Origin of the sequence: Streptomyces sp. NPDC046870, assembly GCF_040704595.1 — a bacterium.
Lineage (GTDB): Bacteria > Actinomycetota > Actinomycetes > Streptomycetales > Streptomycetaceae > Streptomyces > Streptomyces argyrophylli.
Map to the genome: position 1 here is coordinate 1 of NZ_JBEYXM010000040.1, position 48,397 is coordinate 48,397.

Annotated in this window: 48 protein-coding genes, 1 pseudogene and 2 riboswitches; of the genes and pseudogenes, 33 read left to right on the top strand and 16 right to left on the bottom strand. The window is 72.5% G+C overall.

Going from position 1 to position 48,397, the window contains the following annotated elements:
- The 3 genes and pseudogenes from AB0946_RS39730 to AB0946_RS39740 form a co-directional block, all read left to right on the top strand.
- Window positions 1-227: pseudogene (locus tag AB0946_RS39730) on the top strand (cytochrome ubiquinol oxidase subunit I); the annotation flags it as partial.
- The gene (locus tag AB0946_RS39735) at window positions 224-622 is read left to right on the top strand and encodes a cytochrome c oxidase subunit 4 (protein ID WP_366765609.1); all 399 of its coding nucleotides are present in this window, start codon (window positions 224-226) and stop codon (window positions 620-622) included. The pseudogene AB0946_RS39730 and the gene AB0946_RS39735, both read left to right, overlap by 4 nt.
- Window positions 623-815: 193 nt before the next feature.
- Window positions 816-2,078, top strand: coding sequence for an Ig-like domain-containing protein (locus AB0946_RS39740; protein WP_366765610.1), 1,263 nt, complete (start codon window positions 816-818; stop codon window positions 2,076-2,078).
- Between the two features lie 236 nt (window positions 2,079-2,314).
- Here AB0946_RS39740 and AB0946_RS39745 read toward each other — a convergent pair whose 3' ends face one another.
- On the bottom strand, window positions 2,315-2,716 hold the full coding sequence (locus AB0946_RS39745; RefSeq protein ID WP_225809258.1) for a two-component system response regulator: 402 nt from the start codon (window positions 2,714-2,716) through the stop codon (window positions 2,315-2,317).
- Between the two features lie 166 nt (window positions 2,717-2,882).
- Between AB0946_RS39745 and AB0946_RS39750 the strand changes: the two genes are divergently transcribed.
- The 7 genes from AB0946_RS39750 to AB0946_RS39780 all read left to right on the top strand — a co-directional run bounded on the left by AB0946_RS39750 (window position 2,883) and on the right by AB0946_RS39780 (window position 12,452).
- Window positions 2,883-3,503, top strand: coding sequence for a heme-copper oxidase subunit III (locus tag AB0946_RS39750; protein WP_366765611.1), 621 nt, complete (start codon window positions 2,883-2,885; stop codon window positions 3,501-3,503).
- 62 nt (window positions 3,504-3,565) lie between these two features.
- Window positions 3,566-4,378 (top strand): c-type cytochrome, encoded by an 813-nt coding sequence (locus tag AB0946_RS39755; RefSeq protein WP_366751487.1) that lies wholly within the window; start codon window positions 3,566-3,568, stop codon window positions 4,376-4,378.
- Complete coding sequence (locus tag AB0946_RS39760; RefSeq protein ID WP_366765612.1) at window positions 4,375-5,433, top strand: Rieske 2Fe-2S domain-containing protein; 1,059 nt, start codon at window positions 4,375-4,377, stop codon at window positions 5,431-5,433. Before AB0946_RS39755 ends, AB0946_RS39760 begins: the two co-directional genes overlap by 4 nt.
- Window positions 5,430-7,067, top strand: a complete 1,638-nt coding sequence (locus AB0946_RS39765; protein WP_366765613.1) for a cytochrome bc complex cytochrome b subunit — start codon at window positions 5,430-5,432, stop codon at window positions 7,065-7,067. Before AB0946_RS39760 ends, AB0946_RS39765 begins: the two co-directional genes overlap by 4 nt.
- A gap of 121 nt (window positions 7,068-7,188) precedes the next feature.
- Complete coding sequence (gene trpD, locus AB0946_RS39770) at window positions 7,189-8,253, top strand: anthranilate phosphoribosyltransferase (protein WP_366765614.1); 1,065 nt, start codon at window positions 7,189-7,191, stop codon at window positions 8,251-8,253.
- Window positions 8,254-8,326: 73 nt separating this feature from the next.
- A riboswitch (SAM riboswitch) is annotated at window positions 8,327-8,444 on the top strand.
- A gap of 142 nt (window positions 8,445-8,586) precedes the next feature.
- Window positions 8,587-9,948 carry an aminotransferase class V-fold PLP-dependent enzyme gene (locus tag AB0946_RS39775; protein WP_366765615.1) on the top strand — a complete coding sequence of 454 codons (1,362 nt, stop codon included), beginning with the start codon at window positions 8,587-8,589 and terminating at the stop codon, window positions 9,946-9,948.
- 50 nt (window positions 9,949-9,998) lie between these two features.
- Window positions 9,999-12,452, top strand: coding sequence for a PQQ-binding-like beta-propeller repeat protein (locus AB0946_RS39780; protein WP_366765616.1), 2,454 nt, complete (start codon window positions 9,999-10,001; stop codon window positions 12,450-12,452).
- Between the two features lie 25 nt (window positions 12,453-12,477).
- Here AB0946_RS39780 and AB0946_RS39785 read toward each other — a convergent pair whose 3' ends face one another.
- Both AB0946_RS39785 and AB0946_RS39790 read right to left on the bottom strand, forming a co-directional pair.
- Window positions 12,478-12,759 carry an Lrp/AsnC ligand binding domain-containing protein gene (locus AB0946_RS39785; protein WP_014672228.1) on the bottom strand — a complete coding sequence of 94 codons (282 nt, stop codon included), beginning with the start codon at window positions 12,757-12,759 and terminating at the stop codon, window positions 12,478-12,480.
- Window positions 12,756-13,499: a rhomboid family intramembrane serine protease gene (locus tag AB0946_RS39790; protein WP_366765617.1), complete on the bottom strand. Its 744-nt coding sequence runs from the start codon at window positions 13,497-13,499 to the stop codon at window positions 12,756-12,758. Before AB0946_RS39790 ends, AB0946_RS39785 begins: the two co-directional genes overlap by 4 nt.
- Before the next feature lie 152 nt (window positions 13,500-13,651).
- Here AB0946_RS39790 and AB0946_RS39795 point away from each other — a divergent pair, with 152 nt between their 5' ends.
- From AB0946_RS39795 to AB0946_RS39815, 5 genes are all read left to right on the top strand, one after another.
- Window positions 13,652-13,891, top strand: coding sequence for a hypothetical protein (locus tag AB0946_RS39795; RefSeq protein ID WP_014672226.1), 240 nt, complete (start codon window positions 13,652-13,654; stop codon window positions 13,889-13,891).
- A gap of 47 nt (window positions 13,892-13,938) precedes the next feature.
- Window positions 13,939-15,282 carry an NYN domain-containing protein gene (locus AB0946_RS39800; RefSeq protein ID WP_366765618.1) on the top strand — a complete coding sequence of 448 codons (1,344 nt, stop codon included), beginning with the start codon at window positions 13,939-13,941 and terminating at the stop codon, window positions 15,280-15,282.
- 211 nt (window positions 15,283-15,493) lie between these two features.
- A complete protein-coding gene (locus AB0946_RS39805) occupies window positions 15,494-16,534 on the top strand; it encodes an NlpC/P60 family protein (protein WP_366765619.1) in 1,041 nt (346 codons plus the stop codon).
- A 238-nt stretch (window positions 16,535-16,772) separates the two neighbouring features.
- Window positions 16,773-17,780, top strand: a complete 1,008-nt coding sequence (locus tag AB0946_RS39810; protein ID WP_366765621.1) for an NlpC/P60 family protein — start codon at window positions 16,773-16,775, stop codon at window positions 17,778-17,780.
- 27 nt (window positions 17,781-17,807) lie between these two features.
- Window positions 17,808-18,995, top strand: coding sequence for a hypothetical protein (locus AB0946_RS39815; RefSeq protein ID WP_366765622.1), 1,188 nt, complete (start codon window positions 17,808-17,810; stop codon window positions 18,993-18,995).
- Between the two features lie 37 nt (window positions 18,996-19,032).
- Here the strand turns inward: AB0946_RS39815 and AB0946_RS39820 are convergent, their stop codons facing one another.
- Window positions 19,033-20,268 (bottom strand): glycosyltransferase family 87 protein, encoded by a 1,236-nt coding sequence (locus tag AB0946_RS39820; RefSeq protein ID WP_366765623.1) that lies wholly within the window; start codon window positions 20,266-20,268, stop codon window positions 19,033-19,035.
- A 147-nt stretch (window positions 20,269-20,415) separates the two neighbouring features.
- Here AB0946_RS39820 and AB0946_RS39825 point away from each other — a divergent pair, with 147 nt between their 5' ends.
- Window positions 20,416-21,558: a glycosyltransferase family 4 protein gene (locus AB0946_RS39825; RefSeq protein ID WP_366765624.1), complete on the top strand. Its 1,143-nt coding sequence runs from the start codon at window positions 20,416-20,418 to the stop codon at window positions 21,556-21,558.
- A 187-nt stretch (window positions 21,559-21,745) separates the two neighbouring features.
- Here the strand turns inward: AB0946_RS39825 and AB0946_RS39830 are convergent, their stop codons facing one another.
- On the bottom strand, window positions 21,746-23,542 hold the full coding sequence (locus AB0946_RS39830; protein ID WP_366765625.1) for an AMP-dependent synthetase/ligase: 1,797 nt from the start codon (window positions 23,540-23,542) through the stop codon (window positions 21,746-21,748).
- Between the two features lie 307 nt (window positions 23,543-23,849).
- Between AB0946_RS39830 and AB0946_RS39835 the strand changes: the two genes are divergently transcribed.
- The 6 genes from AB0946_RS39835 (at window position 23,850) to AB0946_RS39860 (ending at window position 28,839) form a co-directional block, all read left to right on the top strand.
- On the top strand, window positions 23,850-24,647 hold the full coding sequence (locus AB0946_RS39835) for a metallophosphoesterase (RefSeq protein ID WP_366765626.1): 798 nt from the start codon (window positions 23,850-23,852) through the stop codon (window positions 24,645-24,647).
- Window positions 24,648-24,770: 123 nt separating this feature from the next.
- The gene (locus AB0946_RS39840) at window positions 24,771-25,214 is read left to right on the top strand and encodes an SRPBCC family protein (RefSeq protein WP_366765628.1); all 444 of its coding nucleotides are present in this window, start codon (window positions 24,771-24,773) and stop codon (window positions 25,212-25,214) included.
- A 44-nt stretch (window positions 25,215-25,258) separates the two neighbouring features.
- A complete protein-coding gene (locus AB0946_RS39845) occupies window positions 25,259-26,431 on the top strand; it encodes an ArsA-related P-loop ATPase (RefSeq protein ID WP_366765629.1) in 1,173 nt (390 codons plus the stop codon).
- Between the two features lie 55 nt (window positions 26,432-26,486).
- Complete coding sequence (locus AB0946_RS39850; RefSeq protein ID WP_366765630.1) at window positions 26,487-26,975, top strand: DUF5304 family protein; 489 nt, start codon at window positions 26,487-26,489, stop codon at window positions 26,973-26,975.
- A gap of 67 nt (window positions 26,976-27,042) precedes the next feature.
- Window positions 27,043-27,996 (top strand): ROK family glucokinase, encoded by a 954-nt coding sequence (locus AB0946_RS39855; RefSeq protein WP_014672213.1) that lies wholly within the window; start codon window positions 27,043-27,045, stop codon window positions 27,994-27,996.
- Between the two features lie 99 nt (window positions 27,997-28,095).
- Window positions 28,096-28,839, top strand: coding sequence for an endonuclease/exonuclease/phosphatase family protein (locus AB0946_RS39860; protein WP_366765631.1), 744 nt, complete (start codon window positions 28,096-28,098; stop codon window positions 28,837-28,839).
- Between the two features lie 6 nt (window positions 28,840-28,845).
- On the opposite strand, the gene AB0946_RS39865 is transcribed toward AB0946_RS39860, so the two are convergent.
- Both AB0946_RS39865 and AB0946_RS39870 read right to left on the bottom strand, forming a co-directional pair.
- The gene (locus AB0946_RS39865) at window positions 28,846-29,475 is read right to left on the bottom strand and encodes a hypothetical protein (protein WP_366765632.1); all 630 of its coding nucleotides are present in this window, start codon (window positions 29,473-29,475) and stop codon (window positions 28,846-28,848) included.
- Window positions 29,468-30,247: an alpha/beta fold hydrolase gene (locus AB0946_RS39870; protein ID WP_366765633.1), complete on the bottom strand. Its 780-nt coding sequence runs from the start codon at window positions 30,245-30,247 to the stop codon at window positions 29,468-29,470. The genes AB0946_RS39865 and AB0946_RS39870 overlap by 8 nt, the downstream gene beginning before the upstream one ends.
- Before the next feature lie 117 nt (window positions 30,248-30,364).
- Here AB0946_RS39870 and AB0946_RS39875 point away from each other — a divergent pair, with 117 nt between their 5' ends.
- From AB0946_RS39875 to AB0946_RS39890, 4 genes are all read left to right on the top strand, one after another.
- On the top strand, window positions 30,365-31,126 hold the full coding sequence (locus tag AB0946_RS39875; RefSeq protein ID WP_366765648.1) for a lysophospholipid acyltransferase family protein: 762 nt from the start codon (window positions 30,365-30,367) through the stop codon (window positions 31,124-31,126).
- A 40-nt stretch (window positions 31,127-31,166) separates the two neighbouring features.
- Window positions 31,167-32,402 (top strand): DUF5931 domain-containing protein, encoded by a 1,236-nt coding sequence (locus AB0946_RS39880; protein ID WP_366765634.1) that lies wholly within the window; start codon window positions 31,167-31,169, stop codon window positions 32,400-32,402.
- Complete coding sequence (locus AB0946_RS39885; RefSeq protein WP_171157100.1) at window positions 32,399-33,073, top strand: response regulator transcription factor; 675 nt, start codon at window positions 32,399-32,401, stop codon at window positions 33,071-33,073. Before AB0946_RS39880 ends, AB0946_RS39885 begins: the two co-directional genes overlap by 4 nt.
- A 120-nt stretch (window positions 33,074-33,193) precedes the next feature.
- Window positions 33,194-34,222: a 6-phosphofructokinase gene (locus AB0946_RS39890; RefSeq protein ID WP_366765635.1), complete on the top strand. Its 1,029-nt coding sequence runs from the start codon at window positions 33,194-33,196 to the stop codon at window positions 34,220-34,222.
- Between the two features lie 16 nt (window positions 34,223-34,238).
- Here the strand turns inward: AB0946_RS39890 and AB0946_RS39895 are convergent, their stop codons facing one another.
- Together AB0946_RS39895 and AB0946_RS39900 are read right to left on the bottom strand one after the other, a co-directional pair.
- The gene (locus tag AB0946_RS39895; RefSeq protein ID WP_366765636.1) at window positions 34,239-36,110 is read right to left on the bottom strand and encodes an anthranilate synthase family protein; all 1,872 of its coding nucleotides are present in this window, start codon (window positions 36,108-36,110) and stop codon (window positions 34,239-34,241) included.
- Between the two features lie 100 nt (window positions 36,111-36,210).
- Window positions 36,211-36,267 carry a trp operon leader peptide gene (locus AB0946_RS39900; protein ID WP_366751506.1) on the bottom strand — a complete coding sequence of 19 codons (57 nt, stop codon included), beginning with the start codon at window positions 36,265-36,267 and terminating at the stop codon, window positions 36,211-36,213.
- Window positions 36,268-36,364: 97 nt separating this feature from the next.
- Between AB0946_RS39900 and AB0946_RS39905 the strand changes: the two genes are divergently transcribed.
- Both AB0946_RS39905 and AB0946_RS39910 read left to right on the top strand, forming a co-directional pair.
- Window positions 36,365-37,717, top strand: a complete 1,353-nt coding sequence (locus AB0946_RS39905) for a class II 3-deoxy-7-phosphoheptulonate synthase (RefSeq protein WP_366765637.1) — start codon at window positions 36,365-36,367, stop codon at window positions 37,715-37,717.
- A 168-nt stretch (window positions 37,718-37,885) separates the two neighbouring features.
- Window positions 37,886-38,110 carry a bacterioferritin-associated ferredoxin gene (locus tag AB0946_RS39910; RefSeq protein ID WP_030641969.1) on the top strand — a complete coding sequence of 75 codons (225 nt, stop codon included), beginning with the start codon at window positions 37,886-37,888 and terminating at the stop codon, window positions 38,108-38,110.
- A 21-nt stretch (window positions 38,111-38,131) separates the two neighbouring features.
- On the opposite strand, the gene bfr is transcribed toward AB0946_RS39910, so the two are convergent.
- Window positions 38,132-38,617 carry a bacterioferritin gene (gene bfr, locus AB0946_RS39915; RefSeq protein WP_366765638.1) on the bottom strand — a complete coding sequence of 162 codons (486 nt, stop codon included), beginning with the start codon at window positions 38,615-38,617 and terminating at the stop codon, window positions 38,132-38,134.
- A gap of 171 nt (window positions 38,618-38,788) precedes the next feature.
- Here bfr and AB0946_RS39920 point away from each other — a divergent pair, with 171 nt between their 5' ends.
- Window positions 38,789-39,421 (top strand): sulfite oxidase-like oxidoreductase, encoded by a 633-nt coding sequence (locus tag AB0946_RS39920; RefSeq protein ID WP_366765639.1) that lies wholly within the window; start codon window positions 38,789-38,791, stop codon window positions 39,419-39,421.
- Between the two features lie 12 nt (window positions 39,422-39,433).
- On the opposite strand, the gene AB0946_RS39925 is transcribed toward AB0946_RS39920, so the two are convergent.
- From AB0946_RS39925 to thiO, 6 genes are all read right to left on the bottom strand, one after another.
- On the bottom strand, window positions 39,434-39,973 hold the full coding sequence (locus AB0946_RS39925; protein WP_366765640.1) for a DUF4396 domain-containing protein: 540 nt from the start codon (window positions 39,971-39,973) through the stop codon (window positions 39,434-39,436).
- A 74-nt stretch (window positions 39,974-40,047) separates the two neighbouring features.
- Window positions 40,048-40,923, bottom strand: a complete 876-nt coding sequence (locus AB0946_RS39930; RefSeq protein WP_366765641.1) for a deoxyribonuclease IV — start codon at window positions 40,921-40,923, stop codon at window positions 40,048-40,050.
- Window positions 40,924-40,994: 71 nt separating this feature from the next.
- Window positions 40,995-42,968: a Stk1 family PASTA domain-containing Ser/Thr kinase gene (gene pknB, locus AB0946_RS39935; protein ID WP_366765642.1), complete on the bottom strand. Its 1,974-nt coding sequence runs from the start codon at window positions 42,966-42,968 to the stop codon at window positions 40,995-40,997.
- A gap of 127 nt (window positions 42,969-43,095) precedes the next feature.
- On the bottom strand, window positions 43,096-43,890 hold the full coding sequence (locus AB0946_RS39940; protein WP_366765643.1) for a thiazole synthase: 795 nt from the start codon (window positions 43,888-43,890) through the stop codon (window positions 43,096-43,098).
- 3 nt (window positions 43,891-43,893) lie between these two features.
- Window positions 43,894-44,106, bottom strand: coding sequence for a sulfur carrier protein ThiS (gene thiS, locus AB0946_RS39945; protein ID WP_030641983.1), 213 nt, complete (start codon window positions 44,104-44,106; stop codon window positions 43,894-43,896).
- Window positions 44,103-45,320, bottom strand: coding sequence for a glycine oxidase ThiO (thiO, locus tag AB0946_RS39950; protein ID WP_366765644.1), 1,218 nt, complete (start codon window positions 45,318-45,320; stop codon window positions 44,103-44,105). Before thiO ends, thiS begins: the two co-directional genes overlap by 4 nt.
- Window positions 45,318-45,429, bottom strand: a riboswitch (TPP riboswitch). It overlaps the preceding gene by 3 nt.
- 53 nt (window positions 45,430-45,482) lie before the next feature.
- Here thiO and AB0946_RS39955 point away from each other — a divergent pair.
- The 4 genes from AB0946_RS39955 to thiE all read left to right on the top strand — a co-directional run bounded on the left by AB0946_RS39955 (window position 45,483) and on the right by thiE (window position 48,267).
- Window positions 45,483-45,833, top strand: coding sequence for a hypothetical protein (locus AB0946_RS39955; RefSeq protein ID WP_366765645.1), 351 nt, complete (start codon window positions 45,483-45,485; stop codon window positions 45,831-45,833).
- A gap of 32 nt (window positions 45,834-45,865) precedes the next feature.
- Window positions 45,866-47,122 carry an FAD-dependent oxidoreductase gene (locus tag AB0946_RS39960; protein ID WP_366765646.1) on the top strand — a complete coding sequence of 419 codons (1,257 nt, stop codon included), beginning with the start codon at window positions 45,866-45,868 and terminating at the stop codon, window positions 47,120-47,122.
- A gap of 37 nt (window positions 47,123-47,159) precedes the next feature.
- Window positions 47,160-47,525 (top strand): Rv2175c family DNA-binding protein, encoded by a 366-nt coding sequence (locus tag AB0946_RS39965; protein ID WP_058080226.1) that lies wholly within the window; start codon window positions 47,160-47,162, stop codon window positions 47,523-47,525.
- A gap of 91 nt (window positions 47,526-47,616) precedes the next feature.
- On the top strand, window positions 47,617-48,267 hold the full coding sequence (gene thiE / locus AB0946_RS39970) for a thiamine phosphate synthase (protein ID WP_366765647.1): 651 nt from the start codon (window positions 47,617-47,619) through the stop codon (window positions 48,265-48,267).
- Window positions 48,268-48,397 lie beyond the last annotated feature (130 nt).

Sequence of the window (48,397 nt, forward strand, 5' to 3'; positions counted from 1 at the left end):
CCAAGTACGGCAAGCCGGTCGGCGTGGACGACCCGTGGGGCTACGGCCGTTCGCTGGAGTGGGCGACCTCCTGCCCGCCGCCCCGGCACAACTTCGTCACCCTGCCGCGGATCCGCAGCGAATCCCCGGCGTTCGACCTGCACCACCCTGAGATCGCCGCGCTCGAACAGCTCGAGCACGCCGGTCACGGCACCGCCGTCGCGGGCAGCAAGGAGGCCGGCAAGTGAAGATCCAGGGTCGGATGTTCGTCTGGCTGAGCGTCTTCATCCTGATCATGGCCATCGTGTATGGCGTGTGGTCGAAGGAGCCGGCCGGCACCACCGCGCTCTTCCTGGCCTTCGGCCTGAGCGTCATGATCGGCTTCTACCTGGGCTTCACCGCCCGGCGGGTCGACGCGGGCGCCCAGGACGACAAGGAGGCCGACGTCGCGGACGACGCGGGCGAGCTGGGCTTCTTCAGCCCGCACAGCTGGCAGCCGCTCATGCTGGGCTTCGGCGGCGCCGTCGCCTTCCTCAGCATCGCGGTCGGCTGGTGGCTGATCTACTTCGCCGCCCCGTTCATCGTGGTCGGGGTCTTCGGCTGGGTGTTCGAGTACTACCACGGTGAGAACCGCACCCAGTAGAACGCGCAGCGACGCGCCGGGAGCCCGGACCCTCCATCAGGGGGGTCCGGGCTCCCGGCTTTTCCGGCAGCTCCGGCGTCTCCTCCGCGCACCCCGCGCGTGCCCGGCGGGTGTCCTTCCGATGGCGCAGTGTCGTTCGCTCGTACGAGTTACCTGCCATGCCAGTAAGCTCTTCATCTCATAGCGTGATCATATGAACCACACTCCGCGGACCCGCACCGTCGTCAGCTGCGCGCTGCTGGTGACCGCCCTCGGCGCGGGCGTCACCGCTTGCGGTTCGGACGGCAACCCCCTGTCGGCCAGGCCGTACGACGCAGCGGGCCTGATCTCCTTCAACGGCCCCACCGAAGCGGGGAAGCGGGCCGACCCGGACAAACCCCTCGAGGTGACCGCCAACAGCGACGAGGGCCGCATCACGGATGTCACCGCCCAGGACGCCACAGGGCGCCATGTGGCGGGCGAACTCTCCGCCGACGGCAGCCGCTGGCACAGCACCTCCCCGCTGGCCGCCAACGCCCACTACACGGTCACGGTGAGCACCGAGGACGAGGACGGCGCGCCCGGCCGCAAGGTCCTCACGTTCGACACCAGCGGGCCCACCAGCAAGCAGCGCCTGAACGTCACGTTCGGGCCGGAGAAGGGCACGTACGGCGTCGGACAGCCGATCACGGCCCAGCTCGACCACGCGGTCAAGGACAAGGCGCAGCGCGCCGTCGTGGAACAGGCCCTGCGGGTGGACTCCACGCCGGCCGTGCAGGGCTCCTGGTACTGGGTCGGCGACAAGGAGCTGCACTACCGGCCCAAGGAGTACTGGCCCGCCCACGCCACCATCCAGGTGCACAGCAACCTGGAGGGCGTCCGGGTCGGCGACCGGCTGTGGGGCGGCGCGGCCAAGCCCCTGAAGATCACCACCGGTGACAGGATCGAGGCGGTCACGGACGCCGCCACGCACCAGATGACGGTCTACAAGAACGGCCGGGAGATCAACCAGATCCCCATCACGACGGGCAAGCCGGGCTTCGAGACCCGCAACGGCGTCAAGGTGGTCCTGGCCAAGCAGTACTTCGTACGCATGCGCGGCACCACGGTCGGCATCGCCGAGGGCAGCGCCGACTCCTACGACCTGCCGGTCTACTACGCCACCAGGGTCACCTGGTCCGGCGAGTACGTCCACGCCGCCCCCTGGTCGGTGGGCTCCCAAGGGGTGGCCAACGTCAGCCACGGCTGCACCGGCATGAGCACGTCCAACGCCGAGTGGTTCTTCGACACCGTCCGCGAGGGCGACATCGTCAAGGTCGTCAACTCCAACGGCGACGAGATGGAGCCCTTCGGCAACGGCTTCGGCGACTGGAACGTCGACTGGCAGAAATGGCGCAAGGGCAGCGCCCTCTTCAACGGCACACCGGACGGCCCGGCCCCGGGGGACGCGCTGCGCGTCCAGCCGGCGGCGGCGTGATGAAGGGGCGCGGGGAACCGTGCGAGGAGGACCCACCGGCCCGCACTCGCCCGGGAACCCGGCGCCCCGCCCCGCTCGGGCCTCTCGTCCGGCTCATGCCGGGCTCGCGGGCCCTGGCACCGCGCCTCGCCGCGTTGTCGTCGGTCGCCATGGCTCCGCCATGGCGCCCTCCTCCGCCTTGCGACGCACGGCACCGGACCCCGCTCCCTGATCCGGCCTGGTCCGAACGGAAGACCCTAGGCGCCCACCAGGCGCCGCTGCCGCAGCAGGGAGGCCAGGGCGGAGGCGAACTCCACCGGGTCCACCGGCAGGGTGACCGCCGCGTCGGCCCGGCTCCACGTGGCCAGCCACGCGTCCTGCGGCCGCCCCATCAGCAGCAGCACCGGCGGACAGTCGAACACCTCGTCCTTGATCTGCCGGCACACCCCCATGCCGCCCATCGGCACGGCCTCGCCGTCGAGCACGCAGACGTCGATGCCGCCCTTGTCCAGCTCCCGCAGCACCGCCTGCGGAGTCGCGCACTCCACGAACTCGACGAGGGGGACGTCGGGCGCCGGGCGGCGCCCGGCGGCCAGCCGTACTTGCTCGCGGGTGTTGGAGTCGTCGCTGTAGACCAGCACCGTGGCGGTCGGCTGCATTGTTCCTCCGAGACGTCAGCGTCGTACGGACAGGACGGGCGGGCCCGTTCCGGCGGATGTTACTCCCGCCATCGTCCCCATGAACACCACGTCAACACCGGTCCGCCGGGTGGCAACACTCCGAACGGCACCCCCCGGAGTGAGCGCGAGATAAGCGACCGACATAATGTCGGTCGTGGCGACAGCAACGACAGTAGAAACCGGGCACGCGCACCCGTCGGTCAACCGGCCGAACCTCACCAGCGTCGGAACCATCATCTGGCTGAGTTCCGAGCTGATGTTCTTCGCGGCCCTCTTCGCGATGTACTTCACCCTCCGGTCGGTGACCGGACCGGCTCACTGGAAGGAGATGGCGGAGGCACTGAATGTGCCCTTCTCCGCCACGAACACCACGATCCTGGTGCTCTCCTCCCTCACCTGCCAGCTCGGCGTGTTCGCGGCCGAGCGCGGCGATGTGAAGAAGCTCCGTGGCTGGTTCATCCTCACCTTCATCATGGGTGCGATCTTCATCGGCGGTCAGATCTTCGAGTACACGGAGCTGGTGAAGAAGGACGGCATCTCGCTGTCCTCCGACCCGTACGGCTCGGTGTTCTACCTGACCACCGGCTTCCACGGCCTGCACGTGACGGGCGGTCTCATCGCCTTCCTGCTGGTCCTCGGCCGCACCTACATGGCCAAGAGGTTCACCCACGAGCAGGCGACCGCCGCCATCGTCGTGTCCTACTACTGGCACTTCGTCGATGTCGTCTGGATCGGCCTCTTCGCCACGATCTACCTGATCAAGTAGCCGGGCCCGCTCCCGCACATCCAGAAGCACCGACGCAGAAGATCCTGACACCGGGGTAATCCGTGAAAAAGCTCTCCGCACGACGACGCCATCCGCTGGCGGCGGTCGTCGTCCTACTCCTCGCGCTGGCGGCCACTGGGGGGCTGTACGCCGCGTTCGCGCCCGCGGGCAAGGCGCAGGCCGATGAAACCTCCCAGTCCCTGACCATCAAGGAGGGCAAGAAGCTCTACGAGGTCGGCTGCGCCAGCTGCCACGGCACCGGTGGCCAGGGCTCCTCCGACGGCCCGAGCCTCGTCGGCGTGGGCGCCGCGGCCGTCGACTTCCAGGTCGGCACCGGCCGTATGCCCGCCGCCACCTCGCAGGGCGCCCAGATCCCGCGCAAGAAGAACATCTACTCGCAGGCCCAGATCGACCAGCTGGCCGCGTACGTCGCGTCGCTGGGCGCCGGCCCGGCCGTGCCCACGAAGCAGCAGTACGGCCCCGCGGGCGCGGACACCGCCAAGGGCGGCGAGCTGTTCCGCACCAACTGCGCGCAGTGCCACAACTTCACCGGCAAGGGCGGTGCCCTGACCAAGGGCAAGTTCGCGCCGAGCCTGGAGGGTGTCGCTCCGAAGCACATCTACGAGGCCATGCAGACGGGCCCGCAGAACATGCCGTCCTTCCCCGACACCACGCTGTCGGAGAAGAACAAGAAGGACATCATCGCGTACCTCAACGCGGTCAACGGCGACAAGACCGAGAACCCGGGTGGTCTGGAGCTGGGCGGCCTCGGGCCGGTCAGTGAGGGTCTGTTCGGCTGGATCTTCGGCCTCGGCACGCTCATCGTGGTCGCCGTCTGGGTCGCCGCTCGGACCGCAAAGGCCAAGAAGTCATGAGTAGCCAAGACATTCCAGAAGAGAACCTGCCCGCTGAGCAGGACCACGCGCACGGCGCGGTAGGGATCGCGGACGAGGAGAACCCGTTCGCGGACCCGGGGCTGCCGCCGCACGAGCACCGGATCCAGGACATCGACGAGCGGGCCGCCAAGCGGTCCGAGCGTGTGGTGGGCCTGCTGTTCACGGTGTCGATGCTGGCCACCATCGGCTTCATCGTCGCGTACCTGGCGGTCCCGCACGACAAGTCGATCTTCGTCTTCCCGATCGGTCACATCAACGCGCTGAACTTCGCGCTCGGTCTGACCCTCGGTGTGGCGCTGTTCTGCATCGGCGCGGGCGCGGTCCACTGGGCCCGCACCCTGATGTCCGACGTGGAGATCGCCGACGACCGTCACCCGATCGAGGCTCCCGCCGACGTCCGGGCGAAGGTCCACGAGGACTTCCGCCAGGGCGCCAAGGAGTCGGTGCTCGGCCGCCGCAAGCTGATCCGCAACACGATGTTCGGCGCGCTGGCCCTGGTGCCGCTCTCCGGCGTCATGCTGCTCGGCGGTCTCGGCCCGGCGCCGGGGACCAAGCTGCGCCACACCCTGTGGGCCAAGGGCAAGCGCCTGGTCAACATGAACACCAACCAGCCGCTGCGTCCCGAGGACGTCGCCGTCGGCTCGCTCACCTTCGCCAAGCCGGACGGCCTGGAGGAGCACTCCGAGGAGTTCCAGACGGAGATCGCCAAGGCCGCCCTGATGATCGTCCGGCTCCAGCCGGGCAACATCAAGGACAAGCGCGAGCTGGAGTGGTCGCACGAGGGCATCGTCGCGTACTCGAAGATCTGCACCCACGTCGGCTGCCCGATCTCCCTGTACGAGCAGCAGACGCACCACGTGCTGTGCCCGTGCCACCAGTCCACCTTCGACCTCTCCGACGGTGCCCGAGTGATCTTCGGCCCCGCCGGCCACGCCCTGCCGCAGCTGCGCATCGGTGTGGACAGTGAGGGTTACCTCCAGGCGCTCGGCGACTTCGAGGAGCCCGTCGGTCCTGCTTTCTGGGAGCGCGGATGAGTACTTCAGCGAACGAGACCTCCCGCTCCCGCGGGAAGGCACCCACCGGCGAGCGTCTCGCCGACTGGGCCGACGGCCGGCTCGGGATCTACTCCCTCGCCAAGGCCAACATGCGCAAGATCTTCCCCGACCACTGGTCGTTCATGTTGGGTGAGGTCTGCCTCTACAGCTTCATCATCATCATCCTGACGGGTGTCTACCTGACGCTGTTCTTCCACCCGTCGATGAACGAGGTGGAGTACCACGGCACGTACGTCCCGCTCCAGGGACAGCTGATGTCCGAGGCGTTCAGCTCGACCCTGCACATCTCCTTCGACGTGCGCGGCGGTCTGCTCATCCGGCAGATCCACCACTGGGGCGCGGTCGTCTTCATCGCCGGCATGTTCGTGCACATGATGCGCGTCTTCTTCACCGGCGCGTTCCGCAAGCCGCGTGAGATCAACTGGCTGTTCGGCTTCCTGCTGTTCGTCCTGGGCATGTTCACCGGTTTCACCGGTTACTCGCTCCCGGACGACCTGCTCTCCGGCACCGGTGTCCGCTTCATGGAGGGCGCGATCCTGTCCGTGCCGATCGTCGGCACGTACATCTCGTTCTTCCTCTTCGGCGGCGAGTTCCCGGGCGGCGACTTCGTGGCCCGCTTCTACTCGATCCACATCCTGCTGCTGCCGGGCATCATGCTGGGCCTGGTGGTGGGCCACCTGATCCTGGTCTTCTACCACAAGCACACGCAGTTCGCGGGTCCCGGCAAGACGAACAACAACGTCGTCGGCATGCCGCTGCTGCCGGTGTACATGGCGAAGGCCGGAGGCTTCTTCTTCCTGGTCTTCGGTGTGCTCGCGGCGCTCGCGGCCATCGCGCAGATCAACCCGATCTGGGCCATCGGCCCCTACCGTCCGGACCAGGTGTCCACCGGCGCCCAGCCGGACTGGTACATGGGTATGGCCGAGGGTCTGATCCGTGCCATGCCGGGCTGGGAGATCAACTTCTGGGGTCACACGCTGGTCCTGGGCGTGTTCATCCCGCTGATGCTGTTCGGCGTGATCCTCGCCGCGATCGCGGTCTACCCGTTCATCGAGGCCTGGGTCACCGGCGACAAGCGCGAGCACCACATCCTGGACCGCCCGCGCAACGCCCCGACCCGTACGGCGTTCGGTGTCGCCTGGCTGACCGTGTACTTCGTGATGCTGATCGGTGGTGGCAACGACATCTTCGCCACCCACTTCCACCTGTCGATCAACGCGGTCACCTGGTTCGTGCGGATCGCCTACTTCGTGGCCCCGGTCATCGCGTTCATCGTCACCAAGCGGATCTGCCTGGGCCTCCAGCGCCGCGACCGCGACAAGGTGCTGCACGGCCGCGAGACCGGCATCATCAAGCGGCTGCCGCACGGTGAGTTCATCGAGGTGCACGAGCCGCTGAGCCAGGAGCAGCTGCACACGCTCACCTCGCACGAGCAGTACCAGCCGGCCGAGATCGGTCCGACGGTCGACGAGAACGGGGTCGAGCGCAAGGTCCCGGCCTCGACGAAGCTGCGGGCGAAGCTGTCCAACGCCTACTTCGGCGAGGACAACCAGATCCCGAAGCCGACCGTCGAGGAGTACAAGGAGATCACGAGCGGCCACGGCCACCACTGATCACCGCGTCGCCACGCCACGTTGAAGGGCCCCGTCCGGGTTGCGGACGGGGCCCTTCAGCGTGCCGTCCGGCTGGATAGGGTGGTGTACGACGTAGCAGGAACTGTTCGAGGAGCGGCTGATGAGCGCTGTGACCCCCGCTGGAGGCGACACCGCGGCGGGCCGCTCCTGGCCCGCCCTGCTGAACGGTCTGCTGGACGGCCGGGACCTGTCCGCCGACGACACCGCCTGGGCGATGGACCTGATCATGCGCGGGGAGGCGACCGACGCGCAGATCGCCGGGTTCATGGTGGCGCTGCGGGCCAAGGGCGAGACGGTCCAGGAGATCACCGGACTGGTACGGACGATGTACGCGCACGCGAACGTCATCGAGGTGCCCGGCCCGGCCGTCGACATCGTCGGCACCGGCGGCGACGGCGCCAAGACGGTGAACATCTCCACCATGTCCTCGATCGTCGTCGCGGGCGCGGGGGCGAAGGTCGTCAAGCACGGCAACCGCGCCGCGTCCTCGGCCTCCGGCTCCTCCGACGTCCTGGAGAAGCTGGGCATCAACCTCAACCTGACCCCGCAGCGGGTGGCCGAGGTGGCCGAGGAAGCCGGCATCACCATCTGCTTCGCGGTGCGGTTCCACCCGTCGCTGCGTCACGTCGCCGCCGCGCGCGGTCAGTTGGGCATCCGGACCACCTTCAACGTGCTGGGCCCGCTGACCAACCCCGCCCAGGTGCGGTCGCAGGCCGTCGGCGTCGCGGATCCCCGCATGGCGCCGATCGTCGCCGGTGTCCTCGCCGAGCGGGGCAACTCCGCGCTGGTCTTCCGGGGCGACGACGGCCTGGACGAGCTGACCGTCACCGCCGCCTCCCGGGTGTGGGTGGTCCGGGACGGCAAGGTCACGGAGGAGGTCTTCGACCCGCGCGACGTCGGCATCGACCTCGTCCCCGTGGACGCCCTGCGTGGTGCCGACGCGTCCTACAACGCCGAGGTCGCCCGCCGGCTGCTGGACGGCGAGCGGGGAGCCGTACGGGACGCCGTCCTGCTGAACTCGGCGGCCGCGCTGGTGGCCCTTGAGCCGACGGACGCGCCGCTCACCGAACAGATCCGCGCGGGCATGGCGCGGGCCGCGGAGTCCATCGACTCGGGCGCGGCCAAGCGCACCCTGGAGCGCTGGGTGGCCGTCAGCAACGCCTGACGCCCCCGGGAGCCGTCCCGCGATCCGGACACGGGTTGCGGGACGACGATCACTTCAGTACGTTCCTGTACCAGGTCATGAGTGACAGTCATGAGGCCCCGGCCGACTGTCCGGCAACCCTCCGTCCGTGGCGGGGTGCCCCGGGTGAAGACCAGGTCGTACGGCAGCAAGGCCTACGGCAAGCGCGGACCCCTCACACACCAGGGGTCCTGGTCGTTCGAGGGAGCCTTCCGTGAGCAAGCGAATGCGTTAGGGCCGCAGAGCCCCGCCTCCGCACAGCCCTTCGCAGCACTTTTCTGCATTTCTCCGCATTCCTGTCACGGGAGTTCCGTCATGTCTGTCTTCACCGCTGCCGCCAACCAGTCTGTTTGCACCCCTCTGCCCGTTCTGGGCCGTGATGTCACCGTCCCGCTGGTCACCGGCGGCGAGGTCAGCTACGCCGCCCTGGACTACGCGGCCAGCGCCCCCGCCCTCCAGCGCGTCTGGGACGACGTCGCCGCGTACGCCCCGTACTACGGCAGTGTCCACCGCGGTGCCGGCTACCTCTCCCAGCTCTCCACCGACCTGTTCGAGAACGCCCGCAGGACGGTCGCCGACTTCCTCGGCTGCCGCCCGGCCGACCAGGTGGTCTTCACCCGGTCGACCACCGACTCCCTCAACCTGCTGGCCCGGGCGGTCCCGGCCGACTGCCAGGTCTTCGTCTTCGAGACCGAGCACCACGCCTCGCTGCTGCCCTGGCAGGACGCGCGGGTCACCTACCTCGACGCCCCGCGCACCCCGCGGCAGGCCGTGCAGACCCTGGAGCGGGCCCTGGCCGGCCGGGACCCCCACGGCCCGGCCCTGGTCTGCGTCACCGGCGCCTCCAACGTCACCGGCGAGCTGTGGCCGGTGCGTGAACTGGCCGCCGCCGCGCACGCCCACGGCGCCCGCATCGTCCTGGACGCGGCCCAGCTGGCCCCGCACCACCCGGTGGACCTCCGCGAGCTGGACGTCGACTGGGTCGCCTTCTCCGGCCACAAGCTGTACGCCCCCTTCGGCTCCGGCGTCCTGGCCGGCCGCGCCGACTGGCTCCAGGCGGCCGCGCCGTACCTCGCGGGCGGCGGCGCCAGCCGCAAGGTCACCCGGCGCGAGGACGGCGGTGTGGCCGTCGAGTGGCACGAGACGGCGGCCCGCCACGAGGCCGGCTCCCCGAACGTCATCGGCGCCTACGCCATCGCCTCCGCCTGCAAGGCCCTCACCGAGGCCGGCTGGGACACCCTCGTCGCCCGCGAACAGCACCTGATCGCCAAGGTCCGCGAGGGCCTGGCCGAGGTGCCCGGGGTGCGCGTGCTGTCCCTCTTCGGCGACGACGCGCCGCGCGTCGGCGTGATCTCCTTCGTCGTCGAGGGCTGGAACAGCTCGCACTTCGCCGCCGCGCTCTCCGCCGAGTACGGCATCGGCGTCCGCGACGGCCTCTTCTGCGCCCACCCCCTGGTCCGCACCCTGCTCGGCAGCGACCCGCAGACCCAGGGCGAGTGCGGCGCCCCCGAGGCGGCCCCGGGCGAGAAGTCCCTCAACGCCATCCGCGTCAGCTTCGGCGCGGGCACGCCGGACGAGCACGTGGAGCGCTTCGTGAACGCCGTCGGGGAACTGGTGGCGCAGGGCGCGAAGTGGCAGTACCGCACGGAGGACGGTCGTTGCGTGCCCGCGGTCTGAACCGCGCTATAACCTCCCCTTGACACCACGTCGGACAGGGGGACACCGGAGTGCAGCCGCTGCGCGCCACGGATCCGCGCCACATCGGCCCGTACACCACCACGCACAGACTGGGCGCGGGCGGCATGGGCGAGGTCTACCTCGCCGAGTCCCGCACCGGGCTGCGGCTCGCGGTGAAGGTCGTACGGGCCGAGCACGCCGAGGACCGCACCTTCCGCGCCCGCTTCCGCCACGAGGTCCGCGCCGCCCAGACCGTCGGTGGCGCGGACACCTACACCGCACGGGTCGTCGACGCCGACACCGAGGCCGAACGGCCCTGGATGGCGACGGAGTTCGTGTCCGGACCGAACCTGCGGGACGCCGTGCTCGACCACGGCGCGCTGCCGCGCCCCGCGGTCCGGATCCTCGCCGGCGCGCTCGGCGAGGCGCTGGCGGCCATCCACGCCAAGGGGCTGGTCCACCGCGACCTGAAGCCGTCGAACATCCTGCTGGGCCCGGACGGGCCCCGGGTCATCGACTTCGGGATCGTCCGGGCGCTGGAGGCCACCTCGCTGACCCGCACCGGAGCGGTCGTCGGCTCGGTCGGCTACGTCTCGCCGGAGCAGATCCGCAACGGCGGCCAGGTCGGCCCGCCCAGCGACGTCTTCTCCCTCGGCGCGGTCCTCGCGTACGCGGCGGCCGGCCGGGAGCCGTTCGGCGAGGGCCAGGACTCGGTGGTGCTGCTGCGCATCCTCACCCGCGACTTCGACCTGTCCGGCGTCCCGGAGGACATCCGCCCGCTGGTGACGGCCTGTCTGCACGAGGACCCGCTGGAGCGCCCGGAGCCGGCGGCGGTGGTGGCGGGCGCCGGGTTCGCCCCGGACACCCTGCGCGCCGCCGTCCGCCCGGGCTGGTACGGCCCCGCCTCCCCGCCCCGCCCCACCCCGGACGACCGCCCCAGCGGCGTGGAGTACCTGGCCCCGCACCCCACCACCGACTCGGCGGACCCGCCTGCCCGCGCCACCCCGGCCGACCCGGCATTGGCAGCCACCCCCGGTGGCCCGGCGACGGTGACCACGGGCGACTCGACGGCTCCCGCGACCTTGGCGGACTCGGCAACCCGTGCCACCCTGGCCGACCCGGCATTGGCAGCCACCCCTGGCACCCCCGATGGCCCGGCGGCGACCGCGGGCGATTCGACGGCTCCCGCGACCCCGGCGGACTCGGCAACCCGTGCCGCCTCGTCCGGCTCGGCGGGTTCGGCGGCCCTGGAGGGCTCGGCCGGCCCCGGCGCCCGCGGTGACTCGGCGCGGACGGCCACCTCCAGCGGTTCGGCCGGCTCGGACACCGTCACCACTCCGAGCCGCCGTCCGGGTGCCGTGGCTCCCGGGCGGCGGCGGCTTCTCACGGCCCTTGCCGGGGGAGCCGTGGCCGTGGCCGGGGTGGGGGTGGGCGGCCGGCTGTGGGGGTCGTTCGGTACCGAGAGCGGTGGCGGCAGCGACCGCTCACCGGCCCCGTCCGCCGACCGCACGGACCGGGCGGCGGCGGTGCTGCGCTGGCAGTACGACCTCGGCGGCATCGGCGGCCTGGACGGGGCCTGCTGCGCGCTCTCCCCGGACGGTGCCGTCGTCTACGCGGGCACCTCCGGAGGTGTGCTGCACGCGGTCTCCCGGAACGGGGCCAGGCGCTGGAAGGTCCGGCTCGGCGACGACGTCTCCACGCCCGTCGCCACCCGGGACGCCGTGTACTGCGTGGTGGGCCTGCACTCCGAGGACGAGCGCCGGCTGACCGCGGTGAGCCCGTCCGGCAGCCCGCTGTGGACCCGCACCCTCGGCGACCGGCGGTACGGCGTTCCCGTCCTGCTCGGCCAGGACGTCCTCGTCTCCGTCGGCGGCACGGACACGGGCGGGCTGCGCTGCTACGCCTCCGACGGCAGCGAGAAATGGACCGCCAAGACCCCGGCCGGCCCCACCGGCATCCCGCTCGTCTCGGCCGGGACCGTCTGCACGGGCAGCTACGGCGACGTCCTGCTGGCATTGGACGCCCGGGACGGTTCGCGCAAGTGGCAGGTGGTGTCCGCCGGCACCGACGTCACCGTCCTCGCTCTCGCGGGCACCACCCTGTTCACGGACTCCGCCGCCGAACGCCAGGGCTTCCGCGTCTCGGACGGGCGGCGGCTGTGGCGCAGGGAGGACGACGGCGGGATCCTCACCGGGGGCAGCCGTACGCTGGCCGTCGGCACCGAACAGGACGGCGTCTACGCCGTCCGGGCGGCCGACGGCTCCCGTGCCTGGAGGTACGGTCTCGAGGGCGGCACGGCCTACCCCCGCGTGGTGGTGGCCGGCGACACGGTGTACGCGCGGGCGGGCGAGCGGGTCTGTGCGCTGGACCTCGACGGGAAGAAGCGCTGGAACGCGGTCCTGGGCCGGGACGCGGGCGACGACCAGCACACCCCGGTCGTGCGCGGCGGCCGGCTCTACGTCCCTTCGGGCGGCGGGATCGCCGCGGTGGACGTGAGCGCGTAGCCGTTCCGCCGGCCGTCCGGACCGGTCAGTTGTCGAGGCCGATCGCGAACGCGGCCTCCAGGTCGTGCTGGGAGTAGGTGCGGAACGCGACGTGCGTGTCCGTGGCCTCCACCCCGGGGATCTTGCTGATCCGCCCCGGAATGATCTCGGCGAGATCCTCGTGCTCCCGCACCCGGACCATCGCGATCAGGTCGTAGGTACCGGTGACGGAGAACACCTCGCTCACCGAATCCAGCGAAGCGATCCGCTCCGCGATCTCGGGGATCCGGTCCACGCTGGTCTTGATCAGGACGATCGCGGTGATCACGGCTGTGTCTCTCCCTCGGTGACCGGAGCTGGGGCGGCTTTCACTCTAGTCCCACGGCCGTAACGCACCCACGCGTAGCCGAAGCCCAGCCCGAACCCCACCAGGTGCGCCAGATACGCCACCCCGGGACCGTCGGAGGCGCGCCCCGCGGCGAGCCACTGCAGGGCCGCCCAGGACGGCAGCACCACCCACGCCGGGAAGCGCAGCGGCAGGAAGAACAGGAACGGCAGGAGACTGGTCACACGGGCGCGGGGGAAGAGGAAGAGGAACGCTCCGAGGACCGCCGAGACCGCCCCGGAGGCGCCGACCAGCGACTGCTCGGAGGCCGCGTTGGCCGCCGCGTACCCCAGCAGGGCGAGGTAGCCGCAGCCGACGTAGAACAGGGTGAACTCCACCCGGCCCATCCGTTCCTCGGTCATCGCCCCGAAGACGAAGAGGAAGAGCATGTTGCCGAGCAGGTGCACCCAGCTGCCGTGCACGAACAGTGCGGTGGCCGGGGTGAGCGCGGCCCCGGCGGGGCCGTCGAACAGCTCGGCGGGCACCACGCCCCAGTGCCGGAAGTACGCCCGCTGCGCGGCGAGCAGCGCGTCCCCCGAGCCGTACCCGGGGACCAGTCCGGAGGCCGGGCCGAGGGCGAAGACCAGACCGCACAGGACGATGAGGCCGTACGTCACCGGTGCCGAGGTGCCCCGGACCGCTCTGAGTGTCCTGCCGGCCGCCGTGCTCCAGGTGCTGATCATGACTACAGAGCATGACGTAACGGGACGCTTGCTGACAGACCGCCTCGCCGCCGTGGACGGACGGGCGGCGGGCGCCCGGCAGGCCGTAGGGTTACGGCCACACGCGTCGGGGGACGGCGCGGACCGATACGAGAAGGAAGAGAACAGTCACCATGACGGTTCCCCTGCCGACGGCCACGACACGATGGCGCTGCACCCTGTGCGGCAACCTGACGCGCTTCGACGTGACCCGCTCGTCCAAGGTCGTCGAGTACGTCCACCTCGACCTGGCGGGCGAGCCGACGGTGGAGGAGCGCGAGGTGGTCAGTGAGACCATCGAATCGGTGCGCTGCCGCTGGTGCAACGCGGTGGACCAGGTGGAACTCGTGGACAGGCCGGGCGCCGGCTCCTGAGCGGAGCGGCCCCCGGAGAGGCTTATTCCGGTATTGGGGTGTGACGGATGGCGGAGACCGCAGGCGGGGGGCCGGGCGACGGCACCGCCGAGGTGCTTGACCGTCCGCTGCCCGACGGCGTGCGCAAGCGGGTCGTGCAGATCGTCTCGGACGGCTTCGGCGGGCTGACCGTGGCGGAACTGCCCGCCCAGCTCAGGCAGTACGCCCGGTTCACCCCCAGTCGCCGGGCGAAGTTCGCCGGCAACGCGATGGCGGCGGCGCTGGAGACCGACGCCGTGTTCCGGCAGCGGATCGGGGAGCGGTTCAAAGAGGCGCAGCCGGAACTCGCCGGTGCCCTCGACGCCGGCTCCCCGCCCCCGGCCGCGGACCCGCTCGACGTGGCGGCCGCCGCCTATGTGCTGCGCCCGGCGGGCTGGGTGAAGCTGGTCACCGCGGCCGGCGAGGAGGCACTGCGCGCGCACGCCGAGCGCGCCGACGAGGAGAACCGGGCCGAGCTGGAGCGGCTGCGCGCGGAGCTGGCGCAGGCCCGCGACCACACCCGCGCCGAGACCGATCGGCTGCGCACGGAGCTCGAGTCGGCGAAGAAGGAAGCGGAATCGCTTCACCGCAAGCTGCGCGCCGCCCTCAGTGACGTCAAACGCGGCGAGGCCGCGCTGCGCAAGGCGCAGGGCGAATTGGACGCCGTACGCGCCGAGGCGCAGGCGCAGGTGTCGGCCGCGGAGAGCGAGTCCCGGCGGCTCAAGGCCCGTCTGGGCGAGGCCGAGGCCGCGCTGGAGGCGACCCGCCGGGCGGCCCGGGAGGGCCGCAGCGTGGAGGACATGCGGGTGCGGCTGCTGCTCGACACCCTGCTGGACGCGACCCAGGGGCTGCGGCGTGAACTGGCCCTGCCGCCGGTGTCCGTGCGCCCGGCCGAGACGGTGGACGCGGTCGAACCGGGCCGGATGACACCGAAGGACATCGCGGCGCGCGCCCTGTCGGAGCACGATCCGGCCATTCTCGATCAACTGCTCGCCCTGCCGCAGGCGCACCTGGTCGTCGACGGCTACAACGTGACCAAGACCGGCTATCCGCAGATGCCGCTGGAGAAGCAGCGGCTGCGGCTGCTGGGCCAGCTCTCCGCGCTCGCCGCGCAGACCGGGGCTGAGGTGACGTGTGTCTTCGACGGCGCGGAACTGGCCGCGCCGGTGCTGCTCGCGCCGCCGCGCGGGGTGCGGGTGCTGTTCTCCAAGCCGGGTGTCACGGCGGACGAGCTGATCCGCCAGCTGGTGCGCGCGGAGCCGCCGGGCCGTCCCGTCATCGTCGCCTCCACCGACCGGGAGGTGGCCGACGGGGTCGCGAAGGCGGGTGCCCGACCCGTGGCCTCTGCGGTGCTTCTGAAGCGACTGTCCTGAAGGTCCAAGGGACGTGGGCGATGCCCGAATTGGCCGCATCGTCACGCGACGTAGGGTCAACCGGCTCTCACTGCAGGTGAGTTGTGTGCAAAGAATGCACGGTGTGACGAGTTTTTTTGCTGTGGGATTTGAACTGATCACAACGAGGTCACTAGGGTCTGGGCTCGAACCTCCGAACGGGTGATCACTCACAAGAAGGAGTTCGTCCTCCGTGGCGTCCCACCGTCGACCCAAGCAGCCGAGTCGCACCCGTGTGACCGTGCTGACCACCGCAGCCGCCGCTGCCGTCGCGCTCAGCGCGAACGCCGCCAACGCCGCCCCCAGCGAGAAGCTGAGCAAGGACGAGGTGAAGGCGAAGGTCGACAAGCTCTACGAGCAGGCCGAGCAGGCGACCGAGAAGTACAACGGCGCCAAGGAGAAGCAGCAGAAGCTGCAGAAGGAAATCTCCACCATCCAGGACAACGTCGCCCGCGGCCAGGAGGAGCTCAACAAGCTCCGCGACGGCCTGGGTTCGCTGGCCACCGCCCAGTACCGCTCCGGCGGCATCGACGCCTCGGTCCAGCTCTTCCTGTCGTCCAACCCGGACGACTACCTCGACAAGGCGTCCACCCTCGACCAGTTGAGCAGCCAGCAGGTCGACGCGCTGAAGAAGATCCAGGACAAACAGCGCGAACTCGCCCAGGAGCGGGCGGAGGCCACCGAGAAGCTCAAGGACCTCTCCGCCACCCGCACCGAGCTGGGCAACAAGAAGAAGGAAGTCCAGAACAAGCTCGCCGAGGCGCAGAAGCTGCTGAACTCCCTGACCGCCAAGGAGAAGGCGCAGCTCGCCGAGGAGCAGCAGCGCGCCAACCGCTCCTCCAACGAGCGCGTGGACCTCGGCGACGCCCCGCCCGCCTCCGGGTTCGCCCAGGCGGCCTTCTCCGCCGCCCAGACCCGGCTCGGCTCGCCCTACGTCTACGGCGCCACCGGCCCCTCCTCCTTCGACTGCTCGGGCCTGACCTCCTGGGCGTACGCCCAGGCCGGCGTCTCCATCCCGCGCACCTCCGAGGCGCAGGCGCAGATCGGCACGAGGATCTACAACCAGAGCGACCTCAAGATCGGCGACCTGGTCTTCTTCTTCAACGACATCCACCACGTCGGCCTCTACGCGGGCAACGGCCGCATCCTGCACGCCCCGCGCACCGGCACGGTCGTCCGGTACGAGTCCATGTCGACCATCGGTGGCCCGTTCATGTTCGGCGTCCGGGTCTGACACCCGTCGACACACGGACACGGTGACGCCCGAACGGGCGAATCACCGGAACCCGAACTGACTCCACGCCCCGCCGGTGACCTGCGTCAGCGGCGGGGCGTCACCCTGTGTTGACTCCGGGGTCTTTGGTCCGGGCCGGTCCGCACGGCTACTGTCTGCCGCGTTTCCCCGGCGCCGGGGCCTCCCCGTCCCCAGGCGCCGGGGAAACGGTCTGTGTCCGCCAGCAGTTAGGACTGCCGTGGGGTCCCACCGTCGCCTTGCCCCGTCCGGATTCGACCGGGGTGCCGTCGCCCTGTGCGTGCTGTCGGCCGCCGCCGCGCTCGGCGCCGTACCGGCGCAGGCGGCACCGGGTGCCGACACCCGGGCCGAGGTGGACCGCCTGTACGAGGAGGCGGAGAAGGCGACCCAGGCCTTCGACAAGGCGGACGAGCGCGCCGGCCGGCTGCGCCGGGAGGTCCGGGACGCCCAGGACCACATCGCCCGGCAGCAGCAGCGCGTCAACGACCTGCGGGAGCAGCTGGGTTCGCTGGCCGGCGCCCAGTACCGCTCCGGTGGCATCGATCCGACGGTCGCCCTGCTCTTCGCCGCGGACCCCGACGACTACCTGGACAAGGCGTCCACGCTCGACCGCATCGGCACCCGGCAGGCCCGCCGGCTGGGGGAGTTGCAGTCGGCGCTGCGCGACCTCGCCCAGGAGCGCGCGGAGGCGGCCGGGAAACTCGCCGAGCTGGAGAAGAGCCGCCAGGCCGTGGCCGCGCACAAGCGGACCGTGGAGCGGAAGCTGGCCCGGGCCCGGCGGCTGCTCGGCACCCTGCCCGCCGCCGACCGCGCGGCCTACACCCGGGCCTCCCGTGACAGCCGCGCCGACCTGCCCGGCCTGCGCGGTCTCCCCGCCCCCGACGGCCGCGCCGCCGCCGCCCTGGCCGCCGCCCGCGCCGCCCTCGGCCGTCCCTACGTGTGGGGCGCCAACGGCCCCTCAGGCTTCGACTGTTCGGGCCTGATGCAGTGGGCGTACGCGCACGCCGGCGTCCACCTGCCGCGCACCTCGCAGGAGCAGCGGTTCGCCGGCCGTCAGGTGCCGCTCTCCCAGGCGCGCCCCGGGGACCTGGTCGTCTACCGCTCCGACGCCAGCCACGTGGCGATGTACGCCGGCAACGGCCAGGTCATCCACGCCCCCTATCCCGGTGCTCCGGTGCGCTACGACCCGGTCGGGATGATGCCGGTCTCCTCGATCACCCGGCCCTGACCGCCCTCCTCGCCGTACGATCGGGAAATGGCTGGTCGCAGACGGGTGTGGGAGAGCGGGGCCGTGGGGCTCGCGCTGCTGGCGCCGCTGACCGGGTGCGGCGGGCACACGGTGACCGACTCCGCGCGGGCCGAGGTGCAGCGGGTGCTCGACCGGCGCGCGGCGGCCCTGCTCGGCCACGACGAGACGGCGTACGCCGCGACCGGCACCCGCACCGGGTACACCCGGCTGCGCGCCCTCCCGCTGTCGTCCTGGAGCTACCGGGTCACCGCCCTGCGCCGCACTTCCTCGGGGGCCACCGCCGACGCCGACCTGCGCTACCGCGTCGCCGGTTACGACAAGGCCCCCGTCGACGCCCCCCGCACCCTCACCCTGGGCCGCGCGGCCGACGGCCACTGGTACGTCACCGCCGACGAGCCCGCCCGGAAGGCCGGGCAGCAGCTGTGGGACCAGGGCACGGTGACCGTGGTCAGGGGCGCGCACAGCCTGGTGCTCGGCGCCGGGGGGTCCGCCGCCGGCCTGCGGCCGTACGCGCGGCTGGCCGACCGGGCGGTCCCGGCCGTCTCCGGGGCCTGGGGCCGGGACTGGAGCCGCCGGATCGTCGTACTCGTCCCCCCCTCCCTGGAGGGCATGGCGGCGCTGCTGGGCTCTCCCGCCGGGAACTACCGGGGCATCGCGGCCGTCACCACGGGCGAGACGGGCGGCTCCGGCCGGTCGCCGGCGGACCGGGTGCTGGTCAACCCGGAGGCGTACGCCGTGCTCGGGGACGCCGGGAAGCAGGTCGTCCTCACCCACGAGACGACCCATGTCGCCACCCGGGCGGACACCACCGCCGCCACCCCTCTGTGGCTGTCCGAGGGCTACGCCGACTGGATCGGCTACCTGGGCACCGGCCGCACCCCGGCCGAGATCGCGCCGGAGCTGGCCCGGGCGGTCCGGGACGGCGAGGTGCCCGACGCGCTCCCCGGTGACGGGGACTTCGCCTTCACCCGCGAGCCGACCCGGCTGGCACGGGCCTACGAGGGCGGCTGGCTGGCCTGCCGGATGATCGCCGAGCGGTGGGGCGCGGACCGGCTCGCCGCCTTCTACCGGGCCGTCGGCGCCCACGGCAAGCGGGCGGGCGCGGTGCGACAGGCCCTGCGGAAGGTGCTCGGGACGACACCGGAGGAGTTCACCGCGAGCTGGCGCGCCTACCTCACGAGCCGCCTCGGCTGAGCACGGCGTCCCGCCCGGAGCCCCTCGCCGCCCGGACTCAGGAGGACACCGGGGTCTCCTGCGCGTGGGTGGGCCGGGGCGGGAAGGGGGCGGTGGCGGGCGGCGGCGCGGTCGCGCGCCACAGCCGCCGGGCCGCCATGACGGTGGCCGCGACCAGCAGCCCGTTGCGCACCACCAGCAGCGTGACCCCGTACCAGTCGCTCGTCACCACGTGCGAGAAGCCGAGCGGGAACTCCAGCACCGTCACGAAGGATGCGAGGAGACAGAGCAGCGCGGGCGGTCCCATGCGGCTCGCCCGGTACGAGACGCAGACGGCGGCCAGGCCGATCAGCCACACCAGGTACTGCGGGCTGATCACCCGGCTGGTCACCGTGAACAGCAGCACCGCCGTCAGGGCCGCGTCGGCGAGGGTGTGCGGCGCGAACCGGGTCGCGCGCAGCCGCCACAGCAGCAGCCAGCCGAACGCGGCCCCGGTCAGCGCCAGCGCGGCCGTGCTGACCTGGTCGACGTGCGGGCCCAGGAACTCGATCGAGCCGTAGTTCAGCAGCACCTCGCCCCGCCAGCCGAAGTGCCGGGCCACGTGGAAGACCAGGGAGCCCAGCGACTCCACCTCGGTGCCCCGGTCCCGCTGGAAGGTCAGGAACGCGAAGGCGCCCGGCATGGACACCGAGAACAGCAGGGCGAGGCCGGCCGCGGTCACCACCGCCGACGCCCACGCCCGCCGCCGCACGGCACCGACCAGCAGCAGCGCCGGCCACACCTTCAGCAGCGCCCCGAAGGCGGTCAGGGCGCCCATCACCCGCGGGTGCCGGGTCCCGGCCAGCAGCGCCGCCACGGCCACCGCGGTCACCATCACGTCGTAGCGGGCGTACACCGTCGGCCCGAGCAGCGGTACGCCCGCCACCCACGCCCAGGCCCCGCGCGGCGACCGGTCCGGCCGCCCGCCCGCGTACCGCAGCAGGGCCAGCACGACGGCGTCGGCGAGGCAGGCCAGCACGAAGAAGGCGTGCGCGTACGACAGGAAGGGCAGGACGCCGGGGGAGAGGACGGGAAGGGCCGCGGCGGGCGGGTACTGCCAGGTCACGTCGTCCAGCGGAAACGTTCCTTGGCGCAGGACCTCGTACCAGCCGCGGTAGATCACCGACACGTCCGAGGTGACGTCCGGGCCCGGGAAGGCGAACACCCGGAACACGAACAGCAGCAGCACCGCACGGGTGACGGCCCAGGTCGCGAGCAGCCATGCCAGGGACCGCCCGGCACCCTTCGTCTCCACCTGATCCCCCTGCCGTCCGCTTCCCGCGTCGATCGCCGTGCCGTCCGCATCCGCGGCGAGCGTCCATGATGGCGTGCACACCTGTGCGCATGCCACAGGCTCGGCCGCTCCCGGCCTCGAACGCCCCGTTCGGTAGGGTCGGCGGCGATGCACAAGACCCTGATCGTCACCAACGACTTCCCGCCCCGGCCGGGCGGCATCCAGGCCTTCCTGCACAACATGGCGCTGCGCCTGGACCCCGGCCGGCTGGTCGTCTACGCCTCCACCTGGAAGCACGGCCGGGAGGGCGCCGAGGCCACCGCCGCCTTCGACGCCGAGCAGCCCTTCACCGTCGTACGCGACCGTACGACCATGCTGCTGCCCACCCCGCGGGCCACCCGGCGCGCCGTCGGGCTGCTCCGGGAGCACGGGTGCACCTCCGTCTGGTTCGGTGCGGCGGCACCGCTGGGCCTGATGGCGCCGGCGCTGCGCAGGGCCGGCGCCGAGCGGCTGGTGGCCACCACCCACGGCCACGAGGCCGGCTGGGCCCAGTTGCCCGCCGCCCGGCAGCTGCTGCGCCGGATCGGCGAGTCCACGGACACGATCACCTACCTCGGCGAGTACACCCGCTCCCGGATAGCGACCGCCCTCACACCGGAGGCGGCCTCGCGGATGGCGCAGCTGCCGCCGGGGGTCGACGAGAAGACCTTCCACCCGGCCTCCGGCGGCGACGCCGTCCGCGCCCGGCTCGGCCTCACCGACCGCCCGGTGGTGGTCTGCGTCTCCCGGCTGGTCCCGCGCAAGGGCCAGGACACCCTGATCCGGGCCATGCCCCGCATCCTGGCCGCCGAGCCGGACACCGTCCTGCTCATCGTCGGCGGCGGACCGTACGAGAAGGACCTGCGCCGCCTCGCCCACGAGACGGGGGTCGCCGGCTCGGTGCGCTTCACGGGCGCCGTGCCCTGGGCCGAGCTGCCCGCGCACTACGGTGCCGGGGACGTCTTCGCGATGCCCTGCCGCACCCGGCGCGGCGGCCTGGACGTGGAGGGCCTCGGCATCGTCTACCTGGAGGCGTCGGCGACCGGCCTGCCGGTCGTCGCGGGCGACTCGGGCGGCGCCCCGGACGCGGTCCTGGAGGGCGAGACGGGCTGGGTGGTCCGGGGCGGCTCGGTGGAGCAGACCGCCGAACGGATCGTGGCCCTGCTGGCCGACGCCGGACTGCGCCGCCGCATGGGGGAGCGGGGCCGCCGGTGGGTGGAGGAGAAGTGGCGCTGGGACCTGCTGGCGGAGCGGCTGAGGACGTTGCTCTGACACGACGCGGCCCACGCGACGATCCACCGGCCGCACGTCACCGACGGCTCGCTCGACCCGGGGCCGATCGGCGTGAACCCCTTCGTCACCGGCGCGGCCCTCGCCGAACGCACCGTGGCGCGGGTCCTCGCCGAGGACAACGCGCCATGAGGCACCGTCCGGACCACCGGGCGCGCACCGCCGCCGGTCACTTGGCGTAGATCGCCTCGATCTCGTCCGAGTAGTCCTTCGCCACCACGTTCCGCTTCAGCTTCAGCGACGGGGTGAGGTGGCCCGACTCCTCCGTGAACTGGGAGGGCAGAATGCGGAACTTCCGCACCGATTCCGCCTTGGACACCGCGGCGTTGCCGTCGTCCACGGCCGCCTGGATCGCGGCGTTCAGATCCGGGTCGTCCTTCAGCGACGCCGCGGTGGACCCCGCCGGCTTGCCGTGCTCGGCGCACCAGCGGCCCAGGAACTCCTCGTCGAGGGTGACCAGCGCCCCCACGAACGGCCGCCCGTCGCCCACCACCATGCACTCCGCGACCAGCGCGTGCGCCCGGATGCGGTCCTCGATCACCGCCGGGGCCACGTTCTTGCCGCCCGCCGTGACGATGATCTCCTTCTTCCGGCCGGTGATCCTCAGATAGCCGTCCTCGTCGAGGGTGCCGATGTCACCGGTGTGGAACCAGCCGTCGGCCAGCGCCTCCGCGGTCGCGGCCGGGTTGTTCCAGTACTCCTTGAACAGGTGCTCGCCGTGCAGCAGCACCTCGCCGTCGTCCGCTATCCGCACCACCGAGCCGGGCAGCGGCTGTCCGACCGTGCCGATCTTCTGCCGGTCCCACGGGTTGAACGCGGTCGCCGCGCAGGACTCGGTCAGGCCGTAGCCCTCCAGCACCGTGAAGCCGATGCCCCGGAAGAAGTGCCCGAGCCGCTCGCCCAGCGGGGCACCGCCGGAGATGGCGTACTCGCCCCGGCCGCCCAGGACCGCGCGCAGCTTGCTGTAGACCAGCTTGTCGAAGACCCTGTGCTTGAGCTTCAGGCCGAACGACGGGCCCGACGGGCTGTCCAGCGCCTTGCTGTAGGCGATGGCGGTGTCCGCCGCCTTGTCGAAGATCGCGCCCTTGCCGTCCGCCTGAGCCTTCGCCCGCGCCGAGTTGTAGACCTTCTCGAAGACCCGCGGCACGCCGAGGATCAGCGTCGGCCGGAACGCGGCCAGCTCGTCGGTGAGGTTCTTGATGTCCGGGACGCAGCCCAGCTTGATCGGCGCCATCATCGGCGCCACCTGCACCAGCCGCCCGAAGACGTGCGCGAGCGGCAGGAAGAGCAGGACGGAGCACTCACCGGTGCGGAACAGCGGGCGAAGCCGCTCCACGACGTTCCCGCACTCGGCGAAGAAGCTGCGGTGGGTGAGGACACAGCCCTTGGGGCGCCCCGTCGTGCCGCTGGTGTAGACGATGGTCGCCGGGTCGTCGGCCTTGGCGAGCGAGCTGCGCTCCTCCACCGCCTGGTCCGACACGTCCTGGCCGAGCCGGGCCAGCTCCGCCACGCCCCCGGCCTCGATCTGCCAGAGGTGCTTCAGCGCGGGCAGCGACTCGCGCACCGCCTCCACGGCCGCCGTGTGGCCGTCCAGCTCCGTCACGCAGGCGGTGGCACCCGAGTCGGACAGGATCCACCGCACCTGCTCCGGCGAGCTGGTCTCGTACACGGGCACGGTGATGGCGCCCGCGCTCCAGATCGCGAAGTCCAGGAGCGTCCACTCGTACCGCGTCCGCGACATCAGGCCCACCCGGTCGCCCGGCTGCACCCCGGAGGCGATGAGGCCCTTGGCGGCGGTGCGCACCTCGGCCAGGAACTCCCGCGCGGTCACGTCCTGCCAGGCGCCCGCGGCCTTGCGGGCGATGACGGCGACGTCGGGATGCTGCGCGGCGTTTCTGCGGACGATGTCGGTCAGATTCCCGTCCGCGGGGACCTCGTACAAAGCCGGAAGGCTGAACTCGCGCAAGACTGCTGCTCCTCATAGGGCGCCGGCGCCACGACGTTGTGCGATGCGACGGTGCGGTCCAAGGCTCGGGCAAGTGCTCCGGAACAACATGAGGATTCACATGTTGAAATCCTGAGCACGACTGGACTGCCCGGACGTTACCCGCCGGTATGGCGTCTACGACAGGGGGTCCAGGCGAGATGTTCGCTGCGTCACACAGGTGGGCGTTCCTTCGCGCACAGTAGTCCACGGCCGAACCGACCGGCGAGTAACCGCAGGCCGGCCCCGCACTGTTCACCTGGACCGCACACGCCTACGCTTGATCGGCATGGCATCCACACGTTCCGGCGCCCGGCGGACCCGCGTCCATGTGGTCAGCGACGTGCACGGCAACGCCCGTGACCTGGCCCGGGCCGGGGACGGTGCCGACGCCCTGATCTGCCTCGGCGACCTCGTCCTCTTCCTCGACTACGCCGACCACGCGCGCGGGATCTTCCCCGACCTGTTCGGCGAGGAGAACGCCGACCGCATCGTCGAGCTGCGCACCGCCCGCCGCTTCGAGGAGGCCCGCGCGTTCGGCGCCCGGCTGTGGGCCGGGATCGGCGCCGACCGGGCCACGGCCATCGAGAAGGCCGTGCGCAAGCAGTACGCCGAGCTGTTCGCCGCGTTCCCCACCCCGACGTACGCCACCTACGGAAACGTCGACATGCCGACACTCTGGCCGGAGTACGCCCGGCCCGGCACCACGGTCCTCGACGGCCAGCGGGCCGAGATCGGCGGGTGGACCTTCGGCTTCGTCGGCGGGGGCCTGCGCACCCCGATGCGGACCCCCTACGAAATCGGCGACGAGGAGTACGCGGCGAAGATCGAGGCCGTCGGCGAGGTCGACGTGCTGTGCACCCACATCCCGCCGGAGGTGCCCGAACTGGTCTACGACACCGTGGCCCGCCGCTTCGAGCGCGGCAGCCGGGCCCTGCTGGACGCCATCCGCCGCACCCGGCCCCGGTACGCCCTGTTCGGGCACGTGCACCAGCCGCTGGTGCGCCGGATGCGGATCGGCGCCACCGAGTGCGTGAACGTGGGCCACTTCGCCGGGACCGGCACGCCCTGGGCACTCGAATGGTGAGGCCGGGCAGGCGGGGTGAAGGCGGCGGGCCTGCGGCGCGGTAGCCTTCACGCTGCACACACGTGCGCAGCCCGGCGCACACGAACCTCTCCCACCCGGCCCGCATCTGGAGGAGCCACCGCGATGGCGGAACACACCAGTTCGAGCATCACGATCGAGGCCGCTCCGGCCGACGTCATGGCGGTGATCGCCGACTTCGCGCGCTACCCGGACTGGACCGGTGAGGTGAAGGAGGCGGACGTCCTCGCCACGGACGAGCAGGGCCGCGCCGAACGGGTCCGCCTCGTCATGGACGCCGGCGCCATCAAGGACGACCAGACCCTCGCCTACACCTGGACCGGCGACCGCGAGGTCTCCTGGACCCTCGTCAAGTCCCAGATGCTCCGTTCCCTCGACGGCTCCTACCTGCTGAAGCCGGCCGGCGCGGGCGCCACCGAGGTCACCTACCAGCTCACGGTCGACGTCAAGATCCCCATGCTGGGCATGATCAAGCGCAAGGCGGAGAAGGTCATCATCGACCGGGCGCTGGCGGGTCTGAAGAAGAGGGTCGAGTCGGGGGAGGAGTAGACGGCTCCGTCCACCCCCCGCGCGCGGCGGTACCGTTCACCGTCATGCGCACCATCCTGATCACGGGCCCCGGCGGCAGCGGTCGTACGACCGTGGCCGCCGCCACCGCGCTCGAAGCCGCCCGCGAGGGCCACCGCACCCTCCTGCTGAGCGCCGATCGCACGGACACCCCCGGCACGGCCCTGGGCACCGCGACAGGACCGGTTCCCACCGAGGTCACCCCGCACCTGTGCGCCTGGCGGCCGGACGCCGCCGAACGCTTCCGCCAGGACCTCACCGCCTTCCAGTCCCGCGCCGCGAGCGTCCTCGACCTCCTCGGCGCCGCCCGCCTGGACGCCGAGGAGGTCACCCCGCTGCCCGGCGCGGAGGAACTGTCCTTCCTGCGCGCGCTGCGGGACGCGGCCCTGTCCGAGCGCTACGACCTCCTCGTCGTCGACCTCCCGCCCCTCCCGCAGGCCCTCGCCCTGCTCGCCCTGCCCGAGGAACTGCGCCGCTACCTGCGCCGCCTCCTGCCCCCCGAACGGCAGGCCGCCCGCGCCCTGCGCCCGGTCCTCGGCCGGCTCGCCGGCGTGCCCATGCCCGCCGACTGGCTCTACGAGACGGCGGCCCGCTGGGACGTCGAACTGGCCGCCGTCGAGGCCGTCCTCACCGACCGGAACACCGCCGTGCGCCTGGTCGCCGAGCCCGGCCCGGCCGGCGCCGACGCCGTCCGCACCGCCACCCTCGGCCTCGCCCTGCGCGCCCTGCGCACCGAGTCCCTGATCGCCAGCCGCGTCCTGCCCGACACCGCCCCCGACAGCTGGCTCTCCCCGCTCCTGGCCCAGCAGCGCAAGGCGCTCGCCGACTGGCAGGAGTCCTACGACGTCCACCCCGTCCCGCACCTCGGCCACGACCCGCACGGCCCGGACGACCTCACCGCCCTCGCGGTGCCCGGCGTCAACCCGGCGACCACCCCGGTCGGGTGGCCCGTCACCGACCGGCTCGCGGAGGACGGCGTGCTGGTGTGGCACCTCCCGCTGCCCGGCGCGATACGGGACGAGCTGGACCTCGTCCGGCGCGGCGACGAACTCCTGATCACCGCGGGCCCGTTCCGCCGCATCGTCGCGCTGCCCTCCGCCCTGCGCCGCTGCACCGTCGCCGGCGCCGGGCTCCGGGAGGGCGAGCTGCGCATCCGGTTCGCCCCGGACCCCGATCTGTGGCCCGCCGCCGGACGGTGAACGGGTACGCCCGTTCGGGTAACGTCGTAAAGGCGAACCGTAGTCAGGAGCCGCCATGAGCGAAGAGCGTCCCGCACCCGACCCTTCCCCGGAGGAGCCGGCGAAGGCGACCGACGCCGACGCCTGGGCCACGGCCGCCGCCGAGGACCTCGCCGCCGAGCAGGCCCGCCGCCGCGCCGAGCACGGCCCGCAGCCGGGCTCGGCGGCCGAGGAGCTGAAGAGGCTCGTGGACACGGTGGCCGACAAGCTGGCCGGCCTCCAGTCACCGCTCCTCGGCGGCCTCGCCGGGCCCGCCGCCCAGCAGGTGGTGCGGCAGGTCGTCCAGCAGGCCAAGGCCGCCGTCGAGCCCGTCATAGAGCGCAACCCCGACGTCTTCGACCACCTGGCCGCGGCCGGCGGCGAACTGCTCGCCGCCTACCGCTCCGCCGTCCAGGCCCAGGAGCGCCGCTGGACCACGGGCACGGCCCCTCCCGCGCGGGACCGGAAGGACCCGGACGACCCGGGCGAGGGCACCGGCCCGGGGGAACGCATCGACCTGGACTGAAGCCCTCGCACGGCAGGGCCTCGGGTACGGTTGGCCGTAGCGGGGCTCGACCGAAACTGAGGGATTCATGGGACTCACCATCGGCGTCGACATCGGCGGCACGAAGATCGCGGCCGGCGTGGTCGACGAGGAAGGCAACATCCTCTCGACCTTCAAGGTGCCGACCCCCACCACGCCCGAGGCCATCGTGGACGCCATCGCCTCGGCGGTGGAGGGCGCGCGCGCCGGGCACGAGATCGTCGGCGTGGGTATCGGCGCGGCCGGTTACGTCAACCGGCAGCGCTCCACGGTGTACTTCGCGCCGAACATCGACTGGCGCAACGAGCCGCTCAAGGAGAAGGTCGAGGCCCGCACCGGCCTCCCGGTCGTGGTCGAGAACGACGCCAACGCCGCCGCCTGGGGCGAGTACAAGTTCGGCGCGGGCAAGGGCCACCGCAACGTCATCTGCATCACGCTCGGCACCGGCCTCGGCGGCGGCATCATCATCGGCAACAAGCTGCGCCGCGGCCACTTCGGCGTCGCCGCCGAGTTCGGCCACATCCGGATGGTGCCGGACGGCCTGCTGTGCGGCTGCGGCTCGCAGGGCTGCTGGGAGCAGTACGCCTCCGGCCGCGCCCTGGTCCGCTACGCCAAGCAGCGCGCCAACGCCACCCCGGAGAACGCCGAGCTGCTGCTCTCGCTGGGCGACGGCACCCCGGAGGGCATCGAGGGCAAGCACATCTCCATGGCCGCCCGCCAGGGCGACCCGGTCGCGGTCGACTCCTACCGCGAGCTGGCCCGCTGGGCCGGCGCCGGCCTGGCCGACCTCGCCTCCCTCTTCGACCCGTCCGCCTTCATCGTCGGCGGTGGCCTGTCCGACGAGGGCGAGCTGGTCCTCGACCCCATCCGCAAGTCCTACAAGCGCTGGCTGGTCGGCGGCAACTGGCGCCCGGTCGCCGACGTGATCGCGGCCCAGCTGGGCAACAAGGCCGGCATGGTGGGCGCGGCGGACCTGGCCCGGGAGCCCGACCCGATCATGTAGCGCCCGCAGGGGCGCGGGGAACCGCGCGGCGAGCCACGACGGATGCGGCCCTCGCCCGCGGTCCCCGCGCCCCGCACCACGGGGCGTACATTGATCCACATGGCGCTGCTCCCCGACTCCGCAACGCAGGCCGACGGCTCCGCGGTCGTCCGTGTCCTGAGCTACAACATCCGCTCGATGCGCGACGACACGGACGCGCTGGCGAGGATCATCACCGCCTGCGCCCCCGACCTGGTCCTCCTCCAGGAGGCCCCCCGCTTCTTCCGCTGGCGCAAGAAGCTGGCGCGGCTCGCCGCGGCCTCCGGCCAGGTCGTCCTCACCGGCGGTGCCACGGCCGCGGGGCCGGCGATCCTGTGCTCCCTGCGCGCCACCGTCGAACGCACGGAGGACGTCCTCCTCCCGCTCACCCCGGGCCTGCACCGGCGCGGCTTCGCCACGGCGGTGGTCCGCTTCGGCGGCGCCCGCCTCGGGGTGCTCAGCTGCCACCTGTCGCTCCAGGGGGACGAGCGTCACGACCAGGGCGGCCTGCTCCTCGATCATCTCGCCGGACTCGGTGTCGAGCACGCCGTCGCGGGCGGCGACCTCAACGAGGGGCCCGGCGGCCGCACCTTCCGCCGGCTCGCCGGGACCCTCCAGGACTGCCGTGCGACCGCTCCCTGGGGCGGCGAGTTCACCTCCCCGGCCACCGGCCCCCACCAGCGCATCGACGCGGTCTTCGCGACGAAGGGCATCGAGGTGCTGGGCTGCGGGGTGCCCCTGGACCAGCCGGGCGTGCGCGAGGCGGACCTGCGGGCGGCCACGGACCACCTCCCGGTCCTCGCCGCCCTCAGAATCCCGGCCTGACCCGGCTCAGACCACCGCGCCGCGCCCGGGGTCGTCGTCCTCCTCGTCGTCCGTCCGCATCCGCGTCACCAGCGTCACGAAGCCGCCGAGGAAGCCGCCGATGCCGGAGGTCGCCAGCCACCAGGTCATGTCCCAGCCGAGCAGCACCGCCAGCAGGAGCAGGACCGGGCCGCCGACCACGCCGAGCCAGGCGAACCTGGCGGTCGTGTCCGAGGTCGGCAGCGGGGGCGGCTCCGGCGGCACGAAGTGGCCCTCGTCGTCCTCGTCGAAGTCGTCGTCGGACGGCTCGGGCGCCGTGTGGTCCCGCGGGCCGATGCCCGGCGCGAAGGAGACCGATCCGCCCAGCGGCCGGGCGGGCTGCCGGCCCGCGGACTCCTCCTGGTCGTCGCGCGGCTCGGCCTCCTGGTCCTTCGCCGCCTTCTTCTCCAGCAGCGCGAGGTCCTCGACCGGCTTGAAGGGCCGGGCGCCCGGCGGGTCCGGCGGTTCCGCGCCGTACCCGGCGACGATGGCGCGCCAGGCGGCCTCCTCGTCGAACGGCACCTCCTGCCGGTCCGGCTCACGGGTCTCGTGACCGCCCTGGTCCTCGTGGCCCTCGTGGCCCTCGCGGTCCTCACGGTCGGAGTAGTGCTCAGCCAACTGCGGCCGTCCCTTCCTTGCCGACACCGGGTGCGAGCCGGCCGATGAAGGCGAGGCTCTCCTCGAAGATCCGGTCCGCGTCCTTGTCCAACGTCGCGACGTGGTAACTGTGTTCCAGCACGATCTCCGTGACGTCCGTGGCCGACACCCGGCTCAGCACCCGCGCCGAGTCGGCCGCCGGGACGACGTGGTCCCGGGCGCTGCGCAGCAGCAGCAACGGCTGGGTGACCTGGGGCAGCTCGCCGTCCAGGCGGCGCAGGAACATCCGCAGCGAGTGCGCCGCGTGCAGCGGCACCCGGTCGTAGCCCAGCTCGGCCGCGCCCTCCTTCGCGATGTCGCTGGCGATGCCCTTCGTCGTGCGCACCAGGTGCCGGGCCACCGGAAGGGCGTACGCCGACAGGCCGTGCACCTTGTTGGCCGGGTTGACGACCACCGTGCCCGCGACCCGCCCGCCGTGCCGGGCCGCGAGCCTCAGGGCCAGCGCCCCGCCCATCGACAGGCCCGCGACGAACACCCGGGAACAGCGCTCGGTGAGCAGCCGCAGTTCGCGGTCCACCTGCGCGTACCAGTCCTGCCAGGTCGTGAGCTGCATGTCCTGCCAGCGGGTGCCGTGGCCGGGCAGCAGGGGCAGGGAGACGGTCAGGCCGTGGGCCGCGTGGTGCTCCGCCCAGGGGCGCAGCGACTGGGGCGAGCCGGTGAAGCCGTGGCAGAGGAGAACCCCCACCTCACCGCCCTCGTGGCGGTACGGCTCGGCTCCGGGGAGAACTGGCATGTGCTTCACCGTACGCGACCGCACCGACACCGACCAGGGTCGTCGGGCCCATTGACGGTCCCGCGGGTTAAGGTCTCCTCGGAGAAACCAGGAGGCATACGGGTGTTGTACGGCGCGATGAAGGTCGCCATCGGAGGGCCGCTGAAGGTCGCCTTCAGGCCATGGGTGGAGGGCCTGGAGAACATTCCGGCCACGGGCCCGGCCATCCTGGCCAGTAACCACCTGTCCTTCTCGGACTCGTTCTTCCTGCCGGTGGTGCTGGACCGCAAGGTCACCTTCATCGCCAAGGCGGAGTACTTCACCACCCCGGGCGTGAAGGGCCGGCTCACCGCCGCGTTCTTCAAGGGCGTCGGCCAGCTCCCGGTGGACCGCTCCGGGGCGCGCGGCGCCGGTGAGGCGGCGATCAGGAGCGGCATAGAGGTGCTGGAGCGGGGCGAGCTGTTCGGCATCTACCCGGAGGGCACCCGCTCGCCCGACGGACGGCTGTACCGGGGCAAGCCCGGCGGCCTCGCGCGCGTGGCCCTCGCCACCGGGGCGCCGGTCATCCCCGTGGCCATGATCGACACCGAGAAGATCCAGCCGCCCGGGCAGGTCGTGCCGAAGCTGATGCGGCCCGGCATCCGCATAGGCAAGCCGCTGGACTTCAGCCGGTACCAGGGCATGGAGCACGACCGGTTCGTGCTGCGCGCGCTGACCGACGAGGTCATGTACGAGATCATGAAGCTCTCCGGCCAGGAGTACGTCGACATCTACGCGACCGCCGCCAAGCGGCAGATCGCGGAGGCGGCGAAGGCCGCCAGGGAGGCGGAGAAGGCCGAGAAGGCGGCGAAGGCCGCCAGGGAGGCGGAGCAGGCCGGCGAGGAGCGGGCCGGGTCCTAGACAGGGCACGAGGGGGAACCGGGGGGGGGGACCGGGGGACATGCCCAAGCGTGAACGCGTCATGCGCATGTCGGTCGAGCTGCCGCTGTGGCGCGCGCTCGCCGGCTACCGCGTCCTGACCATGCTGTACGCGATCGGCCTGTGCGCCACCGCGTACGAGCACTTCGTGCGGCCCTGGGTCGCCGTCGCCTACTACGCCGTCCTGGCCGTGTGGACCCTCGCCACCCTGCCCAAGGTGGCGGGCGCGGCGAGCTGCACCCGGCGCTTCCTGGCCGCCGACCTGACCGTCGCCCTCGTCGGCATCCTGCTCACCCCGGTCGCCGACAACCACGAGCGGATCGCGGGCGGTGGCCCCACCCTGCCGTCGATATGGACGGCGGGCGCGGTGCTGGCCTTCGCCCTCAAGGGCGGCTGGCGCTGGGCGGCGGTCGCCTCCACGGCCGTGGCCGCCGTCAACCTGGTCGAGCGCGGCCGGCCGGCCCGGGACACCGTGCACAACGTGATCCTCGTCTGGGTGGCCTCCATCGCCATCGGCTACGTGGTGGAGGTGGCCCGCGCCTCCGAGCGCACCCTCGCCCGCGCGCTGGAGATCGAGGCCGCCACCCGCGAGCGGGAGCGGCTGGCCCGCGACATCCACGACAGCGTGCTCCAGGTGCTGGCGATGGTGAAGCGCCGGGGCGCCGCCCTCGGCGGCGAGGCGGCGGAACTGGGCCGGCTGGCCGGGGAGCAGGAGGTGGCCCTGCGCACGCTGGTGTCGGGCGGCCTGGTCCCGGTGTCCCGGCTCTCGGAGGACGCGGCGGCCGGAGCCGTGGTCCGCGCGGTGGAGGAGCCCGACGAGGACGACCCGGCCGGCCCGGTCGACCTGCGCTCCCTGCTCGCCCGGTACGCGTGCGCCCGGGTCAGCCTCGCCGAGCCCGGCGCCCCGGTGCTGCTGCCGTCGGCCGCGGCCCGCGAGGTGGCCGCCGCGGTCGGGGCCGCCCTGGACAACGTGCGCCTGCACGCGGGGGCGCAGGCCCGGGCCTGGATCCTGGTGGAGGACGAGCCGGACGAGATCGTCGTCACCGTCCGGGACGACGGCCCCGGCATCCCCGAGGGCCGGCTGGCGCAGGCCGAGGGGGAGGGCCGGCTCGGGGTGGCGCAGTCGATCCGGGGCCGGCTGCGCGACCTCGGGGGCAGCGCCGAGATCGTCTCCGTGCCCGGGCAGGGCACGGAAGTGGAACTGAAGGTACCGAAGGGCGCCGTGCGGGCGCGGGGGAAGAAGGCGGAGCAGCGATGACACAGCAGGACCCGATCAAGGTCATGGTGGTGGACGACCACCCGATGTGGCGTGACGCGGTCGCCCGTGACCTGGCCGAGTCCGGCTTCGAGGTGGTCGCCACCGCCGGCGACGGCGAGCAGGCGGTCCGCCGCGCCAAGGCCGCCGCCCCGGACGTCCTCGTGCTGGACCTCAACCTGCCCGCCAAGCCCGGCGTCCAGGTGTGCAAGGAACTCGTCGGCCACAACCCGGCGTTGCGCGTCCTCGTCCTCTCGGCGAGCGGCGAGCACGCGGACGTGCTGGAGGCCGTGAAGTCCGGCGCGACCGGCTACCTGCTGAAGTCGGCCTCCACCGCGGAACTGCTGGACGCGGTGCGCCGCACCGCCGTCGGCGACCCGGTGTTCACGCCGGGTCTCGCCGGGCTGGTCCTCGGCGAGTACCGGCGGCTGGCCGCCGAGCCCGCGCCCGCGCCGGACGCCGACGAGCCGGGCGCGCCCCGGCTGACGGACCGGGAGACGGAGGTGCTGCGGCTGGTGGCGAAGGGCCTGAGCTACAAGCAGATCGCCGAACGCCTCGTCATCTCCCACCGCACGGTGCAGAACCACGTGCAGAACACCCTCGGCAAGCTCCAGCTGCACAACCGGGTGGAGCTGGTGCGGTACGCGATCGAGCGCGGCCTCGACGAGGAGTAGGACCGGCGCGGTCCGCTTCCGGGCCGTGCACCGGAATCACCCTTCCCGCCCCTCCCGGTGTGACCTGAATCACCATTAGCGTGACCGGATGTCAGGGAACCGCTGCGAAGGGACATTTCCATGCGGGTCGGAGTACTGACCGGAGGCGGCGACTGCCCCGGGCTCAACGCCGTCATCCGGGGCATCGTCCGCAAGGGCGTGCAGGAGTACGGCTACGACTTCGTCGGCTTCCGGGACGGCTGGCGGGGTCCCCTCGAAGGCGACACCGTCCGTCTCGACATCCCCGCGGTGCGCGGCATCCTGCCCCGCGGCGGCACCATCCTCGGCTCCTCGCGGACCAACCCCCTCAAGGCGGACGACGGCATCCGGCGGATCAAGGCCAACCTGGCCAAGCTGGACGTCCAGGCCCTCGTCGTGATCGGCGGCGAGGACACCCTGGGCGTCGCCGCGCGGCTGTCCGGCGAGTACGGGGTGCCCTGCGTCGGGGTGCCCAAGACGATAGACAACGACCTGGCGGCCACCGACTACACCTTCGGCTTCGACACCGCCGTCAACATCGCCACCGAGGCCATCGACCGGCTGCACACCACCGCCGAGTCGCACATGCGGGTCCTGGTGGTGGAGGTGATGGGCCGGCACGCCGGCTGGATCGCCCTGCACTCCGGCCTGGCAGGCGGCGCCAACGTCATCCTCATCCCCGAGCAGCGCTTCGACATCGAGCAGGTCTGCGACTGGGTGACCTCCCGGTTCCGGGCGTCGTACGCGCCGATCGTGGTCGTCGCCGAGGGCGCCGTGCCGAAGGACGGCGACATGGTCCTCAAGGACCGGTCGCTGGACTCCTTCGGGCACGTCCGGCTGTCCGGGGTGGGCGAGTGGCTGGCCAAGGAGATCGAGAAGCGCACCGGGAAGGAGGCCCGCACCACGGTCCTCGGGCACGTCCAGCGCGGCGGCACCCCGAGCGCCTTCGACCGCTGGCTCGCCACCCGCTTCGGTCTGCACGCCATCGACTGCGTCCACGACGGCGACTTCGGCACGATGGTCGCCCTGCGCGCCACCGACATCGTCCGCGTCCCCCTGGCCGAGGCGACGGCCCGGCTGAAGACGGTGGACCCGAGGCTGTACCAGGAGATCGGGGTGTTCTTCGGCTGACGGCGGCCCCCCGCGGCTACACGGTCGTGCGGCGCAGCCGGCCGATCAGCTCCCGTACGACCGCCGTGCCGTTCAGGGTGAGCACCGACTCCGGGTGGAACTGTACGCCCGCGAAGCCGGGGCCCCGCAGGGCGTGCACCTCGCCGTCGGCCGCGCGGCTCACCTCGACGCCGTGCGCGGCCAGTTCGCGGGCCGCCTCCTCGTCGCAGCGCGCGACGAAGCTGTTGTAGAAGCCGACCGTCTCCGGCCGCCCGAACAGGTCGATCTGCGTCTGCGCCCCCTGGTACGGCACCTCCTTGCGGACCAGGTCCAGGCCCAGCTCGGCCGCGAGCAGCTCGTGCCCCAGGCAGACGCCCAGCACCCCGTGCCGGTGCTCGCGGATCACGGCGGCCGCGAGCTCCCGCAGGCACCGCATCCTCGGGTCGGCCCCGTCGCGCGGGTCGCCCGGGCCGGGGCCCAGCACGACCGGCCCCTCGTGCGCGAGGACGTCCGCCCGCAGCCCCGGCTCGTCGTAGCGCCGTACCGTCACCTCCAGGCCGCCCGAGCGCAGCACGTGCGCCAGCATCGCCGTGAAGGTGTCCTCGCCGTCGACGACCAGCGCGTGGCCGGCCGGCTCCGGCGTGCGGTCCTGCATCCGCAGCCAGAACGGCGCGAGCCCGGCCCGGCGCCCGTCCAGTGCGGCCCGCACCCGGGGGTCGTCGGTCAGCCGGGGCCCCTCCCGCTCGGCCCGCGGCCGGGACGGCCCCACCCCGAGGGCGGCCAGCACGCCCGCCGCCTTCGCGTGGGTCTCCGCGACCTCGCCGGCCGGGTCCGAGCCGCGCACCAGCGTCGCCCCCACCGGAACACGCAGCCGGCCGCCGGCAGAGATGTCGGCGGTGCGGATGAGGATGGGGGAGTCCAGGGTCTGCGCGCCCCCGGAGTCCCGCCCGAGCAGGGCCAGCGCCCCGGCGTAGTACCCGCGTCCCACGCCGTCCCGTCCGAGGGGCTCGTACCGCTCGATCACCCGGCACGCGTTCTGCACCGGCGACCCGGTCACCGTCGCCGCGAACATGGTCTCCCGCAGCACCTCCCGCACGTCCAGCGAGGACTTCCCGCGCAGCTCGTACTCGGTGTGCGCGAGGTGCGCCATCTCCTTCAGCCGCGGGCCGACGACGACCCCGCCCCTGTCGCCGACGGTGCACATCATCTTGAGCTCCTCGTCGACGACCATCGACAGCTCCTCGATCTCCTTGCCGTCGGCGAGGAAGCCGAGCAGGTGCTCGGGGGTCGGGCCCTCGGGCGGATAGCGGTATGTCCCGCTGATCGGGTTCATCACGACGGTCCCGCCGCTCATCCGGACGTGCACCTCCGGACTGGCCCCCACCAGCGTCCGGTCCCCGGTGTGCACCACGAACGTCCAGTACGCGCCCCGCTCGCCCTCCAGCAGCCGGCGGAACAGCGCGAGGGCGTCGGCGCGGCCGAAGCCCGGGATCTCACCCTCGTAGGTGCGCCGGATCACGAAGTTCGCGCCCTCGCCCCGGCCGATCTCCTCGCGCAGCACCCGCCCGACGGTCTCCGCGTACTCCTCGTCGCTCACGTCGAAGCCGCCGCTCTCGACCCGCACGTCGTGCGCGGGGAGCCGGCCGAGGGCCTCGTCCAGCGGCAGCGTGTGCGTCTCCTGCGGCGTCAGCACCAGCAGCGGGGTGCCGTCGTCGCGGACGTCGAAGCCGCGCTCGCGGATCTGCCGGAACGGGATCAGGGCGAGACCCTCGTCGGGCAGGTCGGCGAGCCGGTCCCGGCTGCTCACCGGGCCGAGCAGCACCTCCACCAGGTCCTCGTCGCGGCCCGGGGTGCGGCGGCGGAGCAGGGCGAAGGGGCGGGGATCGGACAACAGGTCCATGAGGTCCACGGGTCGGGCTCCTTCTCGATCGTCTGACGGAGAGGAACGACCCCGGACACACCGAAGGCCGCCCCTCGGGCGGCCTTCGCGAAGTGTTGCGTACGCGCAGTCAGTGGGCCGCCGGATGAGCGGTCCACCACCAGGTCTGGGTCGAAAGCGCGAACATGCGACGCACCCTACCGCATGTCCGCACTGTGTACGCGGTGTCTCATCAGCTGAGCACCGGCGGGGACCCCACGACGGCACCCCGTAATGTTGGGGTCGTGACCGTGAACGCTAAGACCAGCCCGAGCGCTGGCAACACCTGGCGAGACCTGCCCGCGGCGCAGCAGCCCGAGTACCCCGACCCCGAGGCTCTGCGCGCAGTGATCGCGGACCTCGAGTCGTATCCGCCGCTCGTTTTCGCGGGCGAGTGCGACCAGCTGCGCGCCCGGATGGCGGCCGTCGCCAAGGGAGAGGCGTTCCTCCTCCAGGGCGGCGACTGCGCCGAGGCCTTCGACGCGGTGTCCGCCGACCACATCCGCAACAAGCTCAAGACGCTGCTCCAGATGGGTGCCGTCCTCACCTACGCGGCCTCCGTGCCGGTGGTCAAGGTCGGCCGGATCGCGGGCCAGTACTCCAAGCCCCGCTCCAAGCCGACCGAGACCCGCGACGGCGTGACGCTCCCGGTGTACCGGGGCGACTCCGTCAACGGCTTCGACTTCACCGAGGCCAGCCGCATCCCGGACCCGGAGCGGCTCAAGCGCATGTACCACGCGTCGGCCTCGACGCTGAACCTGGTGCGCGCCTTCACCACCGGCGGCTACGCCGACCTGCGCCAGGTGCACGCCTGGAACCAGGACTTCGTGCGGACCTCGCCGTCGGGCCAGCGCTACGAGCAGCTCGCGCGCGAGATCGACAGCGCCCTGAACTTCATGCGGGCCTGCGGCACCGACCCCGAGGAGTTCAAGACCGTCGAGTTCTACTCCTCGCACGAGGCGCTGCTGCTGGACTACGAGTCCGCCCTGACCCGGGTCGACTCCCGCACGGGCAAGCTGTACGACGTCTCGGCGCACATGGTGTGGATCGGCGAGCGCACCCGCCAGCTGGACCACGCGCACATCGAGTTCGCCTCGCGGATCCGCAACCCGATCGGCATCAAGCTCGGCCCGACCACCACGGCCGAGGAGGCGCTGCGGTACATCGACCGCCTCGACCCCGAGCGGGAGCCGGGCCGGCTGACCTTCATCGTCCGCATGGGCGCCGGCCAGATCCGCGACAAGCTCCCCGAGCTGGTCGAGAAGGTCACGGCGTCCGGCGCGACGGTGGCCTGGGTGACCGACCCGATGCACGGCAACACCTTCGAGGCGGCGTCCGGGCACAAGACCCGCCGCTTCGACGACGTGCTCGACGAGGTCAAGGGCTTCTTCGAGGTCCACAAGGCGCTCGGCACCCACCCGGGCGGCATCCACGTGGAGCTGACCGGCGACGACGTCACCGAGTGCGTGGGCGGCGGCGACGAGATCTTCGTGGACGACCTGCACCAGCGCTACGAGACGGCCTGCGACCCGCGGCTGAACCGCAGCCAGTCGCTGGACCTGGCGTTCCTGGTGGCCGAGATGTACCGGGACCAGTGAGCCCGGACCGGTAGCGACCGCCTTGTGACGCGGAGTCCTGGGGCGCGGATCACACCCGATCCGCGCCCCTGCCACTTTTGCGGCCACCGGGGACATGGGTAAGGTTAGGTTTGCCTCACCGAAACGGGGATGGCAGGAACAGGGACCCCCGTCGGGAGGTGAGACCGCGTGTACGTCTGCAGTTGCTTCGGTGTCACCGAGGACCAGGTCAAGCAGCACGCGGAGAACGGCGCCTGCACCCCGCGCCAGATAGCCTCCGCCTGCAAGGCGGGCACCGACTGCGGCGGCTGCGTCCGGCGCATCCAGGCGCTGCTCGGCCGTGGCGCCTGCCCCCGCCGGGAACTGATCGACCAGCGCGCCCCGGCCCTCGTACCGCTGGACGACGCCGCGTAGCCTCCGCGCCCCCGCCGGGGCCTAGGAGTCGGGCTGGCTCTGCTCGACGACGGTCGACAGGTACAGCGCCTCGCCCAGCTTGTCCACCAGCTCCAGCTGGGTGTCCAGGTAGTCGATGTGGTGCTCCTCGTCGGCCAGGATCGCCTCGAAGACGTTCGCCGACGTGATGTCGTCCTTCTCGCGCATCACCTGGACGCCCCGGCGCAGCCGGTCGATGGCCTCGACCTCGATCTGCCGGTCGGCCTGGAACATCTCGGTCACCGTCTGCCCGACCCGCACATGGAAGAGGCGCTGGTAGTTGGGCAGGCCGTCGAGGAGCAGGATGCGGTCGGTGAGGACCTCGGCGTGCCGCATCTCGTCGAAGGACTCCGCGCGGGTGTACCGGGCCAGCTTCGTCCACCCCTTGTGGTCCTGGAGCTTGGCGTGCAGGAAGTACTGGTTGATCGCGGTCAGCTCGGCGGTCAGCTGTTCGTTGAGCAGTTCGATGACCTCGGGGTCGCCTTGCATCGCTGTGGACTCCTTCCAGGTGGGCCCGGCCGATAGCGCCGCATGATTCCACCGGCGAGGAAGATCGTCCAGTAAGTACGCACTTAGTAAGTACGTCATGAGTTCATGGCAATTGTCCGGTTGGGGAGTGGGTGGTCAAGGGCACTGCCCGAGGTCTGTCAGGATGGATACATGGGTCATCCGGTGGAGCGAGAGTCTGGGGCAGCGGCAGGGTCCGACCTTCCGCCGGGTCAGCGGCTCCAGCGGGGCTGGCCGGTCACGCACTACGGGCCGGTCCCGAAGTTCCGGCCCGAGCGCTGGGAGTTCCGGGTCTTCGGCGCCACCGCCGACGGTGACAAGCGCACCTGGGACCACGAGGAGTTCACGGCCCTGCCCTACACCACGGTGGTGGCCGATCTGCACTGCGTGACGAAGTTCAGCATGGTCGGCGCGGAGTGGGGCGGCATCCCGGCCCGCACGATCGTGGACCTGGCCCCGCCGGCGCCGGACGTCACCCATGTGATGGTCTGGGCGGAGTACGGCTTCAGCTCGAACCTGCGCCTCACGGACTTCGTCTCCGACCGCACGATCTTCGCCACGCACAAGGACGGTGAGCTGCTCACCGCCGAGCACGGCTTCCCGGTCCGGCTGATCGTGCCCCACCTCTACGCCTGGAAGGGGCCCAAGTGGGTCCGGGGCGTGGAGTACATGACCGCCGACCGCCGCGGCTTCTGGGAGGAGCGCGGCTACCACAACATCGGCGACCCCTGGAAGGAACAGCGCTACTCCTACCAGGAGGAGCCCGGGGACGGCCCCGAGCTCTGATCCCCGGCCCCCTCAGTGGTGGTACGCGTGGACCACCGCGTGGCCCTTGCCCCGGCCGATCATCCACTTGTTGACCGGGGTGGTCACCATGAAGGCGATCGCGAACGAGACCGCGAGCGAGATCCAGAACAGCGCGTCGCCCAGCGTGGCGTCCATCGCCGACGGCCAGACCAGGATCACCGCGTTGTCCATCAGTTCCATCACGACGATGGACAGGGTGTCCGCGGCCAGCGCCACCCGGAAGGCCGTGCGGAAGCCGACGCCGGCCCGCAGGACCCCGCGCAGGGTGAGCGAGTAGCCGAAGACGAAGGCCAGGACGACCGCCAGCACCATGGTCGGCAGGTTGCCCCAGCCGAAGGCCGTGCCGGCGACCATGCCGAGCACCTCGCCGATGGCGCAGCCGGTGAGGCAGTGCAGGGTGGCCTGGACGGCCGTCGCCCAGGTGGCGACGGGTGCCGGGGGCCGGCCCTGGTGGCCTTGGTGCTGCCCCTGGTGGCCCGCGCCGGCGTGGCCGTGGTGGTGTGCGTGTGCCGTGTGCGTCTCGTGCTCCATGACTGCCCCCAGGTCAGGTGACGGCTCCTGCGCCCGACAGGAACCATATACCCCACGGGGGTATTCCCCAACGGTCAGTCCTCGCGGAGCCCCTTCAGCCGCGCCACGTCCGCCGCGTGCCCTTCCTTGCCGCCCGGCGTCTCGATGACCAGCGGTACGCCCTCGGTCGCGGGATGGGTCATGAGCGCCCGGAACGGGTCCTCCCCGATATGGCCTGCGCCGATGTTCTCGTGCCGGTCCTTGTGGGCACCCGCCACATCCTTGGAGTCGTTGGCGTGGATCAGCTTCAGCCGGCCCGGGCCGACGGTGTCCACGAGCAGGTCCAGGGTCCGGTGCATGCCGTCCGGTCCCGTCAGGTCGTGCCCGGCGGCGAAGACATGGCACGTGTCCAGGCACACGCCCAGCTTCGGATGCGCGTCCAGCGCCTCGAAGTACGGCCCGAAGTCCCAGGTGCGCGAGCACAGCGAGGCGCCCTGCCCGGCGGTCGACTCCAGCAGCAGGAACGGGTCGTCGTCGTGGGTCAGCTCCTCCAGCAGGGGCAGCAGGTACGCGCGCACCTGCTTCAGCGCGACCTCCCGCGCCCGGCCGCCGGTGGCGCTCCCGGTGTGCACCACGACACCCAGCGCGCCGATCTCCCGCCCGCGCCGCAGCGAGTGCCGCAGCGACTGAACCGACCGCTCCACGGTCGCCTCGGTGTGCGAGCCGAAGTTGATCAGGTACGGCGCGTGCACGTAGGCCGGGATCGACTCCTCGGCACAGGCGGCGCGGAACGCCTCGTCCTGCCGCGGGTTGCCGGCGGGCGTGGCCCAGCCGCGCGGATTGGCGACGAAGACCTGCACGGTCTCGGCCTTGAGGTCACGGGCGTAGGACAGCCCGACGGAGTGCAGGCCGCCGGCCACGGGCACATGGCCGCCGACGGGGTTGCGCAGGGGGGAGCGAACGGGACTCACCCGTTCAGGGTGTCACGTCCGGCCCGGTGCCCGGACCGCGCTCCCCGGTGAGACCGGTCACCGGTGGCTCGTCACCGGATGGTGATCGTTATGGTCGACCCCTTGGGCGCCTCGTCGCCGCCGTCCACGGACTGCTTCTTCACGGTGTCCCCGAACAGCCCCAGCAGCCCGCGGTCCTCCTTCACCTCGAACCCGGCGTCCTCCAGGGCCTGGTGCGCGTCGTCCACGCTGTCGCCGACCACGTCCGGGACCTCGATCATCTCCGGGCCCTTGGACAGCGTCAGCGTCACCGTGTCGCCCTCGGCGGCCTGGTGGCCGTCGTCCGGGCTCTGCGCGGCGACCTCGCCCTCGTCGTACTCGGAGGTGATCCGCTTGCCGGCCACCTTCACCTTCAGCCCGGCGTCCGTCAGCTCCTGCTTCGCGCTCTCCAGGTCGTCGCCGGTGACGTCCGGCACGTCGATCGGGCTGCCCTTGCTGACGATCAGCGCGATCGCCGAACCCGCGTGCCGCTCGGTGCCCGCCTCGGGCGTCGTACCGATCACCGAGCCCCTGGGGACGTCGTCGCTGAACTCCCGGGTGACCATGCCCGGCTCCAGGTCCTCCGCCTTCAGCCGCGCCCGCGCCCGGGCGAGCGACTGGCCCGCCACGTCCGGGACGTCCACCGTCTTCGGTCCCAGCGACACGGTCAGCGCCACGGAGTCGTGGTCCCGGATCCGCGCGCCCGGCGCCGGATCGGTGCCGATCACCGTGCCGCGCTCGACCGTGTCGCTGTACGCGCGCCTGACCTTCCCGACGTCCAGCCCGGCCGTCTTCAGCCGCTCCCTGGCCTGCGCCTCCGTCTTCGCCAGCAGCGGCGGCACCTTGGTGAACTGCCCGGAGTTGATGTACCACACCCCGGCGCCGACGCCGAACACCACCAGCACGGCCGCGATCAACGCCAGCACCGCGCGCGCGGACCGCGCCGGGCGCCGGCGGGGCGGCACGGGCGGGCTCTGGAAGCGGGCGGTGCGGTCGACGCCGTTCCCCGGGCCGCCCTCGAACGCGTCCTCCTCCACCGGCAGCGGCCGGGACGGGGGTTCCCCCACGCGGGCGAAGCCGAGGGTGGGGGAGGTCAGCGCACGCGGGATCACGCTCGTGCGGTCCTCGGCGTTGTCGTGCTCCGCGGTCAGGGCCTGCGGCGGCAGCGCGTCCAGCTGCTCGTCGGTCAGCGACAGGTGGGCCTCGCGCACCTGGGCGAGCAGGGCCACGGCGTCGTGCGGCCGGACGTCCGGGGTGCGCGCGGTGGCCGACGCGACCAGCTCGTCCAGCTGGTACGGCAGGCCGGGCACGAGCGCCGAGGGCGGCGGCACGTCCTCGTGGAGGTGCTTGTAGAGCACCTGGGCCGGGGAGTCCCCGGAGTGCGGCTTGGCGCCCGTCAGCATCTCGTACAGGACCACACCGCAGGCGTACACGTCGGCCCGCGGATCGGTGATGCCCTGCTCGATCTGCTCCGGCGCGAGGTAGGAGACGGTCCCGAGCACGGCACCCGTCGTGCTGGTCACCGTGTCCACGGAGCGCACCAGCCCGAAGTCGGCGACCTTGACCCGGCCGTCGTCGCCTATCAGCACGTTCTCGGGCTTCATGTCGCGGTGCACGAACCCGGCCCGGTGCGCGGCGCCGAGCGCGGCGAGCACCGGCTCCAGGACGTCCAGCGCGGCCCGCGGCTGCACCGCGCCCCGCTCGCGCAGCACGTCCCGCAGGGTGCAGCCGGCGATGTACTCCATCGCCAGGTAGACGTACGACCCGTCGGTCCCCTGGTCGAAGACCTGCACCACGTTGGGGTGGTCGAGCCGGGCGACGGACTTGGCCTCCCGGATGAACCGCTCGACGAACGCGCCGTCGGCCGCGAGCGTCGGGTGCATCACCTTCAGCGCGAGCACACGGTCCAGGCGGGTGTCCAGGGCCCGGTAGACCGTGGCCATCCCGCCGGCCGCGATCCGCGCGTCGACGCGGTACCGGCCGTCGAGCACCTGCCCGACGAGGGGGTCCTGAAGGGTCGTATCCACGAGAGGCGAGTCTACGAGGGGCACCGGCGGTTCCCGCGCCGAGACCGCTTTCCCACCAGCACTGCAGCCGACCTGTGACGCACCCACGACCTGGCGGCCACCGACCGGACGCAGACCGCGGCACCGGTCAGAACGCGGGACGCTCGGGGTCCAGCACGGCCAGGCCCTCCGCGGGGGACGACGCCTCGGCGAGGTACCTGCGGGGAATCCGCCCGGCCCGCCGGGCCAGCCGGCCCCCCTCCACCGCGAGCTTCATGGCGGAGGCCATCAGCTCCGGCTCCTGGGCCCGGGTCACCGCGGAGGCGAGCATCACACCCGCGCACCCCAGCTCCATCGCCAACGCCGCGTCCGACGCCGTACCGGCCCCCGCGTCCAGGATCACCGGCACGCGCGCGTGCTCCACGATCAGCTGGAAGTTGTGCGGGTTGCGGATCCCGAGCCCGGACCCGATCGGCGACCCCAGCGGCATGACCGCGGCGCACCCCACGTCCTCCAGCTTCCGCGCGAGCACCGGATCGTCGTTCGTGTACGGCAGCACCGTGAACCCGTCGTCCACCAGCGTCTCCGCCGCCTCCAGCAGCTCCACCGGATCCGGCAGCAGCGTCCGCTCGTCGGCGATGACCTCCAGCTTCACCAGGTCCGTGCCCAGCGCCTCGCGGGCCAGCCGGGCGGTCAGCACGGCCTCGCCCGCGGTGAAGCAGCCGGCCGTGTTCGGCAGCACCCGGATGCCGAGCCTCTCCAGCACCGACAGCACCGAGCCGTGCACGGAGGGGTCCACCCGGCGCATCGCGACCGTGGTCAGTTCCGTACCGGAGGCGACCAGCGCCCGCTCCAGCACGTCCAGGCTGGGCGCCCCGCCCGTGCCCATGATCAGCCGGGAGGAGAAGGACAGGTCACCGAGGACCAGGGGATCGTCGGCCATGGCTCAGCCTCCCTGCACGGCGGTGAGGACCTCGACCCGGTCGCCGTCGGCGAGGGCGGTCGTCGCCCACCGCGCGCGCGGGACGACGGTCTCGTTGACGGCGGCGGCCACCCCGCGCGGGGCGGCGGTGAGGGTCCGGACGAGGGTGTCGAGGGCGGTGCCCGGGGCGATCTCCCGGCGCTCCCCGTTGACGGAAATCATGACCGGGCTGTTCATACGGGCTGCTCCACCTCTTCCCTCGTCTCCCCGCGCTCCTGCCTCGTCCCCACGCGCGCGGCGGCTCCCCAGGCCGTGGCGCCGAACCGCCGCGGCGTGAACGGACGGGCCTCCTCCGGCAGCTCGCCGGTGACCAGCGCGTGCGCCAGCACGTCCCCGGTGACCGGCGTGAGCAGCACGCCGTTGCGGTAGTGCCCGGTGGCCAGCAGCAGCCCGGCCAGCCCGGACGGGCCGAGCAGCGGCGCGTTGTCCGGGGAGCCGGGGCGCAGCCCGGCCCGGGTCTCGGTCAGCGGCAGCTCGGTGATGCCGGGCACCAGCTCGTGCGCGTCGCGCAGCAGCTCGTACACGCCCCCGGCGGTGACCGTCGTGTCCCAGCCCAGCTCCTCGCTGGTGGCGCCGACGACCAGTTCGCCGTTCTCCCGGGGCACCAGGTAGACCTGGCTGCCCCGCACCACGGCCCGCACGGTCCGGTTCAGGAACGGCGCGTACCGGCGCGGCACGGTCAGCCGCAGCACCTGCCCCTTCACCGGCCGCACCGGAGGCAGCAGCTCGTCCGGCACGCCCGCGAGCCGCCCGCTCAGGCTGCCGGCCGCGAGCACCACCCGGTCCGCGCGCAGAGCCGTGCCGTCCGCCGTGGTGACCCCGGCGGCCCGCTCGCGCACCACGTCCAGCCGCTCCGCCCACGCCCGGTGGAACACCACGCCGGCCCGCTCGCACGCGGCCACCAGGGCCGCCGCCAGCCGGCGCGGGTCGATCTGGTGGTCGCCGTCGACCCGCAGCCCGCCCCGCACCCCCGGCGCCAGCATCGGCTCCAGGCGCCGGCACTCCCGCCCCGACAGCCACTCCGAGGCGAGGCCCGAGCGCTGCTGGAGCGCGTGCAGTTCGCGCAGGTGGGCGCGGTCGTCGGCGTCCAGGGCGACGGCGAGGGTGCCGCAGCGGCGGTAGCCGAGGTCATCGCCGGTCAGTTCGGTCAGCTCGGCCGCGAAGGCGGGGTAGCGGCGGGCCGACTCCAGGTTCAGGGCGAGCAGGGTCTCCTCGCCGTAGTGCAGTTCGGTGACCGCGGCCAGCATCCCGGCCGCGACCTGCGCGGCCCCGCCGCCGGGTGAGGGGTCCACCACGGCCGTGGCCAGCCCGCGCTGCGCCGCGCGCCAGGCCGTGACCAGGCCGATGATCCCACCCCCGATGACGAGGACGTCGGACGTACGTGACGACATGGGCGTCCAGCCCCTCCCTTCGCCGGCATGACCCGGATCAGGTTCGTACGGTCGGAGGCCGCGAGCCTCCCTCTCAGCCCGGTGCGTCCGGGCTCCCGCGAGTGCTTGTACGGTGGCAACCCTAGCCCGCCGCCCCTCTCACCCGTAAGGGAGCCCCGTTCCATGGCCCGGTCGCTCGACGGACTGATCCTCGCCCCCGTGGCGGACCAAGCCCCAGGTCAGGTGGGCACCCGCACGCGGTTCGCGTACCACGAGCAGGACGGCGCGATCTGGGCGGAGTACGCGGGCGGCGACGTCGTGCGCGGCCATCTGGTCGGCACCCGCGAGGGCGACCGGCTGGACTTCCGGTACGTGCAGCTCAAGACCGACGGGACCACCTCCTCGGGGCACTGCGTGTCCGCGGTCGTCGAGCTGCCGGACGGGCGGGTGCGCCTGGACGAGACCTGGGAGTGGGAGTCCCAGGCCGGCTCCGGTACGAGCGTGGTGGAGCAGGTCACCGAGCCCGCCCCCTGACTGACTCCTCGTCAATTGTCTATGGTGATCGGGTGAGCGAGCAGACAGCGCGAGAGGGCACGGCGGCGGCGCGGCGCGTGGCCGTCGTCGGCGCGGGCATGGCCGGGGTGCAGACCGCGGTCGCCCTGCGGGAGCAGGGCTTCCGGGGCGACGTGACCGTCATCGGCGCCGAGCCGCACCAGCCGTACGACCGGCCGCCGCTGTCGAAGGCGGTGCTGCTCGGCAAGGCCGAGGACTCCGCCTTCGAGGTGGACTTCGAGTCCCTCGGGGTCGAGCTGCGGCTCGGCTGCGAGGTGTACGGCGTGCGCCCCGCCGAGCACGAGCTGGACACCGCGACGGGCCCGGTGGCGTACGACGTCCTGGTCCTCGCCACCGGCGCCGAACCGGTCCGGCTGCCCGGCACCGAGGGCATGCCCGGCGTGCACCTGCTGCGCACCCTGGACGACGCCGAACGGCTGCGCCCCGTGCTCGCCCGGCAGCACGACATCGTGGTCGTGGGCGCCGGCTGGATCGGCGCTGAGTTCGCCACCGCCGCCCGCGAGGCCGGCTGCGCGGTGACCGTCGTGGAGGCCGCCGGCCAGCCGCTCGCCGGTGCCCTGCCCGCCGAGGTCGCCGCGCCCATGGCCGCCTGGTACGCCGAGGCGGGCGTGGAGCTGCGCACCCACGCGCGCGTGGAGCGCGTCGAGCCCGGCGAGGTGGTGCTCGCCGACGGCACCCGGCTGCCCGCGGGCGCCGTCGTCGTCGGCATCGGCGCCCGCCCGGCCACCGGCTGGCTGGCCGGCTCCGGCATCGAGCTGGGGGCGCACGGCGAGGTCCTCACCGACGACCGCCTGTGCACCTCCCTGCCCGATGTGTACGCCGTCGGCGACTGCGCCTCCTTCCCGTCGGCGCGCTACGGCGAGCGGCTCCTCGTCCACCACTGGGACAACGCCCTGCAGGGCCCGCGCACGGTCGCCGCGAACATCCTCGGCGAGACCCCGGCGGTCTACGACCCGGTGCCGTACTTCTGGTCCGAGCAGTTCGGCCGCTTCGTCCAGTACGCCGGTCACCACACCGGGGCCGACCGGCTGGTGCGGCGCGGCGATCCGTCGGGCCCCTCCTGGACGGTCTGCTGGCTCCGCCAGGGCCGTCTGGTGGCCCTCCTGGCCGTCGGCCGCCCCCGCGACCTGGCCCAGGGCCGCCGCCTGATCGAGGCGGGCCGGCGGATGGACCCCGAGGCGCTGACCGACCCGGCGCGGCCCCTGAAGAACGCCACGGCCGGGCACACCCTCCCGCCTGGACCTGCCTGACTTCCGACTGTCGGTGGGGGATGGCAGGCTAGGGAGCGTGACCGAGATTGACGCAAAGATCGATGCTCTCGTCCCCGCATGGCTCACCCTGCCCGACATCGCCGACATGCTCGGTGTCGAGGTGACGCGTGTCCGGCAGCTGGTCAAGGAGGGCCAGCTCATCGCCGTGCGCCGCGGTGAGAACAGGGCGCTGCACGTCCCCGCCGCCTTCATCGACGGGGACAAGGTCGTCAAGGGCCTGTCCGGGACCCTGACGCTCCTGCGGGACGACGGCTTCACGGTCGAAGAGATGATCGAGTGGCTCTTCACCCCCGACCCGACCCTGCCCGGCACCCCCGCGCAGGCCCTGAGCGAGAATCGCGGCACGGAGGTGAAGCGCCGCGCCCAGGCGCTCGCCGTCTGAGCCGATCCGCAGCAGGCAGGTGGCGTGCGGGCCGGACGCCCGTACGCCACCGCGCACCACCGCCAGGGACACCGACCACGGGGGACCACGCATGTCCGACACCGCCCGCGCCGCGCTCGCCGACGCCCGCCTGTACCTCTGCACGGACGCCCGCACGCGCCAGGGCGACCTGCCGGAGTTCCTGGACGCGGTCCTGGCCGGCGGGGTCGACGTCGTGCAGCTGCGGGACAAGGGCATGGAGGCCGCCGAGGAACTGGAGCATCTGGAGGTCTTCGCCGACGCCTGCGCCCGGCACGGCCGGCTGCTCGCGGTCAACGACCGGGCGGACGTCGCCCATGCCGCCCGCGCCGACGTGCTCCACCTCGGCCAGGGTGATCTCCCGGTCCCCGCGGCCCGGGCGATCCTCGGCGACCGGGTGCTGATCGGCCGCTCCACGCACGCCGAGGCGGAGGCCGCCGCTGCCGCCGTCCAGGAGGGCGTGGACTACTTCTGCACCGGCCCCTGCTGGCCCACGCCCACCAAGCCCGGCCGCCACGCCCCCGGCCTGGACCTGGTCCGCTACACGGCGTCCCTGGGCACCGACCGCCCCTGGTTCGCCATCGGCGGCATCGACCTCGCCAACCTGGACCAGGTGCTCGACGCCGGGGCCCGCCGGGTGGTCGTGGTCCGCGCGATCACCGAGGCGGACGACCCGGGCGCGGCGGCGGCGGAGTTCGCGAAGCGGCTGCGGGACGCCCGCTAGAGCCTCTCGTTTGGATCAGGCCGGGCTCGCGGGCCCTGGCACCGCGCCTCGCCGCGTTGTCGTCGGTTGCCATGGCTCCGCCATGGCGCCCTCCTCCGCCTTGCGATGCACGGCACCAGACCCCGCTCCC

Bases quoted from the DNA above. Each gene is read 5' to 3' on its own strand.
- AB0946_RS39800 (WP_366765618.1), top strand. From the start codon at position 13,939: ATGGCGGAGACCGCAGGCGGGGGGCCGGGCGACGGCACCGCCGAGGTG.
- AB0946_RS39860 (WP_366765631.1), top strand. From the start codon at position 28,096: ATGGCGCTGCTCCCCGACTCCGCAACGCAGGCCGACGGCTCCGCGGTC.
- AB0946_RS39775 (WP_366765615.1), top strand. From the start codon at position 8,587: ATGTCTGTCTTCACCGCTGCCGCCAACCAGTCTGTTTGCACCCCTCTG.
- trpD (WP_366765614.1), top strand. From the start codon at position 7,189: ATGAGCGCTGTGACCCCCGCTGGAGGCGACACCGCGGCGGGCCGCTCC.
- AB0946_RS39880 (WP_366765634.1), top strand. From the start codon at position 31,167: ATGCCCAAGCGTGAACGCGTCATGCGCATGTCGGTCGAGCTGCCGCTG.
- AB0946_RS39815 (WP_366765622.1), top strand. From the start codon at position 17,808: ATGGCTGGTCGCAGACGGGTGTGGGAGAGCGGGGCCGTGGGGCTCGCG.
- AB0946_RS39740 (WP_366765610.1), top strand. From the start codon at position 816: ATGAACCACACTCCGCGGACCCGCACCGTCGTCAGCTGCGCGCTGCTG.
- AB0946_RS39750 (WP_366765611.1), top strand. From the start codon at position 2,883: ATGTCGGTCGTGGCGACAGCAACGACAGTAGAAACCGGGCACGCGCAC.
- AB0946_RS39925 (WP_366765640.1), bottom strand. From the start codon at position 39,973: ATGGAGCACGAGACGCACACGGCACACGCACACCACCACGGCCACGCC.
- AB0946_RS39855 (WP_014672213.1), top strand. From the start codon at position 27,043: ATGGGACTCACCATCGGCGTCGACATCGGCGGCACGAAGATCGCGGCC.
- AB0946_RS39765 (WP_366765613.1), top strand. From the start codon at position 5,430: ATGAGTACTTCAGCGAACGAGACCTCCCGCTCCCGCGGGAAGGCACCC.
- thiE (WP_366765647.1), top strand. From the start codon at position 47,617: ATGTCCGACACCGCCCGCGCCGCGCTCGCCGACGCCCGCCTGTACCTC.
- AB0946_RS39795 (WP_014672226.1), top strand. From the start codon at position 13,652: ATGACGGTTCCCCTGCCGACGGCCACGACACGATGGCGCTGCACCCTG.
- thiS (WP_030641983.1), bottom strand. From the start codon at position 44,106: ATGAACAGCCCGGTCATGATTTCCGTCAACGGGGAGCGCCGGGAGATC.
- AB0946_RS39875 (WP_366765648.1), top strand. From the start codon at position 30,365: ATGAAGGTCGCCATCGGAGGGCCGCTGAAGGTCGCCTTCAGGCCATGG.
- AB0946_RS39955 (WP_366765645.1), top strand. From the start codon at position 45,483: ATGGCCCGGTCGCTCGACGGACTGATCCTCGCCCCCGTGGCGGACCAA.
- AB0946_RS39845 (WP_366765629.1), top strand. From the start codon at position 25,259: ATGCGCACCATCCTGATCACGGGCCCCGGCGGCAGCGGTCGTACGACC.
- bfr (WP_366765638.1), bottom strand. From the start codon at position 38,617: ATGCAAGGCGACCCCGAGGTCATCGAACTGCTCAACGAACAGCTGACC.
- AB0946_RS39790 (WP_366765617.1), bottom strand. From the start codon at position 13,499: ATGATCAGCACCTGGAGCACGGCGGCCGGCAGGACACTCAGAGCGGTC.
- AB0946_RS39940 (WP_366765643.1), bottom strand. From the start codon at position 43,890: ATGGCCGACGATCCCCTGGTCCTCGGTGACCTGTCCTTCTCCTCCCGG.
- AB0946_RS39850 (WP_366765630.1), top strand. From the start codon at position 26,487: ATGAGCGAAGAGCGTCCCGCACCCGACCCTTCCCCGGAGGAGCCGGCG.
- AB0946_RS39745 (WP_225809258.1), bottom strand. From the start codon at position 2,716: ATGCAGCCGACCGCCACGGTGCTGGTCTACAGCGACGACTCCAACACC.
- thiO (WP_366765644.1), bottom strand. From the start codon at position 45,320: ATGTCGTCACGTACGTCCGACGTCCTCGTCATCGGGGGTGGGATCATC.
- AB0946_RS39840 (WP_366765628.1), top strand. From the start codon at position 24,771: ATGGCGGAACACACCAGTTCGAGCATCACGATCGAGGCCGCTCCGGCC.
- AB0946_RS39760 (WP_366765612.1), top strand. From the start codon at position 4,375: ATGAGTAGCCAAGACATTCCAGAAGAGAACCTGCCCGCTGAGCAGGAC.
- AB0946_RS39825 (WP_366765624.1), top strand. From the start codon at position 20,416: ATGCACAAGACCCTGATCGTCACCAACGACTTCCCGCCCCGGCCGGGC.
- AB0946_RS39885 (WP_171157100.1), top strand. From the start codon at position 32,399: ATGACACAGCAGGACCCGATCAAGGTCATGGTGGTGGACGACCACCCG.
- AB0946_RS39920 (WP_366765639.1), top strand. From the start codon at position 38,789: ATGGGTCATCCGGTGGAGCGAGAGTCTGGGGCAGCGGCAGGGTCCGAC.
- AB0946_RS39835 (WP_366765626.1), top strand. From the start codon at position 23,850: ATGGCATCCACACGTTCCGGCGCCCGGCGGACCCGCGTCCATGTGGTC.
- AB0946_RS39890 (WP_366765635.1), top strand. From the start codon at position 33,194: ATGCGGGTCGGAGTACTGACCGGAGGCGGCGACTGCCCCGGGCTCAAC.
- AB0946_RS39870 (WP_366765633.1), bottom strand. From the start codon at position 30,247: ATGCCAGTTCTCCCCGGAGCCGAGCCGTACCGCCACGAGGGCGGTGAG.